The following is a 57,671-nucleotide window of genomic DNA, read 5'->3' on the forward strand; positions in this document are numbered from 1 at the left end:
TGTGCCGGATTTTGTAGATAATATATAACCTGGATTACGATTTACTGCTAAAGGATAAAGTGCAGCGGCTGCGGCGGCATCTTGCCCACCTGCTCTTGCTAATGCCTCAGCTTCAATCAAGTACATTTCTGCAACACGCATGAAAGGAATGTCGCCTGCTCTGCTGTTCACATCTTGCACTTTAAACTTACGGTGCATGTACTTAATCACTTTTACGCCGGAAGCGGCTGTTCCGCTTGCAGCATCAATTGCACCAGGGAAGTTAACTTTATCAGCCGTGGTACCATCCCACCATAATTTTTTTCTAATATCTGTATTAGCAATTTTTGCATATAATGTTGAATTGATCATTTTAGGTTCCAATCTATTCCATGAAGAATTGAAATTTCCCGAAACATAAGAATAAAATGAGCCATAGGTTGGAACCTGATCTGCTAATTGGTTTGCGCCCCACATCCATTCTGCATTTGAAATTACGGTAAAACCGCTTAGATAATCAGCGTTTGTCATGAATGAAAAACCTGTTCTCGCCTCTTTGGCATATTTCGCGGCATTCGTCCAGTCCTGCATGGTTAAAGCTACTCTTGCTTTAAAACCCTTAGCAACATTTAAATTTATATGTGTTTTAGCGGAACGAACAGGTGCTGTTGCAAGTAATGTTATTGCCTGATCTAAATCTTTATTAATTTGAGCATAAACCGCTTCAACAGTGGAACGTGGCTGATCTACCCCATCATTTGAAATAGCAATCGGAATACCAGGCTGTATATTTTGCTTCCCGGCTTCATAACGCTTGCCATAAAGTTGAACCAAATTGAAGTGGCACCAAGCCCTAACCGCTAAGCATTCGCCTTTGATGGCGTCTTTAGCGGTGGTTTCGCCACTAATTTTATCTATGTTTTCGATAATCATATTGGCATTGCTATTAATGCGGTAATATAATAGATAAGGAAATGCGGCAAGTGAGCTAGATGCACTTCTGTGATCAACCCATCTCAATGCAGGTTTAAAATAACTGTATGTATTGCCCGACCAGACAAAATCTTCACCCATCGCATCCATGTTTAACATCATGGCTCCATGGGCATCCTGCGATTGATTGGATATTTGTAAATACATTAATCGGTACATTCCGTTAACAGCTAGTTTTGCATTTGCAATGGATTCGAAAGCTGTACTTTGCGCAACCTGATCTGTAGGGAAGGTTTCTAAGAAATCTTTTTTGCATGAGGTAAACAATGCTACGATAAGCATGAATACTGAAGTGATTTTACAATTTTTCATGATATATTTTTAAAGCGTTACATTTAAACCCAAAGAAATAATTCTGGTCGGAGCATAAGTATAGCTCGAATTTCCGTTGTATGCCTGGGATGGATCAAAACCTTTTCTATGTGATTTCATAAAAAGGTTTTCTCCGGTTAAAAATACCCTTGCATTACTAATTGTTAACCTTTTTGCAAGTGTTTTCGGTAGAGAATAACTAAAGTTTGCCGCTCTTAAATACAAGTAAGATGCATCTACTAACCAACGATCGCTATCATACATCGTTCCACCGATAGTTCTTTTTGGAACGTCAGTAATCTGTCCGGGCGTTTGCCAGCGTTCTAATGCATCAACATGTAAAGCCCGTCCGTATGTTCCGTTGTACATCAACGATTGATAATCTCCGTCGAAAGAAACCCCACCAACCTGGTAAATGAATCGGAAGTCAAGTGAGAAATTCTTATAAGTAAAAGTATTATTAATACTTCCATAAAAATCTGGAATTGCGGATCCTGCATAATGGTATTGGGCGCTGCTTCCACTTGCAGTTACCACAGTTCCGTCGGGCATTGTTTTAGTGCCGGTTGCTGATGCATTTGCAACAAAAAGTTCTGAACCAGTATCAGGGTCTACACCATAATAGTCTCTTAACCAATAATCGTATCTCGATTGACCAACCATGTACTTTTTGGTCCCGTCGATATACTCATCAAATGGAAGTTTTGAAATTTTATTCGTGAGTCTGGTCCAATTGATGCCGACGGTCCATCTAAAGTTTTTGGTTTTAACTGGCGTTCCATCAAGTTGTATTTCTACACCGCGATTGTACAAACTCCCAAAATTTTGATTTTGTGAAGATAAGCCTGAAGAGAGTGCCAATGGGACATTGAACAGCAGGTTATCCGTATACCGATTGAAATATTCTACGCTACCAGAAATACGGCTTTTAAGCAATCCAAATTCTAACGCAACATCCATATTGTTGTTCGATTCCCATTGAATTTCTTCGTTTCCTAAAACCAACGATTGTTTTATACCAGCCTCATTCCCATTTTTAAAGCCGGTGTCATAAAAAGTCTGGTATAGATAATAACCGCCCAAATCATCAGAACCAACTTGGCCATAAGATCCACGAAGTTTTAAGTTATCTACCCAGTCAACTTTGAAAAATTTCTCTTTACTAATTTGCCAGCCAGCACCAATAGACCAAAATTTACCCCAACGGTATTCCGGAGAGAATTTTGATGAGCCATCAGTTCTGTAGGAGGCCGATGCAAAATACCTGCCATCAAAATCGTATTGCAATCTTCCAAAATAAGATTCGATTCTATAATTATCCTGGTATGAGGTTAAGGAAAGGATGTTTGCAAAGTTTTTTAGTTCGGTTGATCCAGATACAATCTGGCCGGCAGCACTACCAAAATTGTAATCGTAGCGGCGCTGATACGCTTCATGTCCAGCCAGGATATCAATATTATGGCGGCCAAATGAACGATTATAATTTAATAACTGGTTAATGTTAATGGTTCTCGTTGTTGAATTTGTGCGATTACTTCTCCCGTTAGATGTGAGTCCGTCGCCAATAATTGGACTATCAAAAGCGCTGAATTTGTAGTTGTTTAAATCCAGACTGAAGTTAGTGGTTAACTTAAAGTTTTTCAGAAAAGAAATTTCTGCATAAGTACGTCCGCTAACAAAATTTCTTTCGGTAAAGTTATCATTGAATTCAGTTTCGGCTAAAACATTTCTTCCAGGCGCAATAGGGCGGGTGTATCCCTCATCGTAAACCTGGTTTCCAAGTGCATCCAAAACATAACTTCCATCAGCATTGTGTTTGTGAATAGCATAAATCGGGGCAAAAATCAGGTCAGTATAAAAAGGGTTTTCCCAGATTCCGCTATCTTCGTTGCCCACTTTTGTTTTTTGAACTGACCCGGAAAGGTTTATGCCTGTTTTTATCCATTTCTTAATCTGTGAATTCATATTTACCCGTCCGCTGTATCTGTTGAAATCGGTTAATACAGAATAACCCTCATCCTTCAGGTAGTTCAAAGAACCAAAGAAATCACTCTTATTACTTCCGCCACGGTAATTAACATTGTATTCGCTCCTTAAACCTGTTCGTCGTAATTGATCTTTCCAGTTTAAATCTTCGGGGTAGATTAAGCTGGCTGCGGGGTTTATTGTACCATTAGTTAAAACAACCTGATCATCTGCAACATTGAATGGATTTGAAACTAATGAACCAACAATGTTATTTGATGCTTGTGCGTTAGCAGCACCGAGCGTTGCTCCACCAGATACCAGACTGTTGCGCATCGATTCCCATAACAATGGATAATATTGGTAAGCGTCTACTTTATCATAGTCCGGTAAACCTCTTGAATTTAATCCCTGCGTAGTTTTAAAGGTTAGGGCAGGCGCGCTGTCTTTTCCTTTTTTAGTAGTAATTAAAATTACGCCATTAGCGGCTCTTGACCCGTATAACGCAGAAGCTGATGCATCTTTTAAAACCGAAATACTTTCAATATCATCAGGGTTGAGGTTGTTTAATGCACCTTCATACGGAGCACCATCGACCACATAAAGTGGGTCTGAACCCCCATTAATTGTTCCAAATCCGCGAATACGTACCGCCGGCCCGGCTCCAGGCTGACCACTGCCAGTTGTAGTTTGAATACCGGGAGCAGCCCCTACCAACGCCGTACTTAAATTTGAGATCGGTCTTGATTCTAACTCTTTTGCACTTATTGTTGATACTGAATTGGTTAAGGCACTTTTTCTAACTGTTCCATATGCCTGAACAACAACTTCTTCAAGTTGTTTATTTTCTGGCATTAATTGAACATTTAGTGTATTACTTGTGCCAACCACAACCTCTTTACTGGCGTAACCTAAATAAGAATAAGTTAAAGTTGTTTCTCCGTCGGCTAAAGTGATAGAATACTTGCCTTCCGAATTGGTGATTGTGCCGCCACTTTTGCCTTTAACTCGTACAGAAACTCCCGGCAAGATGCTATTATCATCATTGCTGGTCACAGTGCCTGAAATTATTCTATCAATTTTTGCCGATTTAATTTCAGGTTTAATGCTAATAACAATGGTTTTATCCTCTACAGAATAGGATAGGGGCTGTTTATTAAAAATAACCTCAAGCAGGCCTCCTAAACTAATATCCTTTACATTTAAGTTAACTAAATTAGCTTTTTTAATAACCTCATTGCTGAAAATGAAATAATAGCCGGTCTGTTTCCTTACTTCTTTGAATATCGTTTTTAAATTAGCATTGTTCGCAGATAAATTAATCCTTTGTGCCATTGTTTTACCGCTAACCTGCAAGGCCAGACAAAAAATAATTATTGCTGTAAATTTCATGACCAAAAAAGCTTTAAATGCATAACTTCTTTTCTTTAGTTTTGTAATTGTTTTGGGCACGGGGTTGCCCATTTTAGATTGTAGACAATCTTTCATAAGTTTGTTTGGTTTTGGTTTATGGATAAGTTGATAGTTTTATAGCCTGAAACTGCTGCTTGCAGCCTTTTGAATCTTCTCGGCTGCAACCGGGAAGATTTTTTGCTATGGGTATTTCCGCTTTACTTCATATTGTTATTTATTTATTTTTTTTACCTCTATTGTTTTGTTATTAATGTTAAACTCAATGTTTCCGGCTGTTTGAAGTAGCTTTAATAATTTCGATACATTATTATTCCTGCTTACTACGCCATTAAATTTTATATCAGGAATTTTCCCAATGTATTTTACGTCCACATCGTACCATCTTTCTATTTGCCGCATCACTTCAGGAACAGTGGCGTCCTCGAAAATAAATAAGCCATTTTTCCAATCCACAACATTATCTACTTCAGCATCTCTTAATTGGACATCGTTTTTGTTTTTATTGAAAACAGCTTGCTGTCCGGGTATAAGGATTTTCGAAGTATAGTTATGGACGAGCTTAATAGAGCCTTCTAACAGTGTAATAGCCGCATTTTCTTCATTAGGATATACATTCACATTAAAGTGAGTTCCAAGTACTTCTACATTTGCACCACCAGTCTCTACTATAAATGGTTTGGCCTTATCTTTCGACACTTCAAAATAAACTTCACCAGTAACGGATACCTTTCTTTGCTTGCCGATAAAGGCCGACGGAAATGTGATGGATGACTGGGCGTTAAGCCACACCAGACTTTTATCGGGTAACATAAGTCTGTACTGTCCGCCACGTGGGGTAGATAGTGTATTCATATAAGCCTTTTTTTCTCCCTCAGCATTTAATTCATTATATTCAATAAAGCCATCATCGTTTTTACTAACGTTAGATTTGCCTTGCCGTGTTAAAACGCCATTTAAAGCATCATTTAAAATAATTTCAGAGCCATCTGCTAATTTCAGAATGGCTTTATCACTACCGGGTAGAAGATCTTGTTTTGCAATTTTTGCTATCGGATGGCTGGTGCTTTGAGTATCGAAAAATTTATAACCTATATAGGTTATCATAAAAAGCGAGGCAGCAATTGTAATGGTTTTTCCGATGTTTAGTATAAATGTGAATTTTGATTTATGTTTTTTATCGGCCACTATGTTTGTGTACATGTGGTTCCAATCTACATCCTGCAGATCTGAATCCGGCAGGCTGGTATTTTCTGCCTTTTTCATAAAATCATCCAGAATGTATTGGTTCTCCTCTTTGCTGATATAGTCAAACAACTCTGCAAAGTCGGGCTCCGAGATGGTTTTATTTACGTATTGCTCGAGTAATCCGTTAATTCTATTATAGCTTTCTGACATGTTTGGTTAAGGTAATAAGTACCTTTTTATACATAGACAGTTGTGAAGCTATATAGGACCGTTAAATAAAAAATATTTTATCCGGTCCTATTGAAAAAGTATAGAGTCTATAATAAAAATCAAAGCCAGAACCATGTTTAAGAAAATAATCGCCATTTTAGTTTTAACACTTTGCATTGCCGATACGCAGGCAAAAGTTTTCAAAAACTTAACCTTTCAAGACAGTATTCAGCGATATCAGCCGGGAAAAAGCTATATCTTCAAAGTTACTTCCACTACAGGGGAATACGCAACGGCAATTGAATACATTGCAGGAGATGCCAAATCCAGACTGATTTTAACTGCGCCTCATGGCGGAGATTTACGGCCTGAGTTTATGCATACCCGAACAAAAGATTTTGTATTAAAAGCTGATGACAACAACTACGGTGATACAGAAAGTTTTTCAGGTATATCTGATTCAAAAACCCTGGAACTAACAGAAGAGCTGGCCAATGAAATAAAACAAATTACCGGATTGAGGCCGCATATCATTTTAAACCATTTACACAGGAGTAAATTAGATGCAAACAGAGCAATGTCTATGGCTGCGCAAGGCGATGGAAATGCCGAAGCCGCGTGGAGGGCTTTTCATCAATACATTAGTGTTGCAAAAAAACAAATAGCAAAAAACGGAGGTGGATTATTATTGGATATTCATGGCAATGCGCATCGGCCACAACGAACGGAAGTTGGATTGTTATTGAAAAGCAAAGATTTTGTCGCAGAAGATTTAGAACAATTTGCAGATGAATCGAGTGTAAAAGCAATGGTAAAAAGTGGAAAAGCAACCATGACGGAGTTGGTTAGAGGTGAATATGCATTAGGTACCTTGCTTAACAACATCGGAATATTAGCCACGCCTTCAAAATCAAATCCCAATCCTGTTGATATACAGATTTTTCCAGACGGAAGATATTTCAATGGAGGCTACAATACAGCAAGGCACGGTTCCAGGTTTTCCGGGAATATATCTGCCATCCAATTAGAGTTTAATGGAGATGTGCGAATAAACGATAAAAATAGATTAGGGTATGTAAAGTCTATTTCTAAAGTAATTGATCAATTTATGATGAAGTATTTTAATTAAGGTAAGTTTAAGCTTTGGCGCACTTTACAAAGTTATATTATGAAAATAGATAAGCGAGAATTGGCGATATACTGACTTTGATGGTATTTGATGAAAGGTAATAACGTAGATATTTTAAAATTTCGACGATAATATTCTTTACTCTACTTTTCGATAAACCAGTGTGTTCTGCAATTTCTTCGTGACTTAAGCCAGCCTCGCGGCTCATTTTGAATATTTGCTGTTTTTGTTGAGACAAATTTCGTAAGCCGCTTTGAATAAGCATTTCACTATCTTTTAAATCAGATAGTTCTTCAATATTATTGCTTTCAACTTGCATGTTCGCCCACAACTGGGCCACTAATTTTTTGTTTTTAGCAACTCGATTTAAGTAATTATACGTTTTATTGCGAACAACAGTGTAAATGTAGTTGCGTGGGTGCTCAATATTGGGAAGGATATCTCTTTTTTGCCAAATAGTAAAGAAAGTATCCTGTACAATTTCCTCAGCATCAGCTTTAGAATAAACGAATTTCACAACAAAACTGTAAATATTGTTTTTGTAGAGTTCTAAAACATGCTTAAAGGCCAATTCATCGTCAGCGGCAATTTTTTGTAGCAATATTTTTTCTGCTGCCGGGTTGTAAATAGACATTAAGGTTTGGTTTGTTTATTTAGGACGGCTAAATATATGGATTACTGCAAAATAAAAATATTTTTAACCAAAATGATGTAAATAAGATTTTGATTTTTATCGAACTCACTGGGATTTGTTTTCCATTATTTTGGCTGAAAAGAAAAAATAACTCTATATTTCAATTTACAAATTGAACAAATGAAATCCATCCATTCCAATTTAACATTTCAGGTTATCCTAGCCATTATCATTGGGATTTGTGTAGGTACATATTTTCCTGAGTTTGCATCAACGGCGAAACTAATCAGTCAGGGCTTCATAAATCTGATCAGTATGTTAATTGCTCCTATTATTTTCTTCACCATTGTTTTGGGTATTGCACACATGGGCGATATGAAAAAAGTAGGTAGAGTGGGTGGAAAGGCATTGCTTTATTTTGAGATCGTAAGTACGATAGCCATAGCCGTTGGTTTAATAGTTGCTAATGTGCTTAAACCCGGTGCAGGGGTTGTTGCAAAAGCGGGTAGTGATGCTACCAAAATTGCAGGCTATGCAGAACAGGCAAAGGATATGAACTGGGCTGAATTTTTTCTCCATATTATTCCACATAATGTTATCGCTGCATTTGCCGAAGGAAACATTTTACAGATTTTGTTATTTGCAATTTTATTCGGCTACGGATTAAATAAACTTGGCGGTGAAGGAACATCTGTATTGAACGCTTTTGATAAGATTTCGAAAGTATTGTTTAAAATCATGAAAGTAATTATGCGTTTAGCACCCATCGGTGCTTTCGGTGGAATGGCCTATAGCATTGGTACACACGGACTGCAAAGCATTCTGGGTATGGCAAAGCTGATGGGCTCTGTTTACCTGACTTGTATTTTATTCATTTTCGTCGTGCTGAACGGCATCTGCAGGTATTATAATTTTAGTCTTTGGGCTTACCTTAAATTTATACGGCAGGAAATTTTAATCGTGTTGGGCACTTCCTCTTCGGAATCTGCGCTTCCAAGCATGATGCAGAAAATGGAAACCATCGGTTGCGATAAGTCAGTAGTCGGTTTGGTTATCCCTACGGGCTATTCGTTTAATTTAGATGGAACAGCAATTTATCTTGCTATGGCGGTGATATTTCTTTGCCAGGTTTTTCATGTCGATTTATCCATCGGACAACAGATCACTGTTCTGGGTGTGTTAATGGTAACCTCTAAGGGTGCCGCTGGTGTCACCGGGAGTGGTTTTATCGTGCTCGTTTCTACGTTAACAGCTTTGAAAATTATGCCTATCGAACACATTTCGATTTTAATTGGGGTGGATAGATTCATGAGTGAAGCCAGGGCAATTACAAATGTTATCGGTAATGGCGTGGCAACAATCGTTATCGCTAAAAGTGAAAATCAGTTTGATCAAGCGAAGTATTTAAAAGCAATCCAACCGGCAAGGATAGAGAAAAACGAGGAAGGATAATGTTTTAGCAGTTGCCGGTTCCGGGTTGTTTGTAGTCAGGCTCAACCTGGTTTTGACAACATAAATAATCTAGTCTTAACGTCTCGCTGAGACTATAAGCGGAATAATTTACAGAGGGTCTTAGCGAGACGCTAAGACCAGATGTTGGGTGTGGCCTAGTCTTAGCGTCTCGTTAAGACTATAAGCAGGTAATCTACCAGTGTTTTAGCGAGACGCTAAGACCAGATATTGTTATAATTATGGCTGGTAACGGGCAACTGATAACCCGAAACAGATAAGCCAACTCTTTTGCCTACCTTTGTATCAGAAACATGCACACAGCTTGTTTAATTAATCCAGATCACATTGGCTCAAGAAGAACAAAATAACCGCAAAGAAAAAAGCGAGTTACACCCACGCAACAAGCATCGTTCGCGATATAATTTCAAACAACTTATTGGCGCATCAAAAGAATTAAAACGTTTCGTTTTTAAAAACGAACATAATGATGATTCAATAGATTTTGCCGACCAAAGTGCCGTAAAAGCATTAAACAGGGCGTTGTTAAAGCATTTTTATGATATACCACAATGGGATATCCCAAAGGATTATCTTTGTCCGCCTATACCAGGAAGAGCAGATTATATCCATTACGTTGCGGACCTTTTGGGCTCAAGTAATAAAGGGAAATTACCGAAAGGCAATCGCATAAAGATATTAGATATTGGTGTCGGCGCAAATTGTATTTACCCGATTATTGGGCACCAGGAATATGGATGGACCTTTGTAGGTTCTGAAATTGATCCACTATCTGTTGAATCCGCAAAGCGTATAATTGATGCTAATAAAGCCTTGCAAGGTGCAATTGAAATTCGTCAGCAAGCATCAAAAATGGGCATTTTTAGGGGTGTTGTTGGAAGAAATGAACGTTTTGATGCAGTTGTTTGCAATCCTCCGTTTCACTCCTCTTTAAAAGAAGCGGAACAAGGCACACGGCAAAAATGGCGCAACCTTGGTGGAAATGAAAAGGAAGTAAAACACGTTTTAAACTTTGGGGGGAATAAGGCCGAACTCTGGTGTCCGGGTGGTGAGCGTGCTTTTGTAGAACAAATGATTATTCAAAGTGCTCAGATTGCAAATCAGTGCTTGTGGTTTACGTCACTGGTGTCTAAAAGTGCAAACCTTAAAAATATTTACAATGCTTTAATTAAAGCGAATGCCTTTGAGGTTACAACCGTTCAAATGAGTCAGGGGCAAAAAACCAGCAGGTTCGTTGCATGGACATTCCAGGATGAAGCCGCCCAGGCAGAATGGGTTAAAGGATGGAAACCTGAGCCAAAGACTGAAAAACCTAAGGTAGAGAACAAAGTCGTTTAATTAAATATATTTGAGAATGCCAGATTGACATTGGTTGGTCTGGCATTTTATTTTAAGAATTTCAATGATGTTGGTCTGGAATATTACCTTAATTCGGTGAACTGCGGATTTCAATCCATCTTATTTGTTCATTTTCTCGTAAACAATTAAAATAGTTAAATCATTATCAGCGTTTGGTTTAATTCCATGCGAACTTCCTGATCGTGTTAAAATGGCATCACCTGGTTTTACCGGGAAAGTTTTGCCATTCATTTGCATCATGCCGTTTCCGCTGATGACGTAATAAATTTCATCCTCTTTTTGCAAATGATAACCGATAGATGAACCGGGTTTCAAAATCCTTTTTCTAAAAGCAGTTTTTAGGTTTCTGGAATCACCGAAGAAATTGTAGCCGATGGTTTCTCCGCCACCTTTATGGGTTCCAGGTTCTTTTTTCGCTACCTCAACATCATTTTGTATAATATATTTAGCAGTATCGCTTGTTTGCGATTTAACAGCATTGGTGATAAGCAAAACGAAAATTGCCGTTAAAAATGTTTTGATTTTCATATTAATCCTTTGGCTTCAGGCTTAGTCTTAAGCTTTAATCTTTCCGCTTTCAAAGTAAATGAATTCCTTTCATTTTCATGTAAAAATGGTCTAAATAATCTATTTTAGGCTTGACTTTCCACTCAATAATATTAGCTTTGCACAAAAAAATTGATACATGAGCGTTTTAGTAAATAAAGATTCTAAGGTTATCGTTCAGGGTTTTACCGGAAACGAAGGAACTTACCATGCGGAGCAGATGCTTGCGTACGGTACAAACGTAGTTGGTGGTGTTACGCCTGGCAAAGGTGGGCAATTGCATTTAGATAAGCCTGTTTTTAATACTGTTAAAGATGCCGTTGATAAAACGGACGCAAATGTATCTATCATTTTCGTTCCACCGGCTTTTGCTGCTGATGCGATTATGGAAGCCGCCGAAGGTGGTATTAAAGTGATAGTTTGTATTACTGAGGGTATTCCGACGAAGGATATGATTCAGGTTAAAGAATATATTTCAGACCGTGACGTTACTTTGATTGGTCCTAACTGTCCTGGTGTTATCACTGCTGATGAGGCGAAAATTGGTATTATGCCAGGTTTTATCTTCAAAAAAGGTCACGTTGGTGTGGTTTCTAAATCAGGAACTTTAACTTACGAAGCGGTAGATCAGGTGGTTAAAGCTGGTTTAGGGATTACCACTGCTATCGGTATCGGTGGCGACCCGATTATTGGTACGCCAACTGTTGAAGCGGTTAAATTATTAATGAACGATCCTGAAACGCACGGCATCATCATGATTGGTGAGATTGGTGGTGGAATGGAAGCTGAAGCTGCCCGGTGGATTAAAGAACATGGTACCAAGCCTGTTGTTGGTTTCATCGCTGGTCAAACTGCGCCTCCGGGACGTAGAATGGGCCACGCCGGTGCTATCGTTGGTGGTGCTGATGATACTGCTGCTGCTAAAATGAAAATCATGCGCGAGTGTGGTATTCGTGTGGTAGAAAGTCCGGCTGAAATCGGTGCTGCTATGGCAGAAGAATTAGCAAAGTAAGATTTCAAAATCTACATAATGAAAGCGTTTCGATTTGGTTCGAGACGCTTTTTTTTTGGCCTCACCCTGTTAAAGTTTGTGGATAGGCTTAGCCTGTGCTGTCCCTCTCCGAAGGAGAGGGATTTTAAAGCTTGTGGGTGTAACCCTGCCCTTGGGTTAAAAGTATTATCACCGTTTCCCTCTCCTTTGGAGAGGGATTTGCAATACAGCAGAATCACCACAAACTTTCGCAGGGAGAGGCACTGATTTTATCATCCCTTTGTAAACACTAATCCAAAAGATTAAACCGATAAACCAAAATGAAATCTATCACGTATATTGATGTATGAAAACGATGATTAATAAACTATTTTTGATATCAGCTGTTGTTTTAGTTGCCGGACTTTCCGCTTGTGCACAAAAGCAAGATAAGAAAGAAACGAGACCGGAAGCGCAGGTAGAAACCATTACACCAAAGAAGAAAATGAACTGGAATCCATTAACACCCGAAGAAGAAAGAGTAATTGTAAATAAAGGCACTGAATATCCTGGAACAGGCAAGTACGAACATACTACTGAGAAGGGAACATACACTTGCAAACGTTGTAATGCCGCATTGTATCGTTTAGAAAGTAAGTTTGACGCACGCTGTGGCTGGCCAGCTTTTGATGATGAAATTAAGGGTGCTGTGAAACGTATTCCTGATGCAGATGGGTCGCGTACAGAAATTGTTTGTGCCAATTGTGGCGCACATTTAGGTCACGTATTTTTAGGAGAAGGTTTTACCAATAAAGACACCCGTCATTGTGTAAATTCAATCTCCATGAACTTCGTGCCTGATAAAAAATAAGGTGGGTAGTTTGGGTTAGGTAGAGGCGTACAGCGTAAGTTGTATGCCTTTTTTTATTTCTTAATTTGACGTAATATTCTTAAGAAAATAAGCGTGTTTTATATCGCTGATTTGATGGTTTTAATCATCCGACTTCAGACTTTAGATTGCTGACTTTTCCACAAATTGTTGATTATAAACTAAATGCTTATATTTGCAGGCTCGATAAAGAAATTTTAGCCTATGAAGTATTTTCTGTTATTAAGTTTTTGTTTCCTGTTTTTACAAGGTAAAGCGCAGAAATCTGGTTCATCAAACGAGCCGGATAGTATAAAAAAAACAGTTCTAGCAACTTATTACCACAGAAAATTCGAAGGCCGCCGAACGACGAGCGGCGCTAAATACAGAGCTAAAAAATTTACAGCTGCCCACCGTACTTTACCCTTCGGTACGATGATTACGGTTACTAATCCAAACAATGGGAAATCTGTAATCGTCAAGGTAAATGATAGGGGACCATTCTCTAAAAAGTTAGCTATAGATTTATCAGAGCGCGCTGCAAAACAGATTGGTATTTATTCCAAAGGGGTCGCGAGCGTTGAGCTCAGTTATACATTAGAGTAGTATAAATAAGACTGAATTGCGGAGTTGTTTTAACGCTTTATTTAAGTTATTAACACTTTAATTGATTCATTAAACCCTTAAAAAGAAATGATTAGCTTTTTTTTCGCCCGAAAATGATATTTAGCTGATGCATTTATCCACCAGAATACCGGTAGTGTTAACAACTTTGATCGAAGAAAAAGGGCTGTGGTATATATATTTGTTATAACAAAGTTCTTTAACTTCTTGCGCTTTAAAACACGTACAAAAGCTTAATTTTTAGGAATTTACAAACGCATTGCTCTATTGCTTATTTTGTATTTACCTAACTGAAAAAGTTGTTTGCAAGGCGGCGGGGTTAGCACTTTCACAACAAGAGTTTTGATAAAAGACATTACAATCATCATATAAAATTGGTGGATGCGTGGATTTGTCGGCTCTGTTTATAATGAAGAATAAAAAACATCAGCATATGGAACAAGAATTACTACTTCAAGAAAACAAGGACCGATTTGTGCTTTTACCCATTAAATATCCAAAGATATGGGAGATGTACAAGAAAACCGAAGCTAGTTTTTGGACTGCGGAAGAAATTGATCTTTCTGATGACCAAAAGCACTGGGATAATTTAAACGACGGCGAAAGACATTTCATATCTCATATTCTTGCTTTCTTCTCGGCCAGTGACGGTATTGTGAATGAAAACCTGGCTGTAAACTTTATGAGTGAAGTTCAATTGCCGGAAGCGCGTTGTTTCTATGGTTTCCAGATTATGATGGAAAACATTCATGCCGAAACATACGCTTTATTAATTGATACTTATATCAAAGATCCTGAAGAAAAAGATCGTTTATTTCATGCCATCGACACCGTTCCGGCAGTAAAAAGAAAAGCAGAATGGGCTTTACGATGGATCGAAAACGGAACTTTTGCGGAGCGTTTAGTTGCATTTGCAGCTGTTGAAGGTATTTTCTTCAGCGGAAGCTTCTGTTCCATTTTCTGGTTAAAAAAGCGCGGTTTAATGCCAGGATTAACCTTCAGTAATGAGTTAATCTCAAGAGATGAAGGTTCTCACTGCGAATTTGCGTGCTTATTATACAGCATGTTGAGCAATAAACTAAGTGAAGAGCAAGTTCATGGTATCATCAGTGATGCGGTGGAAATTGAAAAGGAATTTGTTACAGACGCCTTACCAGTTGCACTGATTGGTATGAATGCCAAGTTAATGAGCCAGTACATCGAGTTTGTAGCGGACAGATGGTTACAGGAACTGGGCTACAAAAAGATATACAATGCAACCAATCCCTTCGATTTTATGGAAATGATTTCATTGCAAGGAAAAACAAATTTCTTCGAGAAACGTGTTGGTGATTATCAAAAAAGTGGTGTGTTAACCTCAGCTGATAATAACAAACAAGCGTTTTCTTTAGATGAAGACTTTTAAGAAAAGCTTAAAGCAAAAAGACTAAAGCAGAAAGCCTGGTAGCGCGATACGGAAGCCTTGATACCTGATACCCGCTACTAAATAAACAAAATTATAACGCGAAAGATTAAGTCTTGATACTTGATACCCGCTACTTGATACTAAAAAAATCTCATAAATTATGTTCGTACTAAAAAGAGATGGCCGCAAAGAGGCGGTGCAATTTGACAAAATCACAGCCCGCATTCAAAAGTTGTGCTATAGTTTAAATTCAGACCTTGTAGACCCGATCGATGTTGCCAAAAAGGTAATTGAAGGTTTATATGATGGTGTAACGACTTCAGAGTTGGACAATCTTGCTGCAGAAACAGCTGCATCCTTAACAACTAAGCATCCTGATTATGCTTTGTTAGCATCGCGCATTGCCGTATCCAACTTACATAAAAACACAACCAAGTCTTTCTCGGGTACGATGAAGATGTTGTACGAATATTTTGATCCGAAAGCTCAAAAAGCAGCGCCGCTTATCGCTGATGATGTTTATGAAATTATAGAAAAAAACAAGGATATTTTAGATAGTTCCATCATTTACGACCGCGATTTCGGCTTCGATTATTTTGGGTTTAAAACGCTTGAAAAATCTTATTTGCTAAAAGTTAACGGTCAGATAGTAGAACGTCCGCAGCATTTGTTCATGCGTGTTTCTGTTGGTATCCACAAAGAAGATATTGAAAGTGCAATTAAAACGTACAACTTAATGAGCGAGCGTTGGTTTACACACGCTACGCCAACTTTGTTCAATGCGGCTACGCCAAAACCGCAAATGTCATCCTGCTTTTTGTTAACCATGCAAGACGACAGTATTGAGGGTATTTATGATACTTTAAAGCAAACCGCTAAAATCTCACAAAGCGCCGGAGGTATTGGTTTGAGCATTCATAATATCCGTGCAACAGGCTCATATATTGGTGGTACAAATGGTACAAGTAACGGTATTATTCCAATGTTGCGTGTATTTAACGATACTGCCCGCTATGTAGATCAGGGTGGTGGTAAACGTAAAGGTGCTTTCGCAATCTATTTAGAGCCTTGGCATGCCGATGTTTTCGAATTCTTAGACCTGCGTAAAAACCATGGTAAAGAAGAAATGCGTGCCCGTGATTTATTTTATGCCCTTTGGATTAACGATTTGTTTATGCAACGTGTTAAAGATAATGGCGAGTGGACCTTATTCTGCCCGCACGAAGCACCAGGTTTAGCAGATTGCTTCGGTAAAGAATTTGAAGATTTGTATACCAAATATGAAGCTGAAGGCCGTGGACGTAAAACCATTAAAGCACAGGAACTTTGGTTTGCCATTTTAGATTCTCAAATTGAAACTGGTACACCTTATATGTTGTTTAAAGACGCAGCGAACAGCAAATCTAACCAACAAAATTTAGGTACAATTAAAAGTTCTAACTTATGTACAGAGATTATCGAGTACACATCTAAAGATGAAGTTGCAGTTTGTAACTTAGCCTCATTAGCATTGCCTCGTTTCGTAATCAATGGCCAATTCGATCACCAGAAATTATATGATGTAACTTATCAGGCTACTTTAAACCTGAATAAAATTATCGACCATAACTATTATCCTGTTCAGGAAGCTGAAAATTCAAATATGCGTCATAGACCAGTCGGTTTGGGTGTGCAAGGTTTGGCTGATGCATTTATCTTATTGCGTTTACCTTTCGAAAGTGATGAGGCAAAACGTTTAAACAAAGATATATTCGAAACGATTTATTTCGCGTCGATGACTGCATCTCATGATTTGGCTGTGAAAAATGGTCCTTACCAAACTTTCAAAGGTTCGCCATTATCGAAAGGCCAGTTCCAGTTTGATTTATGGAATGTAACACCAGATAGCGGAAGATGGGATTGGGATTCGTTACGTAAGAAAGTAGTTAAAGATGGGGTGTACAACTCCCTATTAGTTGCACCAATGCCAACTGCATCTACTTCTCAAATCCTGGGCAACAACGAATGTTTCGAGCCATATACTTCCAATATTTACACGCGTCGTGTATTAAGCGGAGAATTTGTGGTTGTAAACAAACACTTATTGAAAGATTTAGTATCCTTAGGTTTATGGAACAACGATATGAAAAATCAAATCATATTGGCTAACGGTTCAATTCAGGGTATCGCAGCAATTCCTGATTATATTAAAGAGCTATATAAAACAGTTTGGGAGATTAAGATGCGTAACATCATCGATATGGCTGCAGACCGTGGTGCATACATATGCCAGTCGCAATCGTTAAACTTGTTTGTAAATGCGCCAAATACTTCAAAATTAACTTCAATGCACTTCTATGCATGGGAGAAAGGTTTGAAAACCGGTATGTATTACTTACGTACCCAGGCAGCATCGCAAGCGGTTAAATTCACCGTTGAAAACCAGGGTGGTAAAGCCATTGAAGCGGTTATTCCAGCTGAAATGACTCAAGACCAGGTTGCAGAAGAAATCGTTGACGGACCAGTTTGTTCAATGGAAGAAGGCTGTATCAGCTGTTCAGGTTAAAAGTGGATTAATGGTTCATTAGCCATTGGTTCAATAGTTCATTTGTTAAGTTGTATAGAATATGCGCCAAACACCAATGAACTAATGACCATTGAACCGATGAACATTGCAAAGCAATAAAATAGATAAGGTTTTGGGCGAACGCTCAAAACCTTATTTTTTGTCCTTACTTTTGTTTTTAGTTCAATAGTTCATTAGTAAATAGGTTCATTAGTTATTAAGGCGCCAAATACCAATGAACGAATGACCAGTGAACCAATGAACACTCATAAACATAGTAAGCATGAAATCATTCCCTGCGAAAGATGTGGAACGGCTATAGAATGCAAGGCTAATTCTTACACCAAATGCCAGTGTAGCGTCGTACAACTCAGCATCAATGAGGTACAGTACATTTCAGAACTGTACGACGGTTGCTTGTGTGCCAAGTGCCTTTTCGAATTGCAACAAGAATACCGGGAAGAAATTGGCCAATAATTTCAGGGTGTAAGCATAACATATTTGTGAGAAGATTTGAAATCGCAATGGCTGTATACTAATGTTGCCGATTAATTTTTAAAGAAATAGCAGTTTAAAAACAACACAAGAACTTCTTTTTAATAGCCCTGGCGGACGCGTAAAGCCCACAGCGCAGCGAGGAATGCCGCAAAAAACAGGACGGAATTGGCCAAGCACCAGAATGAATACGCTTCAAATAATAATTAAATGTGTCGGTTTAAGGTGCTTTGGTCCGGAAATATCTTCATTATGAATGTGAATAACCTCCCTTCATTCTGTGGAATCATTTTTATTATATTTACTGCTGCCAATTTTTGTAATAGATGAGTGAAGAATTAAACCAAAACCTAAACGAAGAACACAAACACACCATAACGCCAATTAATGGTTTATATGAAAACTGGTTTCTAGATTATGCTTCATACGTAATTCTGGATCGTGCTGTTCCGCATATTCATGACGGATTAAAGCCTGTTCAGCGGCGTATTATGCATTCGTTGAAGGAAATGGATGACGGACGTTTCAATAAGGCAGCAAACGTAATTGGTAATACAATGAAGTACCACCCGCATGGTGATGCCTCTATTGGCGATGCGATGGTTCAGATTGGACAGAAAGATTTACTTATTGACATGCAAGGTAACTGGGGCGATCCAATTACCGGTGATAGCGCTGCGGCGCCACGTTACATCGAAGCCCGCCTATCAAAATTTGCCAATGAGGTTGTTTTCAATCCCGACACTACAGAATGGCAGTTAAGTTATGATGGACGTAACAATGAGCCCATCACTTTACCCGTAAAATTCCCCCTGCTGCTGGCACAGGGGGCGGAAGGCATCGCAGTTGGTTTGGCTACGAAAGTAATGCCACACAATTTTATCGAACTCTTAGATGCATCTATTGAGGCACTGAAAGGTACCCGTCCAAATATTTTTCCAGATTTCTTTACTGGCGGCATGGCCGATTTCTCAAATTATAACGAGGGACAGCGTGGTGGAAAGATTCGTGTTCGTGCAAAAATTACAGAAAAAGACAAAAAGACGCTTGTAATTACCGAAGTGCCTTACAGCACGACAACGAGCTCAGTTATCGACAGTATTCTGGCTGCCAATGATAAGGGCAAAATCAAAATCAAGAAAATTGAAGACAGCACGGCAGCACATGTGGAAATTATTGTGCATCTGGCGCCAGGTATTTCGCCTGACGTAACTATTGATGCACTTTATGCCTTTACGGCTTGCGAGGTTTCTATTTCTCCAAATACCTGTATCATTCAGGATGATAAACCACACTTTTTAAGTGTAAATGACATCCTGATTGAAAATACAAAACACACCAAGCGTTTATTAAAAAAGGAGCTGGAGATTCGCCTGCATGAATTGCAGGAAAAGATTTTTTTCAGTTCGCTGCTAAAAATATTTATTCAGGAGGGAATGTATAAAAATCCTGAATATGAAAATTCCAGCAATTTCGATACTGTTGTGGAGGTTTTACACTTGTTGTTCGACCCTTTTAAACCGTCACTTTACCGCGAAATTTTACCAGAGGATTTCAAAAAGCTAATCGATAAGCCGATGAGTAGCATCACACGTTTTGATGTGAAAAAGGCCGATGAGCAAATGAAGAACCTGGAAGATGAAATAAAGGTAGTTAAAAACCATCTCAAGCATTTGACGGATTACGCCATCGCCTGGTTTCAAAGACTTAAAGATAAATACGGAAAAGGAAGGGAGCGTAAAACCGAAATTCGCTTATTTGATAAAGTTGAGGCGTCGAAAGTTGCCTTGGCGAATGTAAAATTGTACATGAATCGGGATGACGGTTTCATTGGAACTGGTTTGCGTAAAGATGAATTTATTGCCGATTGCTCAGATATTGATGAGGTTATTGTTTTCCGTGAGGATGGAAAATGTATCATTACCAAAGTTGCCGATAAAACATTCGTGGGCAAGGGAATAATCCATGCGCAGGTTTTCAAGAAAAATGATGAACGGACCATTTATAATATGGTTTATAAAGATGGTTCTTCGGGCACATCGTATATTAAGCGTTTTGCAGTTGTTGGTGTAACCCGCGATAAAGAATATGATTTGACAAAAGGTTCGAAAGGGTCTAAAGTTTTATATTTTACGGCCAATCCGAATGGGGAGGCTGAAATAGTAAATGTAGCTTTAAAACCGCATTCCAAACTGCGAAAACTTCAGTTCGACCAGGATTTTGCCGAGGTGGCTATTAAAGGTAGAGGATCACAAGGGAATATAATTTCGAAATATCCGGTTAAAAAAATATTATTGAAGAGTAAAGGTGTCTCAACCTTATCGGGCCTTAAAATCTGGTACGACGATTTGCTGAAACGTTTGAATGTTGATGGCAGAGGAAAATACCTTGGTGAATTTGACGGTGATGATAGAATTCTTCAGGTTCATAAAGACGGTTATTATGAATTAAGTTCATTTGAGTTGAGTAATCATTTTGATGACGGACTAATTTTAATTCAGAAATTTGAACCTGAAAAAGTATTTGCTGCTGTTCATTTTGATGGTAAGGCCCAGAACTACTTTATCAAACGTTTCGTTTTTGAGTTACAGCCGAATGGGAAAAAAGTTATTTTCATCAGCGAAGAACAGAAATCAAGATTACTGTATTTAACAGCAAATCCGACTGCAAAAGTCATAGTCGATGTGTTGAAAGGCAAAACGCAAATACCTGAAACATTGGATTTGGTTTTATCTGAATTGATTGATGTAAAAGGTTTAAAAGCCAACGGTAATCGTTTAGCGCCACATGATGTACAGAAAGTGGTATTGGAAGAACCCGAAGTTGAAGAATTTGAGGGAAATGAAGACGGCGAAAACGAAACTTCGAATGAAGAACAACATTTAGAGGTGGATGAAAATGTGGAGCATACAATTTTAGAAGAAATAAGACTTGAGCAGTCAGAAGAAGAACCTGCTAAAGAAAATTTAAAACCAAAATTCGAACGCAATTCAGCGCCTAAGGTTATTGAGCAACCCGCCCTTGCCGAAATGCCGGCTTTAGAAACGCCGACGCCCGAAGAATTTGTTGCGGTACCGACGTCAACTTCTGATAAAAAGGAGAATTCAAAGCCGATTGAAAAGCCAGAAGAGGATAAGCCGATTAAGAAAGTGGATTTTGAAATAACCAATCCGGATGACATTGATATCGACGATAAAGGGCAGTTAGGTTTATTTTAATTTTCTCTCTTATTAGCTTACTTAACAGCGTCAATTTATTCTCCTGTAGGGATAGATGAACCTATTGGGTTTTTAAAGTCAATCACGGTCATTCCAATATAACTGGGAATCCAAATGCCATTAAAAATGCTTTAAGATTCCGCCTGCGCGGGAACGAAGGTGGAAGCGAATAAAATTCTGAATCAAAGCTAAATTTTACTTGATATAGCGTCTGTTGTAATTGTTCTTGGTTGAATGAAAGATTTGTGGACGTATTAATCTGCAGTATACGCAGATACTGATCCAGCCGAACAATAAAAAGTGCCCCATCCTTCATCACTAATAGGTACTTCTTGTTCGATGTTACCTAGCCGGTCTCTAAATATTTTACCTGCGAATTTTTTCCCTATCTCCATATCTTTAATACCATCGTCTCCATTAGAAAGTATCACTGCAATTCCAGAACCGCCTTTCTCCTGAATACCACCAACCGTCCATCCAACACAATTAGGGTGATCGAAATAATCTCGCTGTTCGCCATAAACGTTATTTTTTCGCAGGCCTAACATGGTTTGGATTTGAGCTACTGGTTCCAGAAAGATTTCATGTTCTGATCCATCATTTCCTTTATCGCAATAGCTTGCCCCATATAAGTCAGGATAAAATATGCAAGGATAGCCAGTTGTCCTTAATAATATTAAAGCGTAGGCGATAGATCGAAACCAATATTCTACAGTTTGTTCAAGCGATTGAAGGGGTTGGGTATCGTGATTTTCTACCAATGTAACTGCTAATTCCGGTTTCACCTGAACCAGCGTACCTTCAAAAATTTTGGTTAGGTCAAAGCCATTACCTTGTTTAGAAGCGATAGAGAAATTATTTTGAAGGCAAGCATCAAAAAGCGACATCCTTTCACCTGTAGCCTCTATATATTTAAGCATATCATCAAGTTTTCCTGGCGACCAATATTCACCCACAGTAAAAAGTTCTTTGCCTGTAACTGAACGCATATGGTCGAGCCAATCTTTATAAAAGCCTGGTGGCATATGCTTAATCGCGTCTAACCGGAATCCATCGAAGTTTAATGTATTATGAAACCATTCTCCCCATTTTTTAAGTTCCTCCGTGACACTTGGATTTCTAAAATCTATATCAGAAAGCATCAGGTAATCATAATTGCCATTTTCGGTATCAAGAACATCCTGCCATGCATCTCCGTACTGATTCTGAATGCTATATATCGCAGATTCTCCGGTAGCTTCGTCGAAATCTACACCTGTAAAACATTGAAAATCCCATTCAAAATTCGAATATTTGCCATTCCTTCCCGGGAATTTAAATTTCGTGTAAGCGCTGATTTCAAAAACTTCAGAAATGAACTCAAGCCGGTTTTGCGGATTTACTTTTCTAGCTGGAATTTTTTCCGTCTCATCAGCACCGCCCAGGTGGTTTAAAACAATGTCCATATAAACCTGGAGTCCTGCCTGCTTCGCCGACTTAATTGCATCAATCAATTCTTCTTTACTGCCATATTTGGTTATAACAGAACCTTTTTGGTCGAACTCTCCTAAGTCATAATGATCATATACATCGTAGCCTGGAGACTGCTTTCCATCCATACCTTTGTATGCGGGAGGTAGCCATAAGGTGTCGATTCCAAAAGCCTTAATCTGTGTAGCTTCTGCATTCATTTTTTTCCACAAACTCCCATCAGCTGGATAATACCACTGAAAGTATTGCAACATTGTAAAATTTTCCATCTGGTTATCTTAATATTATTTTCAGGCCTTCAATTAGAGCTGGCATGATCCCGGATTTTTCTATTCCTTGACAAATAATAATTGATAATGTTTGCAGGAATGCTTACATTAATTGATAAGAGAATATAATTTGTGTTTGTAGTCTTAGTTTTTTAGCATTTTATTATCTTGCATATTCATTATAATTAGTCTTACTTATAAACATTTTTGATGACTGAAATTGAACGGTTGAGAATTATTATGGAACGGTTGAATTTTAAGACACAAAAAAAATTTGCCGCCAGCCTCAATCTCAAGGAAGGTTCTCTGTCTGATATTTTACGAGGCCGCATCGGCATATCAAATGCGGTTAAAGACCGTTTATTTTTAAAATTTAATATTAATCTCGAATGGCTTGAAAAAGGCATGGGCGAACCCATTTTGAAAAAGGGTCCGGTAGTTTCCGAAACGAAAGAAGGCGTACCCTATTTTGACATCAGTATTTCAGATATGGACACCTTACTGCTGGAGGAGGAGAAAGCAGATTATTTCGTGAACTACAAGCCATTTAATGATTGTACCGCTTACCTTCCAGTATACGGTGACAGTATGTACCCAAAATATGCTTCAGGTGAAATTATAGCGGTAAGGGAAGTAACCAACCTGGAAGTTCTACAGTGGGGCGAAGCTTATGTCGTAATGGCCAATGAAAAATCCAACAATCTTCGGAGCATAAAACTCGTGTTTGAACACAGTAACAAAGACAAACTTATTTTGAGATCGTCTAACCCCAACTTTAAAGGCGATACTATAATAGACAAATCCAGCATAACTGGGTTGTATATAATTAAAGGAAAGATTACAAGGAATTTGATTTAATTCATACAAGACGGCTTAACTACCCCGTCGTAAACGCAACAAATTTGTTTCAAATGCCATAATTGCGATGCATCCATAATGTATTGCCGCGCTAGAACAAACAATTTAATAATAAGTTAAGTTAGTAATACAGGTACTTACTGGCAATGGTTAATTTAAATTAAAACAAGCGCATTATGAAAAACATAAAAAAGTTGGAACAAAAGTTTATAGATAAACTTAGGCAATATCAAGGTGTTAAATCCAAGCCTGTTTTATCGAAAAAATATTTTTCTGAACTTATGAAGACTTTTATAGAATCTTACAGGAAAATTTATATTAGAAAAACAAATGTAAACAATTTGTAGAGTTCAAATTACTCGTGTATTTTGGGATATTCAAAATAAAGTTGAACCAAAACTACATGCAATGTAATCATCGGTTATCATCTTCTATCCTTTTCTCAATTTGGATTATCAGGGCACTCTTGGCCATGTCATAAGTTTCCGGGGTGGAAAAGCCATCTATTATTTGCCGAAGTTCATATTTGTCGGCATGACCAAGGTCCTCTAATTTTCTAACGTATTTATAAGAGTCCATATCTCCAAATCCTCTTAAATGTTTTACTTTTCTTAGGAAGGCAGACAGTTCTGTCTTTGACTTATTCATCATTGAGTAACAATGAAAGTATGTTTAAGTTTACAAAAAACACTAAAAATGAACTATTTTGGTTCGGCATTAGAGTAACTTAAAGGTAGTGAGAAGGTTATGAAAAAAGACTGCATAATTGAAATTACAGATTAAAGCATTGGAATTGTTCACATGCATTGAATCCTGTGCTTATCTTTTCCAATGTTTACTTCGTTATGGTTTCATAATTTCAAACACACTTACATTTAAGGCTTCACATACTTCAAGTAAAGTCGAATACATGTAATCTCTTCTGGCGTTCTCAATCCTGCTAATCTGTTCTCTGTTCACACTACATTTATTTGCCAATTGCAGTTGAGTCAATTTTTGAGCATTGCGTAGTTTTTTCACATTTATACCAATCGTCTTATAATGCTCCTCAAACTTTTTCTTCATACCGAAAAGTCCGATATTTCGAATTTTTATAAGTGTCAGTATTGACACATATAAAAATTATTTCTATATTTATTAAAGTTTTATAAAAGCGGACTACAAATCATATAATAAAATCTAGTAGTCTCTCTATCGACACAATTAAATTACATGATAACCCATCAGCTGTACAAAATCATTATGCAAACCACTTTATCATTTATACGGATACTTATTATTTAGATACAATGGAAATTAAAATTAATGCTACCTCAAAATTTATTTACACACTCAGAAATTTCACAAGGAAATCTCCTGTAAATTCTATTTCTCTTCAAAATCCAATTAAAAATATAATCAAAGCACCGGATTGAATTCCAAATGGCAGAAGGCATAATTATATCGCAATGTCCGGCTGCTTATATCTTGCTGTAATGGTTTAAAAATAAGTCTTATCTCAACATTCAGGAATATGAGGTTTCCGATTCAGAAACATACCTAATTCACTGAAGCACTTAATTACAATGGAGAAGTTGAAGTTGTTCTAATAGAACTCCCGATGCTCAACTGTGGCGCTATGCAGATTTTTACGTATCGATTTATTTAAAAAATTAATGGGTAATTGGCTTAAAGCATACTGCTGCAATTGATTTTTCTGAATGCTTTGCAACTCTGAAGGAAGACAAAATTAAGAGACTTATTTAACTGAAGCGCATTACAGTGTAATTTATCATTTTCTCACGTTTAAACTAGATTAAAATGAAGCTAAAATTAAGCTTCCTGCTACTGCTATGCTCTTTTTTTAGGGTACAGTCGCAGGTTACAAAAGTGCAGACCACTGATCCTACTTTATTTAGCGGCGGAATCAATGTTGGTCAGGAGGTACCCGACATGCTTTTAGAAAAGGTTACCTGGCTGCGGGCCAAAGATAAGAATACATCAGCAAAATCACTTTCTGAATTTAAGGGAAAGGTGTTAATTCTTGATTTCTGGGCGACATGGTGTGCGCCTTGCATCGCGATGAATCCAAAGATGGAAGCGCTGCAACAACAATTCGATGGACAAATACAGTTTTTACCAGTGGCTTATCAGTCTTTTGAGGAAGTAAATACCTTTTACAATAAACTGGAAAAGCAAACCGGCAAGTATCCTTTACTTCCGATGGTTGCCGGGGACACTGTTTTAGTACGTCTGTTTCCCCACCAGACTTTACCACATTATGTTTGGATAGGAGCTGATGGAATTGTAAAGGCCATTACCGATGGGCAGGCTATAAATGCCGAAAATATCAACAAACTGGTGACTACAGGAACGTTGAATTTAAGAATAAAAAAGGATGAGAAAACGGTTTACAATCCTGATGAACCTTTGTTTTTTGCTGGAGCAAATCAGGACGAAGGACTTTTTCGATCGCAGCTTTCGTGCTATTTGACGGGTGCCGGCCGTGGCATGTACAAGGACGTAGAAGTGCACATGGACGCACCTTTAAGGCGCATAACGGCACGCAACCTCACTATGCCTGAACTTTTTAGACTGGCTTATAGGAAAGAGCGTAAAGAAACCTTGATTGAAGTGCCGGACACCGTGCAGTTGGAGCCGAAAAATATAGCGAGCATGGATTTCCTGGACTGGCTTAGAAAGGGCAAAGCGTATTGTTATGAACTGATGGTTCCTGTGCAATTGAGGAAAAATGCTTATGTCCTGATGCAGGATCAGTTGAAAAGTTTTTTCTCAGATTACCGCATCGGGTTAGAAAAAAGAAAAGTAAAATGCCTTGCACTGGTCCGTACATCCAAAGTAGACAAGCTACGCACATCCGGCGGTAAGCAATCTGCCTACTTCGACGGCTTTGGGTGTAAATTAAGCAGTTGTTATCTATCTGTATTGATCAGCCGAATGCAGGTGCCATTGCAAACAAATCCGTTGCCCTTAGTAAATGAAACAGGCTATGAGTATATGGTCGATTTGGAATTAACAGCTGATATGAGCGACTTGAATAGCGTGAACAAGGCACTGGCGCGCTATGATCTCCAGTTCGTTGAAAAGCAGGCAGATATTGAAATGTTAGTCATCCGCAGCAGATAAACCTTAAACTAAAATCATGAAGAAAATATTATTTTATATGTTTTTGCTATTGCTATATATAATTCCTGTAGCCGCACAGCAAACCACCAGGGAGATCAGCGGAAAAGTTATTTCAGCTGAGGACCGTATTGCGCTTAACGGAGCAACGATTAGGATAAAAAACACGAACCAAACCACATTAACAGACAGTTCAGGGAATTTCCGGTTAATGGCCGGTGTTACAAGTTTATTTCTGCAGGTTTCTCATATCGGTTACCAGAAGGCAGACGTGTTTGTAGATGCGAATAGCAAATCGCTCACAATCATACTGGAAGTTTTACCTGCGCAGTTGTCGGAAGTAATGGTTTCAACAGGATACCAGGTTATACCTGCTGAACGGGCAACAGGCTCCTTTGTACAGATAGACAACAAGTTGCTAAACCGAAGAGTGAGTACGAACTTACTTGAAAGACTGGAAGACGTTACACCGGGTTTGCTCTTTAACAAAGCAAAATCTACGGGAGACAAACTGATTAGTATCCGAGGCCAAAATACCATCTACGGGAATGCCGGACCGCTCATCGTGTTAGATAACTTTCCTTATGATGGAGATATCAGCAGTATTAATCCGAATGACGTGGAAAGTATTTCAGTATTGAAAGATGCAGCTGCTGCTTCCATCTGGGGCTCGCGTGCTGGTAATGGCGTAATTGTAATCACCACCAAAAAAGGCCGTTATAATCAGGGAATTAAAATAGGTTTTAATGCAAATACTACAATTGGCGAAAAACCGGATCTTTTTTATCAACCCAGAATGTCTTCGGCAGATTTCATAAATGTAGAAAGACAATTATTTAAAAAGGGCTTTTATTTGAATGCAGAAAACGGCTATAATAACCCGGCAATAACACCGGTTGTAGAATTGCTTATTGCCCAAAGAGACGGACAAATTAGTGCCGAACAGTCAAATTCTCAGATAGCCAACCTGGCCAATAATGATGTTCGTAACGATTTCAGTAATTATTTCTATCAAAAAAGTATTAACCAGCAATATGCACTCAACTTGAACGGAGGAAATGATATACAACGGTTTTATATCTCCGGTGGCTATGATAACAATCGCAATGACCTGGTGGCGAACGGTCTTGCACGCTATACCCTAAATGCCGGTCAATCTTTATCTTTATTAAATAAAAAACTGGAAGTCAATACCGGTTTTTACTATACGAAAAGTAATACCACAATTGATAACCCAGGCACAAATCTGATTGGTCTTAAGACGGGTAGCGGGGTGTCGCTTTATCCTTATGCAAGTATTGTAGATGCAGCTGGGAATCCATTAGCCATTACACACGATTACAGACAACGCTTTATACAGAGCGCACAGCAATTGGGTCTTTTAGACTGGTCTTACAAACCGTTAGAGGAAATAAGTTTGGGAGATAAAACACAAAATTCGTTGGATTATCGACTGAATATTGGCCTGAATTATAAGATAAGACCCTACCTTTCCATGGCAATATTGTATCAGTATGGACAGACCATTACCAATGGAAGGAATTTTCAAAGCTTAAAAACCTATTACACCAGGAACCTGATTAATAATTTCACTGCAGTTGATTCCGATGGACAATTAGCTTATGCTATCCCGAGGGGATCGGTCCTCGATCTGGATAACATGACCGCAACTAGTCAAAGTGTAAGGGGACAGTTAAATTTTGACCGGCATTGGTTAGATAAGCATAGTCTGACAGCAATAGCCGGTTATGAACTTCGTGACTTTCACACCGTTGCAAATAGTAACCGGTCATACGGTTATGATGATGAACATGCTACCGCATTGCCAGTGGATTACATCACCTTGTTTCCGCAATATGCAATTCAGGGGTCTTCGACAGCGATACCTTATAACAATAGTCTGACCGATCTGACTGACCGGAACATTTCCTATTACGCTAATGCTGCCTACACCTACTTGCAAAGGTATACCATATCGGGTAGTGCGAGGCTCGACCGCAGCAATCTTTTCGGCGTAAAGACCAATCAACAAGGTGTACCCCTGTATTCGGTTGGTGCATCTTGGAACATTGATAAGGCAGATTTTTATAAAATGCAATGGCTGCCTTATCTCAGGCTAAGGGCTACGTATGGTTATAATGGGAACATCAACAAAAGGCTTTCAGCTTTCACAACTGCCCAGTATTTAACAGGTAATCCAATTAATACCGTGTACGCAGAAGTGGTTAATCCGCCAAATCCAGAACTAAGGTGGGAACGCGTGCGGATTGTGAATATCGGATTGGACTTTGCCAGTAAAAATAACGTTATCAGCGGAACTATTGAACCCTATTTTAAAAGAGGAATTGATTTGATAGGCGATATTCCATATGCACCCTCAACAGGGATAACCACCTTTCGCGGTAATACCGCCAATACCCAGGGCAAAGGAATTGACATCACTTTAAATTCACAAAACCTAAGAGGCGTATTAAAATGGCAAACCAATTTCTTCTTTAGCCATGTAACAGATAAAGTGATCGATTACGCACTTAAACAACCGGCAAATTTCTATACCGATTATTCAGATAATGAAGTTTACCCATTGCAGGGCAGGCCTTTCTATGCGCTTTACAGTTACGAATGGGCAGGGCTTGATCCTCAAACAGGTGATCCGAGGGGTTACCTCGACGGGAAAATTAGTAAGGATTATACACAGATATTGGCTTCAGCCACCGCAGATAATATCATTTACCACGGTCCTGCCAGGCCTACTTCTTATGGTGCCATCCGAAACACATTTATTTTTAAGCAATTCTCCCTGTCTGCAAATATTAGTTACCGTTTTGGCTACTATTTCAGGCAACCAGGCATCTCCTACAGTAACGTTCTGTCAGGACAGGGGTATTACGAGGGACGCTACAGCGAACGTTGGCAAAAGCCTGGTGATGAGCTGGCAACTACTATTCCTTCGATGCCCGACGTCATCAATAATGGGAGGGACAGCTTTTACAATTATTCTTCTGCAACAGTACAGAAAGCCGATAACATCCGGTTACAGGATATAAATCTGTCTTATGAATTTAATAAGAATTCATTTCCTGGCTTTCCATTCGGCAAGCTTCAGGTATATCTATATGCCAATAACGTTGCCATTCTTTGGAAAGCGACAAAAACACATTTTGACCCTGATTATCCCGCTGCCAATTACGTACCAGTGAAAACAATTGCAGCAGGTATTAAAGCTGATTTTTAAATAATTAAACAAAATTATAGTTATGAAAAAAATATTTTCTATATCAATTTTTATCATGATAAGTCTATCTTTTTATTCCTGCCAGAAAGAATTCTTAGCTAAGAAACCCAATAAAAATGTACTCATTCCAACGACGCTGGAAGATTTCAATGCATTAATGGACAACCAAACAATCTTCAATATAAGCCCTGCATTGCAGGAGATTTCTGCGGATGATTTCCAGGCTACAGATGCTGGGGTCGCTTCTTTCACATCAGTTATGCAGAATAACAGCTATATCTGGGCCGCGGATATTTATGGAAATGAACCTTGTCCGGACTGGAATGTTCCCTATCAGCAGGTTTTTTATGCCAACATTATTTTAGATGGTTTGGGGACAGTTGAACAGGCCGCCAGCTCAGCAATTAGCTGGAATGCAGTGAAAGGAAGTGCTCTTTTTTATCGTGCTATTGCATTTTACAACTTGGTACAACTCTTTTCTAAAGGTTACGATAAAAATTCGGCTAATACAGATTTGGGAATTCCGCTTCGGCTTACCGCTGATGTTAATCAAAAAGTTGGCCGCGGAACGGTACAGCAAGTATACGATAGGGTCATAAATGATTTGCAGGAGGCTGAAAGACTATTGCCAGTACAAACGGCCTTTAAAAGCCGCCCATCTAAAGTTGCAGCGAATGCCTTACTTGCCAGGATTTATCTAAGCATGGAGAATTATGAGCTGGCTAAGAATTACGCAGGATCTGCTTTAGCACTCAACCATGTGCTGCTTGATTACAATAAGTTAAGCATTACTGCAACGAACCCCTTCCCATATGCACCTGTATTCGATAATCCGGAGATCATTTTTTTTGACAGATTGATTTCTCATGGCTTTGCCTCATCTACCAGAACAACTGTTGCGAACGATCTATATCAATCCTATGCGGACAAAGATTTACGGAAAAGCATCTTTTTTGCCGGAACCGGACCATATTATATAAAAGGTCGTTACACTGGCTTCAGGTTGCAATTGTTTGGTGGTTTGGCTGTAGATGAAATGTACCTGATTCTGGCAGAGTGTATGGCAAGGAGTGGAAATTTCCAGGATGCTATAAATGAATTAAATAAGTTATTGGTTACCCGCTGGAAATCGGGCACTTATATTCCTTTAATCGCAGCAAATGCGGATGAAGCTTTAAACTATATTTTAATGGAAAGGCGAAAGGAGCTGACCTTTCGTGGGCTGCGCTGGACGGATTTGAAAAGGCTGAACAAAGATCAAAAGTTTGCGAAGCAGCTATCGCGTACGGTATATGGAGTTGTTTATACACTTGCACCGGGCGACAAGCGCTATGTGCTGCCGATTCCAGCTCAGGAAATTGCAACGAGCGGGATATTACAGAATGAAAGGTGACCCAAAAAGCAACCGGCTAACGCCGGCTGCTGGTTTAAATCAGACAGTTGAGAAGATTATTGTACAAAATTACCAAGCTCCTGTGAAATGTAATTGTCTGGATTGGTGTTCGGATCTTGTCCGGCAGGATAAGTACGAGTACATACGTTGGAAGACGCATTACAAATGTAAGCGCCGGTAACCGGCGTGTAGGTAGTACCTTCTTTTCCCCATTTTACATTTGCAATTTTTTGAGTAGAGGAAGCTAAAGCAGCACCTGAACCCAAGAAAAAGGCAACAACTGCAAAGTTTAATTTGATCCTTTTCATAATAACGAATGCTTTATTACATCAAAAAACATTCAGAAAAACTTTAATTAATAATGATGCTTACTCTTTTCGCAGGTTTTCAGCTTTCCCCTGTTTTTCGATGAAGAATATGGTTACCTCGTCTGCCTCCTTTCAGAAATTCGGAGGTATAGAGCGGTGAGATTTAGTATTAAGAAGACGCAATTAAATATCAGATGGGTTGTCCAGCCCATTTCGTTTAGAATGCCCCCGCAGGAACAAGGCGTCCTGTCCCAGTAATGAAGCATGACGAGTGCGATATAAGTTGTGAATGCCAATAAAAGTAAGGATGAAAATAGTAAACCGATAAACTGGGTGCGGTCGAAGCATAAAAGTAGAGCAGTGACAATTTCTGCAGGTATGAGAAAATAAAATAAGAACCCGGCCAGCTCATGCGAGAAGGCCTGGTTGTAAAGCTGCTGCCTGAAATCGTTAAACGTTATCAGCTTACTAAATGCAGCATAAACAAATAGTAAAACAAGCAATGCGGGAACAGACGATTTTATTAATGCTTTCATTATATGCGATTTGATGAAACAAAGTAATGGGTAATAGTAAAATCAAAACAGTATGAAATAGGTAGTATACCCTTTTGAGCGAAGCAGATGAACGAAGACCAATCAATGAATTATCAATTTTTGCCGCAGGTTTTTTTGCGTGCACCTTATTACAGCTTTAGCGGATATGATCTCAATCGCTTGCCTGACGTATTACACGAACAGGCATTCAGGAATGCAGTATGGCTGGCAAGTCCGGAATTTTATCTCTTACTGGAAAAGAAGAATTTTGATTTTGAACAATTAAAGGACAAAGAGAAACACACGCTCTATAAATATTATAACCGCATGTGTTTCAGGCCAACGCCATTTGGCAGTTTTGCTTCTTTTACTTTGACAGAATGGGGAAACGACACAGGGTTGAAGCTGGCAAATAACGATGAAGCAATTTTACATCTTTTGCCTGATCAACAATTGTTTAACAGCTTGCAAAAAACTTCAGATAGTATACTCCAGTCGACCAGGTTAATGGTTAACCCAACTTTGTACCGTTTCGAAAACGAATTTCGCTATACTAAATCAATTGTCGGTGAAAAAGGAGGCTATTCTTTTTTCCTGGAAGCCATTTCAGGCGCTAAGTTTAATGCAGCTTTGTTTACGTTTTTAGGGATAAAAAAAAATCGTTTAAGCAATGTGATAGAATGGATAAAGATCCATGGAGACTGTACAGATGATGAAGCCTTAGACTATGTGAGATTTCTTTTAAATGAACAAGTGATTTTCAGCGATGTCTATGGTAGTATAATTGGTCCACCTATTTCGGAACTTCCAAATCTGCCCCGCTGGATGGAGTTTTGGGAAATTTATCATTCAGTAACCACGCCTACATCTATTTCGCTTGCCGAAATTTCGGCAGAATTAAAACGCAATTTTTCTGCCCAAACTGATTTGAACAATACACAATCATTTTATGCAGCATTGGAACGACCTGCTGAACATGGTAGTATTGATGTGTCTGTACAAAACGAACTTTCTAAAGCAGTGGAGGTTTTGCAGCTATTGTCTGTATACGAGCAACCGAAAGATTTTTCGCATTTTGTTAGCGAGTTTCGCGCCCGTTTCGATCGCGAAAAAGTTCCGTTTCTCCTAGCGCTGGATCCGGATGCGGGTTTGCCTTATGGAAATGTGGAGGCTTCAAATCCCAATCCTGGTGTTTTGGATGATCTGGTTTTTCCAAAAATTGTTTCTGAAAATAACCAGGTTAGTTGGAACGCTGTGCAACAGTTGCTTTTCCGATTATGGATAGGAAATACGCTTCGCGACCCTTGGTCAACCTTAGAGATTAGTGAGGAAAATGTCTTTGAGCTGCGCAACGTTAATGATGGTGTTTTGCCACTTCCACAATCACAGGCACTTATGTACAGAAATACTGGAGAACATTTGATTATTGAAAGTTCTGGTGGCACTAACGGGATTTCACTCATCGGGCGTTTTTCCAGCTTCAGTGAACAAGTTTATGAGTGTTGCCTTAAATTAGCGGATCTGGAGACCAAAGCCAACCCAAGTGTTGTTTTTGCAGATATTGGACAACTTTCAGATGCACATGTTGATAACATAAATCGCCGGAGGCCGGTGTATCCCTACGAGATACCAATAAATGTTTACCCGACACAGCCGCAGGAGAACCTGATTTTTCCTGCTGACTTACTGCTTTCCTTTCAAGGAGATGAGCTAATATTAGAGTCGTCAAGGCTAGGTAAACGAGTCATTCCCCGGTTAACAACTGCTTATAATTTCAGGAATAATCAGTTGCCTGTGTTTAGGTTACTTTGCGACATGCAATTCCAGGGCATAAAAGCCGGATTTTCATTTGATCTTGAAAATTTTTTTCCAGGCCTGACATTTTACCCGCGCGTATCTTACGGGCGGGTGGTATTGAGCCTGGCCAAGTGGAAGTTTAAAGCGCATGAATTAAGTTTACTTTCCCGAAATGAATCGCCGACAACGACATTACATGAATTTCGCAGGACTTATCACATGCCCAGACACATCAGCATAGGTTCAAACGATCAGCAACTCGTTTTTGACCTGGCAATTGCCAATGAGGCTAAGTTTTTTTTGCAGTGTATTAGCGGAGTCAAAAATCTGACCATTACGGAATACATGTTGCCCGATCGCTCCGTTCAGATCGGTAAAAAGCCAACATCGGGACAAATAATTGCCTTTTTAGCACATAACCGAAACACATATCCAGCCATAAAGCCTGTTACAAAGGTGCCTCTGCGTATTAAAGGCCGCAGTTTTATGATCGGTAGTGACTGGCTTTATATAAAAATATTCTGTATACCACGGGCGTCCGATACAATTCTTGCAAAAGTGATTTTTCCGTTCCTCTCAAGCGAACGTAAACGAATAAAAAACTGGTTCTTTATCAGGTATAATGAAAAAGGCTATCACTTGCGCTTACGGATTCAGGCAGAACAAAACGACTTGGGTATTTTATTAGTCGCCCTGAGAAAGAAAATGGAATCTGGTGGCCACCATAAACTTATTAGAAATTACCAGGGAGATACTTATCAAAGGGAAATTGAAAGATACGGTCATCAACTTATTAATGATGTTGAGCATTTCTTTCGGGCAGGAAGCGAGCTGGTTGTATGGGCTATACATGCCAGACAGGCCGATAAGCAGGTATGGGATGAATTTGAATTGGCTATGCTTTCTGCAAACCAGATAATTTCGGGCATGTTACCAGAGTATGAACAACGTTTGATTTTTATCAGCGAAGTTGTAGAAAGTTTTCTTATTGAATTTAATACAGATAAAGTTTTTAAAATAGCAATTGATAACAAATACCGTAAGTTGAAAGGCATCATCGCTGACCTACTTGGGAAGAAAGTAAGACTGAAAGCATTTACATTGTTTATGAAAGAAATTGAAGAGATAAATAAACTTACAGCACAATATTTACCGGCTGAAAAATCTGCTCTTTTAGCCGACCTGGTACATATGCAATTGAATCGTACATTTTCTATAAAACAGCGGCAACAGGAATTACTTGTTTATTATTGCCTTCAAAAATATCTGATTTCCTGTATGGCACGAACAAAGCCAATTAACTAATCTATGTGACGTTCCCTTTTGCTAATGATTGTGTTGCGCTGAATTTTTTCGCGAAATGCAGCCCGGAAAGTGCCACCTATAGGTAGGTTAAGCTGTTCAGAAAGCCTTACCTGTGCGTATTCTACCGATCGTATAACTGAATGATTGATAATAAAAGATTGGTGAATTCTTGAGAAATTTTGTTCAGGCAGCTTGGATAGAATTTCCGAAAGGGTTAGGTAAGTAGCGAACTTTTCCTTATCGGTGTGGATGTAGATATAGTTGCCTATGTTTTCTATATATCGGATGTTGGAAATTGTTATCCTGTTAAACTGTCCTTTAATATTACTTTTTACGAAAAAGTATGCACTGGCAGCATTATCCGGCAATTGACCGGGGAAATTTGACCTTACTTTGGTAACCGCTTTCATAAACCGGAGGTAGTTAATCGGTTTAAGGAGGTAGTCCACAGCATTTTTTTCAAAGGCTTCGGGCGCATATTCACGAAAGGACGTGATAAAAATGATGCGGCTTTCAGGACCAAGAAGGTCAGCAACATCCAAACCGTTAAGCTGTGGCATGTCAACGTCAAGAAAAATAAGTGCTGGGAAGGGTTTGTTGCAAAATTCTTCTATCGCTAAAAGTGGGTTGGTTGCTGTTCCAGAAAGTTCCAGTCCGGGTGTTTGGTTAACGTATTTTACAAGTACCTCTATGGAATGTGGTTCGTCGTCAATAATGTAACAGCTTAGGCTCATAGATTTAATGTTAAAGTGAGTTCATAAAATTCTTCCGGCTCTGTAATGTCCAGTTTGTAATTACAAGCATAAGTCGCATTTAATCTTATATGTACATTTTGGATGCCAAGTGCTTGTTGACTACGGGGATGTTTGTTCTTTGATTTCTTAAGATTGCGGCTGAAAAAAACCAATTTGCCGGCCTCATCAATTGTTATGTTTAATATTGCCGGTTGGGCTGCTTCTGTAAGATTTCCATGCTTAAAAATATTTTCTGTAAGTGTTAACAAGATAAGTGGAATAATTTGAAAATTGCCGAAATTGCCTTGCATATTTGAAGAAATATATAGCGGTTTTTCAAAGCGATAACGGTTAAGTGCCAACATATTTTCGATTTGTTCTACCTCGCGAGCGAGATTAATTTTGCCATTGTAATCAGGTTCTTCCATACTGAAGCGCATTATTTCGGCTAATAGCCAAATAACATGTGCGGCATCGTCAGAATATTTTTGTGCACTGCTATAAACGAAATTCAATGTGTTAAAAAGAAGGTGGGGCTTAATTTGTTGTTGCAAATAAGCATTGCGGGATTTAGTAAGTTGTGTTTCTAGTTCCGCTTTTCCTTTTTCGGCAATCAGCTGCAGTTTCTCCGCTTCTTGTGTTTGTCTTCGGAAATGCGAAATATGGCCAGCAGACCAAAAAAAGGTCGCTAACGAAGTAAAATATAGGCTTCTGAAAATGTTACGTTGCAGAAATCCCTGAGCATATATGTATATATTATCTACATTAAATCGCTGGTTGTTTAAAATATAATCAGCCAGGCTTTTGATAATAAGGTATAAAATTATTAGTAATGCAAATAAAATAATTCCTTTAATATACTGAATACTTAAATTATTGAAAGTTAGGTTTAATATCGAAATAAGGGCATAGAAAAAGCTAATGTTTATAGTGTAATAGACTATATAAATGTGGGGAGTTTCTAATTTTCCAACAGCTATGTAAACCATTAATAATTCACAACTAATAAAAAGAGCCCAGCATATTAGATGAAGCAAAAATACTTTTTTCAATATTTTTTTGAAATTTATTGAATCACTCATCATTATAGTTATTTAGCCTTCAAGATACTCGAAATTTGTAATAAAGGTGTCCAGAAATAACCGTATTCGTAATTTAATAAAAAAATATAAATCATGATCAAAACAACCAAACTTCCACAAAAAAAAGTCCAAACCCTTAATCATTATGACAATGTTAAAATAGGGAAAAATGAAACCGATACTACAAGTATCACTATGAGTACAATTACAAGCACGCATATTTTTAATAAATAAGCTGCTAAACGCATCAGGCTGATCTTTTAGATATGCTCAAAAATGAATTGAAATATATCGAAGAACTGCTCTTACCTACGGATACATTAAATGCAAATACGGTATTCAAAATCGATATTGATGGGCAATTTAATTTAATCCGTGAGGCATGGGAGAAAGCAATTTTCTCCGACTCATCTGAGCATAGCCTGGTGCGTTATTTTCATTTTCATCTAGATGGTGTGTCAAAACTCTCAGACAAGCTTCATGTTTCTAATCGTGGAAGCTATCCTGAGGATATCGAAGACGCCCTTCTTGCCCTTATAGATCATTTAAGGGATTCTTATTCGGCATATTTTAATCTGGATGCCCCTGTTCCTGTCATTTTCCATAAGAGATTAATGGCCCAACTGCACAGTAGCATTTCGGTAGTTGGTAAGTCGTTGCAGGTATCTAAAATGAGCTTTGCTTTGAAAACCTGTTTGCTAAACTTGTTAAGTGAACTGACAGAATTGAGTGATAATGTCCGTTATTCTTTTCGTTCATTAAGCTTCTTAGAGCACATTATCTATCAGTTATTGAGCATAGATTTACAGTCAGATAAGGCTGAAGAATTATTGGTCACAATTCTTTCGAAGTCCGATTTCAATCATCTTTCTTTTTTTGTTTACCGACAAAACAGCATTCGCGATGCGTTAGTAATTTTCAGCTCTGCTCAGGAAAAGCTGGAATACCTCCAGATGGAGAAATCGAAAGTGCTCTCTTTACCTGAATTGAAAAATACAGGTTATGATTCCTCCTGGCCTTCATTAAAAACAATGCTAAGTACATGGCTGCAGGAAGAGGTTTGTTTAGCAGAGCAGGCACTGCGCAAAGACATTGAAATAGCGGCGGAAAATAATGTTCCCAAACTGCCAATCCAAACGTCTGTTGCACATATGGCCTGTATCATTCGATTATTGTTTGAGGAAAATGTATTTTCGACCAATAACCTTAAGTTAATCTTCAAATGCTTTGCAGGGCATTATCAAACCAAAAGGCAGTCTTCAATTTCACCAGGTAGCCTTAGCAAAGAATTTTACAGCATTGACCAGCATACTGCTGCCCGCGTTCGAGATTTGTTACAAAGAATGGTTCTTAGGCTTAATCGTAACTTTTTCCCGGTGTGGCTTGTAACAGGTGCAATAATCCTTCGTTATCCAAATATGTGCTGAGTTCACCCAGCCAATTGTAGTTAAACCCCACCTTATTAACCAATTCTTCTGGTAAGATCAAAAGAATGTCTTCCAGTGTTTTAAAACCCATTATTTCACATGAATCACAAAAGCTTACGCTAAAACCCAGTGTAGAGAGTGGAGAAGACAATATTTTGTCAGCATTCATTTCCATTAATATTACCTACACATAAAGATAGCATAATGTATCTAATTAGGTGTATCTTTATAGAAGTTTCTAATTAGGAGTACCTGTAGCGAGTCATTTTAGTTTATTTTACTATATGACAAAAGGTAAAAGTGATTACAACAGTGAGAACGCCAGAAAGCTTTTAAAAATGATTGGAATACGGATAAAATTTTTGAGGGAAGCAAAAGGTGAATATAATTATGAAAGATTCGCCTTTAAACATGACCTGAATCGCTCGCAATTATGGCGTTATGAGAATGGGGAAGATATGTATTTATCATCATTATTAAAGGTACTCGCAGCATTAGATATAAGCCTGTCTGATTTTTTTAAAGAAGGTTTCGACAAAACTGCATAATACGATTACCGCCTTCGAATTTTTAATAGAGGCTCTATTTCTGTAAAGGATGTCGGATCTTGCAGTCGCTCATGCTTCAAATTGCGGAATTATAGAATGGATCTGCAATCTCTTTGCAACAAAAATCATGATAATATCCATAATTCGTTCAGCAACATTTGGCTTATTACTCGGCCTCATACATCAGTTAAGCCTAAATGCGACAATAGCGCAATAAAATTTTGCTACTTTGAGAAGATTGTTTAAAATAATGCAATTATTCTTAAATGAAACGTATTGATTCTTAGATATCTACTGGCCGAATTACTTTTTTAATCGATCTGTTCTTAGAGATAATCCTTAATTATATCCATCGACTTTACAATTTCCCTTTCATAGGGCCGATAAATAAGTCGTGCATGTGGATTATTTTCATCTGCATCCCAAAGCCCTGAATGGTGCCAGTAATGAAGATGATCCCAATCCGGACGGTCGATGATGGGATAAAGACAGATGCCCTTGAGCGGAATTCCCATTTTTAGTGTTTTAACACATTCCTTGGTTACCAATTCAAGCCAGTTTGGACGATGTTCTCCCGGATGACTGGTTTCCGAAAGCACCACTGGGATACCATAACGCATGTAAGCCTCCTCCAATAGCGAGGAGAGTCCTCTCCACCTCGGGTCGGGATCGAGGTTGGCCCATGGAAGGAAAGAAAAATCACTGGCCACCCATTGGTTGTTATAATAGAAATTATAGCCCATAAAATCTATCAGATCTTTTGATCCGCCCAGTTCAGGGCATATCATGCCGGTCAGCATGTCAGTGGTCTGATACTGGAACTCATGTTTTTCTTTTGCTTCCAGGACCATCTCTAAAGTGGCATCCAAATCGGGTACAATATTCACCAGAGGCTCGGTTGTCATGACCCATGTCTCGGGATTTATAGCCTTTATCGCTTTTATTCCAAGTATATATGCGCGTACCAACGCATATTTCACTTCCCATCCCATTCCCCTGGTATAAGGGCTAGTACTGGCATGGTCGCCTCCCAGCCATGAAATGAAGCCAACTTCATTTATTGGTGTTACAATCAATCTTTCATTTGGACAATGGTTTTTATGAAAGGATGCAAAGGCGCTGCACATACCAACAAACCGATCACAAAAGTGGGGGTGGAGTGGGCTTAGATCAACAGGATATCCAAAGTGGCAGATATCCCATATTTGTTGCATACCCGTTAATTTCGCAGCATTTAGCATTGATTTAACGATGGAAAAATCATACTGATACGGAGCCGTTTCTACGAAACTCCATCGAATGCCTTCCCGAGCAGTATATATCCCCATGTTAATCAGTAACTGATAATCCTGGGCGGTTTTGTATATGTGCCCGGTTTCGCTTAGCAGATCGACACGGTTGCCATAATGGTTAAGCTGGTCGGAACATTCAAATCCCGCCATCCAAAAAGACCGGAACGGATAGCTTCCTTTCATCAGCTGGCCAATAGTTTATCGGCTTCAAACAAGGTCCAGAACATTTTTTGTTTCATCATCTCGAAAGTATTATCCCAGGATTTGTCCCTTAAAAACCGATCCACTGAATCAAGCCATTCCGTTTTGTTGCCTGCGGAAAGATTTTGCTCCACCGCACTTATAAATTCCGAAGAATTCGAAGCTATGGAGACGTAACCATTGATGCCGTATGGCTGTACCACATCTCTTATTGGTGTGGATACCACCCGCTTTCCCGCTGCAAGGTACTCGGGGGTTTTGGTTGGGCTGATAAACCGGGTTGAATTATTAATTGCAAAGGGAATCATTGCCAAATCCCAACCGGAAAGATATTCAGGCAGTTGCTGATAGGATTTCTGGCCCAGATAATGGATGTTGGAATTTTTGGGCAGGCGCTCCCAGGAAACCTTAACGACCGGTCCCAGCAGAATAAAATGCCAATCCGGCCTTTGTTCTGCGATGTCCCTAATCAGGTCCCCGTCAAAGCGTTCGTCTATTACGCCGAAAAAACCCAGTTTTATTCCTTTAATGCAAGCCTGGTCGGGTGGTTCTACCCTTGCTTTTCTTGCCAGTGCAAAATGCGCCTTATCGATGCTACTTGGAAATACATGGATATTATTGTGGTGTTCCTTTTTTGCCTCATGTAACGAGTGGCCTCCTGTAAATACAATATCGGCAGTGTTTAAAAGTGCTTTTTCCATATCCAGAAGCTCTGGCGGTGCAAAGTCGAAGGCCGAAAGTTCATCCATACAGTCAAATACCGTGAGCGCAGGGCCGTAGTTATCCGAAAACTGCAGGGCCATCGGCGTATAATACCAAAAGACCCATTCAGTCATAGGCTGGTTCTTCAAAAAATCGGCGAGTAAAATACGCATGGTTATCCTGTCTTCTTCGGAATTTCGGTTGGGTGTCAAATGAGGGGTGATAACGGTGAGCTTTTCCGATCTTTTTTCTGCCGAAAAATGATCATGGCCATCAAAAATGGGTTCTTCCAGTATAAAAACATTTGTTTCTTTAGCGAAGCGGCTCATCAGGTGCTGCGGCCTTTGAAAAACAAAATCCCATCGAAGATGAGAAAAGCATAATATATTTTTTGGGAATTTGGATTCTTTCAACTTCATAGTCAGTATCTATTTTATAGTTATCTCATAGTTATCAGAGAATTGAACTTTTGCAGCCTTCAATGCTGAAGCGATGACCTGATGCATATCGTAATATTGGTAGGTTGCCAGTCTACCGCCAAATATCACCTTATCTTCCTGCTTTGAAAGTGCCCTGTACTTTTCAAAAATGGTGGTGTTGCGCTCATCGTTAATAGGGTAATAAGCTTCCTTCTGCTGGGTCCATTCATCGGGAAATTCCCTGGTAATTACTGTTTTTTCCTGTGTACCAAATTCAAAGTGTTTGTGCTCGATTATCCTGGTATAAGGGACCTCCCGCTCGGTATAATTGACCACAGCATTACCCTGATAATTTTCCATGTTCAATACCTCATGCTCAAACCTTAAACTTCTATACTCGAGATGGCCGAACCGGTAATCGTAATATTGGTCGATATGGCCGGTGAAAACGATATGCTCCGCAATATTATCCCACTTTGAGCGGTCAGAAAAATAATCGCTATTCAGCCGAACTTCAACGCCTTCCAGGAGTCCTTCTGTCAATTTATTGTAGCCACCAATGGGAATGCCCTGGTATCTATCGTTGAAGTAGTTATTATCATAGGTAAAGCGAAGCGGTAGCCTTTTTATAATAAAGGCGGGAAGTTCACTTGCTGGCCGTCCCCATTGCTTTTCAGTATATCCCTTGATTAGCTTTTCATAAATATCTTTTCCCACCAGCGATAGCGCCTGCTGCTCCAGATTTGCAGGGGCATTAACTTTAGACAGCCCAATTTCTACAGCGAGCTTATCTTTAGCCTCTTGCGGTGTTTTTACGCCCCAGAGCTGATAAAATGTATTCATGTTAAAGGGAAGGTTGTACCGTTTCCCCTGATATTCTGCTACAGGACTATTGGTATACCGGTTGAAATCAACAAAGGAATTCACAAAGTCCCATACTGCTTTGTCATTGGTGTGAAAGATATGTGCACCATATCTGTGAACATTAATTCCCTCCACCTTATCGCAATATACATTTCCTCCTGCATGATTTCGTTTATCTATCAGCAGGCACTTCATACCCCTGCGTGTCGCCTCGTGTGCGAATACACATCCAAATAATCCGCTACCCACAATCAAGTAATCATATTCAGGCATAGGAGATAAGTATTAGATGTAAAAAAGGTATAGGCATAGTTAAATTTATTGTTGTTGTCATTTTTTACGGTATGCGATCTCCTGTTAACATACACGAATTGGATTGATATCGTTCTTGCTGATACTTGCTTTTATTTGCACCGGTGTGACGGCGAAATAGCATGCTCTACATGACTCAAATGTTCAAATTTATCGGTCAGACGAATATGTTCGAATTGGATTTATATCAATCCCAAAACCTGGAAATCTTGTTCTATTACACAACTGACCCCAAACCAAATTAGTTTTACACCTTAATTCATCCAATTTTAAGTTCTAAATTCTTTTAAATTATATTTTGCTGATATACAATGAGTTGTTTTGTAAAAAAATATTTTTATTAAATATAAGCGTATAAAAACCACGTATTTATCACGTTGTAATGAGTATAATTTCTCATGAGCATGAGCTTCGGAGATAATGGTGCGAACCGCCCGTATGTTAGGGTATATGGCTTCAAACCTATTTACCAAACATCAGATGTATGCCTCGCCATTTACCCTATATCTTCCTGGAAATCTGATTGGTTTCAGCCTTGACGGAAGGCCTACTATTGCATAAGGGAGGGAAAAAATTACGTGAGCTACTATTATAATACATCGCAGGTCAAACCATGCGTTAACCGTGTAGATTAGTCCAGCCGGTCAGCTATAACGGACGAGAATTTGAGGGTGACTATAGGTTCTAATGCTCAACGAAACCGATATCGTTAAAACTTAACGTGGATCACCGTTGTTTGTTTATAAATCAGTTACTTAAGCAGACAAAATGGATGACCACACAAATTGTTTGTGATGGTGTATGTTTAAAGCGAAAGGATGTATATGAATTCGAGACGTGACTTTCTACAAAAATTAGGTGCATCAGCAATAATGATGCAATTAAGTTCAATGACCGCATCCGGGCAATCCAATGAGCCAGTGCAACAACCTTACAAGGGTAGGGTACTTAGGGTAGCTATAATGGGTTTAGGTGGTTATGGAACTCGTGTAGCAGAAGCAATGCAGGCTTGTTCAAAGGTAAAGCTGGTAGGGCTAATCAGTGGTACGCCTTCAAAAATTAAAGAATGGCAAGCTAAATACGACATTCCAGAGTCCAATTGCTATAACTACGACAACTTCGATCAGGTGAAAAGTAACCCAAACATAGATGCAGTATATGTTATTACACCAAATGAATTACACCATAGCCAGGTTATCCGTGTAGCAAAAGCCGGAAAGCATGCTATATGTGAGAAACCAATGGCACTGAATGCGAAAGAGGGACAGGAGATGATAGATGCTTGTAACAAGGCCAATGTAAAGCTACTGGTCGGTTACAGGATGCATTTTGAACCCCGGACGCTGGAAGTGATCCGAATGAGAAATGCGGGCGAATTTGGCAAGATCAGGTTTTTTCAGGGCCAGTGTGGGTTCAAAGCAGGTGACCCTACGCAATGGCGGTTAAACAAAGCGCTTGCAGGTGGGGGAGCACTAATGGATATTGGAATCTATGCAATTAATGGGGCGAGATATATGGTTGGCGAAGAGCCGAATTGGGTTACTGCCCAGGAAACAAAAACCGACCCGGTAAAGTTTAAGGAAGATGTTGATGAAACCATACAATTTCAACTGGGTTTTCCAGGGGGCGCTGTAGCATCCTGCCTGTCCAGTTATAACATCAATCACCTGGATAGATTTTTTTTAAGTGGTGATAAAGGTTTTGCAGAAATGCAACCATCTACAGGTTATGGTCCAATTAAAGGCCGAACGCATAATGGCGAAATTATCCAGCCAATTGTTACTCATCAAACTATACAAATGGAGCAAATGTCGGGTATTATTTTAGACGGAAACCGTCCGGTTGTAGCAGTAGATGGTGAGGAAGGACTGAAAGACCTTAAAATTATTGAGGCCATTTACCGTGCTGTAAAAACAGGTCAGAAAGTCTTTTTAAAAGCTTGATCAGAAAACGGACCTTGAAGATTGATAAACTCATTTACTTTGTATGTTCCACTTCTTTTGGGAAGATCAAGCTTGGCCACCTTAAGATTCTGCGTTCTTTTGCACCAATTTGGGATTTTTAAGGAAAACTTAATATAGCTATTACTTTACCCGGAAAAATCCATACCCATGGTGGGATCATGACTCAATAACACTTATAGGCTATTCGATTCAGACATCTAAATTTTTATTTAGAAACGGGAGTCAGATTCTATTACTTTCCCACCTGCTGCAATTTCATTCGTCACTTTACCTTCAATTCTCAGCGCTTCAAAGGTAATGAGTATAAAACCTGATAAAAGTAGCACCACTGCCAAAAATCGCAATATTTTTTCCGTGCCTTTGGTGTTGACCATTCTGTCTGAGCAGGTAAACTCGTTGATTCCAATTAGTTTTCGCCGGTTGTTTCTCCGCCTGATAGTGAAGATGAAAATAAAGGTTCCGAAAATCAGAAGTAAGATACCGCTAACCAACGGCATTGTAGTAAAATTAACGGTTTGCTGTGTCTCTATCATATAAAATAGACCAACAGGAAGCAAAAAAGTTTAAAAATATATTTTTTAACGGTAATTCAGTCTAGCTGCTAAAGTCTAATATTTATGACATGTTGAGCGGCAGTTGAATTACAAAAGACCGAATTATCCTCGTTTCAACAAATATCGAAACTAATCTATTAAGTCTCAACATCAATTTTTATCGTGTGATAATCTATCAAAATGTTTAAACCTTTTTAAAGTGGACAGTTTTCTCGAAACAACCCCATTTTTCTTTATTCGTTTTATAATGAGATTTGGGATTAATATGCTACGCCTGACCTGGAAATTTCGATTGGATTATGAAGAAAGCTTATATAATAATGGCACATAAATACCCAAGCCAACTTCACCGCCTAATTGATCGGCTAAATGATCATTCCGCTCATTTTTTTGTTCATATTGATAAAAAAGCTGATATCAATGCTTTTAAAAGTCTTGATGATTTCGGAGAAAAAGTAACCTTCATTGACCGTTTCGACTCGAGGTGGGGTAAAACCGGAATTATTATGCCGCTTCTTGCTGGCCTTAATGCAATAAAGCAATCTGCAATACTGTTTGACAGGATTATGGTTTTAAGTGGTCAGGATTATCCGATAAAAAGTAATGAACAAATCGATTACTTTTTTCAGAATTCACCTCATTCTGTTTTTATTAATTTTTTTCCCATTCCTAATTTTGAGAAATGGCCTGGTACAGATCGCGGAGGTTTATACAGAGTTGATAAATATTATTTTGGTAATAAATGGTTTGAACTATTTTGCTCTAAAACGATCAACCTTTTAGCATCTTATATACCGCGCTTACGTAGAGAAATTCCGCTCGGAATGAAGCCTTTTACAGGCTCAACCTGGTTTTTTTTAGATATGTATTTTCTGGACTACATATTAGAGTTCGTCAGGAAACATCCGGAGTATTTAAAATTTCATAGCAATACTTTCGTAGCCGACGAATTGTTTGTACATATGTTGATTGGTAATGCTACCGACGAAAAGTTGTTGTCGACTGTTGAAAATATTTCCACTTCACGCTGGTCTTAGCGTCTCGCTAAGACCCAATTCAGTTTCCGTGATTTTGTTTCCCCGATCTTGTAACTACGGCCTTGCATACCAACAATGGCCTCGCCGCGATACCCCGCTAAAGAGCTATTCATATTTGCATAGCAACTGTAATCTTTAAATATTCGATCACAGTTTTAGTTTCTTTCTTTAATTCTCCTTTTTTATCGGCCTTATGGCTGATATTTGTCACACTGATATAGCTAACAGGATCACCTGAGGACTCATAGATGCGCAAAGTTGCATAATCATTTGATAAATCATCAGCAGGCAGAAATTCTTTCAGGGATTTTAAATTACCGGTATTTAACTCCATTATCATTTGATCAGGGTCATTTACCGTTTTCAGTTTTCCCTCCACATCCCGTTCCTCCATCCACTGATCATTCTGTTCAGAAAACGGACTTGTCGATCTTCCTGAAAGGGAAAACAATATTGGCGCTCCAATAATAATCAATGCTTCGATTACCCAAACTACCCATAACAGCGTACCAGAAACCGTATTTTGTTTCAGGGTAAAAGTACCAACATCATTTAAGCTCAGCATTGCCTGAAAAAGAAGCTCAGGATGTGTTAAAACAGACCAGAAACCGGAGAGGTTAAAAGAAGAACGTACCCACATTCCACCGCCCATACTGCCTTCGGCTTCATACATCAGGGATACAAATAATGCCCATTGACAATACCAGGCTAAAAGACCGCATAGCACTGCCAGCACGCACTCAAATTTTGTGTTTCTTATTTTCCCCGACCCGATTGCGATAAAAACCCCGCCTCCAACTCCAAGTCCTAGTCCTGCCGCAATAAAAAAGTTAAGATAAATAAAAGGGATAAACCATTGCAGGGCGATATAAATAATGCTGAGGATGACCGTGATCACGAATGCCGTGATCAGGGAAATAAAGATGCCTTTTAAGGGAATTTTCCCTGATGGCTTATAGTATAAATGTTCCATAGATGTTGTTCCGCTATAAAGCTAAGTTTATTTATAATTTTCAGCGAATGGTTCGTTATTCATCGCGCAAAAATGAAGTCCCCACGCTGGTCGTAGCGTCTCGCTAAGACCCAATCCAGTACACATAGATTAAGAAAAGCCCATCTGCCGATGAACTTTTTCATGTTTCAAAAAGCGACGGTTGACGTTGGTTAGCAGATTTGAAACGCGTTTTCCCGAAACAGAAGAAAGTTTCCAAAGAAAATGTTTCAGGCCAGATTAAAAATTGCGGCATAAAATCTTTCATGAACAACACTCGCGAACGGAAGTAGCTTACGCCAGCCCTGAAGATGTGGCATCTGCTTAAATGAATTAAAACCAATTTAAATGGCAAAGCGGCAAATCCTAATTGTGGTAGTAGCGTCTCTCGCTAAGATCTAGACAGTAGAATCAAGCATTAATATGTCTAACTTTTACAGGTATTATGGGGCAATAACAAATTTTTAAAAAGTTTTATCTAACAAAATCAAAGGATAGCACAGAAGTAATAAGAAATATTAGTGACTTTTCAGGAACTACCTGGCAAATGTTAATCATATTGCATGGTTAAACAAGTGTTTTAAGGTCAGTTATCGCATTTTGAAACTGCTTTCACTTCAAGGCCTCATCAACTAACTTCTTCAATTCAACATAGTATTCATGTCTTCCTTTATTATTAAGGTTAAAGGCCATCAGGAAACCAGCGGTTTTTTTTTGGTTATCAACCCATGGAAAACTACCGAATAACCCCGGGCTGGTGACAGCATTAGCCGGTTTGTTTGTCGCCGTTTTTTCCATTATCCATTCCCCATAGCCATAACCAAAATTTCCCGCCTCAGTGGGTGCGTAGACTTTGTTAACCTCACCGGTTATACGGTTAATTTGCATTTGGTTTACGCTATGTTCTGACAGAATGCGCTTACCGTTAAACACGCCCTTATTCACAATCATAGCAAGAAAATTCATGTAATCGTTTGGAGTACTGCTCGCTCCACCTGCAGGTAATGCAACTTTGCTTTTTCCAAAATCGGTATTTTTCATCTCTAAAAGCTTAGCTATTCTTTCAGCAAATAAAGTTTCGAAACTTTTGCCGCTGATTTTTTCAATCACCGATCCGGCGATTTGTAGCCCTGTATTGCTGTATCGGAAAACCTTTCCGGGCTCACCTTCCATTGGCAAGGCAGCAATCATTTGGATGGCCTCATCCATACTATTGATTTGCCGCATTTCGCTTATACTCTCTTTTAAATCGGGTGATTTTATGGCAGTCATGTGCGATAAGCATTCGCTAATGGTGATATTGCCTTTGCCTGATTTAGATAAAACCGGAAGATATTTGCCAACCGTGTCGCTAAGTGTTAATTTACCCTCATCAACAAAAGTCATAACCAACGCAGCGCTGAGCCATTTGCTACAACTGGCAATCTGCTGCCCGGTTGTAGGCGTATAATCACTGAAATCGGCGATTTTGCTTTGTCTTTTGGCCAGGATTTTTCCCATCATTTTCTGTTTTGCAGAGAGCTCACTTACTCCTTTGCTATATACAATTTTTCCATCCTTATAGAGTAAGAGGTAAACTCTTCCACCCATTATATCGGCGTGGTCCTGTAGCCAGGTATGGATTTTAGAAAAATTTTGTGCGTTTAGATTTCCGCAATACAATAAAATCGAGACCAAAAAAAATAACTTCTTCATATTTTTAATTACAATTTCCAATCCTCGGGTTGACTGTACTGCCGCACTGAAATTCATATCGGCTTTGTGCATATTTAGGCACCGGATTATCACTTACTTCTAACCGTGGTAAAGCTTCATTTTTATAACCTGGCATGCTTATCTGTTCTGTTGAACCGTTTCCTAAAGCGACATTTTTTGCAGCCTGATTGCCATTAAAGCTATAATCCATCATGGCGTCGAGCAGGCGGTAAATGCCATAATAATCATAAGCATCAAACGCTGTTCTTGTATTTGGCATGGTGTGTTCTGTATGGTAAGTATATCCGGCAATTGTTGCTGATTTGATGTAGATGAAATCTTTTTCGGCAGCAGAAATACTGATGTTCTTAAAAATGTCTATCGCTAAACGATGGTCGTTAACGGTATCTTCATCATAAACCTGGGCAATCATTTTTGTATTGGCAGGGAAATTCTGGAGTTGCGCATTGGTAATCTGATAACTGTACCAGGGGGCCATGGTGAAAAGAAAACGGGCATTTTGTCCCCAGCCGAAATCGGTGAAAGCTTTATAGGCAAGGGCAATTGAAGCACCTCCACCAAAAGAATGTCCCATAAATCCAACGCGGGTTTTGTCGATAAGATTCGGATAATCCGTTGCTGCTTTTAAAAATCCCGCCCAGAGTGTGTTATATCTATCATCTATACTCACTCCGGTTGTCGGATAGGGAACAAAAACCACCACAAAACCTTTTTTTGCAATGAACTCGAAAAGGCCTTTTGCATAATTTTTATCCTCACCACCATAAGGATGTGAATAGAAAATAGTTCCTTTAGGTGAGGTAATCCCGGCAGGATAAAAAATGGTTACATTGGTGCCTGGATAGGTTGGGTTTGCAAAATTAATCTCTACAACCTTGTAACTGCCATCAGCTCCATATCCGGATGAAGGCCGGGAAATTGGCCCATCTAAATCATCATCTGCAGGTTCTGTTGACGGCGAATCGCCTCCTTTAGCGCAACCTGATAACACTAGTAGTAGAAAGCAAAGTCTGAGTAAATTTTTCATATTAGATTTTATCTTTTAGTGTGCTTTTTAACGCCTCTTGAAACTTTTCATATTGCTGATATTGGTTGGCTGTAAATACCCTTTTCAGTTCCTTATCCTTCGCCTTCTGTAAAGACATTGCCTGCTTAAACCGGGTTATTTTACTATCGCTGCTTTTTATTATTGGCTCGAACTTTTTAGCATAATTTAAGTTTATTACTTCAATTTTACTTTGCTGTTCGGCATTTAGATTGAGCTTAGTTCTCATCATTTCCGTTTGAAATTTAGCCCGCTCTTCGGGCGTTTTATGCTTTAAATCATTTGCTTTATTTTGAGCAAACGCCGAGGTTAAACCGGAAACTGATAAGGCCAATAAAGCAACAAACAAATTTGTGATTTTAGGGGTTTTCATGATTGGATTTCTACTGATTTAAAAATATATGAAATTGCTTAAGATTATTGACGAACTACAATTACCCGCCTCCTTAAAGCAGGTTTTACGACCACAATTGGTGCGGGTTTTACTACAACAATTCTTGCTACAGGCTTAGCATTCACCCGACGGGTATGTACTGTGATTCTTTTGGCAGGTGTTCTTACAACTATTCTGCTTTGGGCATTTGCGGGCAGTGCAGCCCAGAATGCGATACTGATAGTTAAAATTAACTTTTTCAAGATGTGTATTTTATTAAATAGACAGATTAATTTAATGCGTGTTTCTGCTTTTCAGGCGAAACTGAAAGATGTGGTGTTGAAGTGTGATTACCCGGGGTTGAACTTTCTGGCTTAAACCAGTTGATAAAGCCCTGTGCCACCAGGCGGAATGGATTATAACTTAAAAAGCCTGTAATCAGGCCATACCGTACTTTTTCCGTTTCCGGTTGATAAGTGCCGAAAAGCTTATCCCAGATGATTAAGACACCACCAAAGTTTTTATCGATGTAAATCGGGTTGCTTCCATGGTGAACCCGATGCGATGACGGTGTATCCATTACATGCTCAATAAGGCCCAACTTGCCAACGGCTTCGGTGTGCAGAAAAAATTGGTAAGCAAGGTTAAGCACATAAGAAATAATAATAAAATCGGTAGGCAGACCAAATAATGCCGCCGGGATAAAAAACAAGGGACTAACAATTGCCGAAAACCAGTTAAGGCGGTAGGCTGCCGTTAAATTCATGTGCATGGCCGAATGATGGACCAAATGAAATGCCCAAAGCGGTTTCCAGAGGTGTGAAAGGCGATGAAACCAATAATAGATGAAATCTGCAGTGATAAATGTTACTCCGAAAACCCAGGCATTATGCGGCGGTTTAATTGGAGTCAGGTTTGCAAAGAAGCCCAGGATGGCTAATTGATAACCTGCAAATATGAATTTTGAAAACTGAAAGCCTGCAAAGATAGCGAGGTTGGAAAAAGTTTCCTTGACATCATAAGCGCCTTTTTCTTTCTTCCAGCTCCAGATGATTTCGGCAAGAATGAACACAAAAAGGAATAACAGGATGTAAATGCGATATGGACCGATGTGATTTTTCATTTTATCTAAACTAAATGCTGCCTTGTTAGGACAGGATAAAGTTGAATAAAAATAAATCTGGATACGGTCTAAAAACAGGTGAAGCCGAAAAACAAAAGGGTGAAGCGATTTAAGTGTTCATCCATTTTTTAAACTCAGGTACACGCGCCTTGCTGATCAGGATCTGCGTTTCTGCTATTGGTTTTACTTTAACCAACAATCTCCCATTGAAATAAAATTCAACTTCGGTTATGGATTTGGCGGTTGATCAGAAACTGGCGGTTTGCTCGGAAAAAAGTATTCGGGTCAAGCTGCTGCTCCAGCTGTTCCATGGTAAAATCCATTACAAATTGCCTGTCGTCGTTAGTTCTGGCGTAAACGATTTCATTAGCCGTATAAAACCATGAAATTTTAGCCGTTTCTACCGGTATCAGTTTATCGCGGTAATGAATAAGGAAAGACTTTTTGTAAGATTTTGAAAGGTTGCCAATTTGTGCGGCTAAATCTGTGAATACAGGCAAAACCTGTGGCGTAGCATTGCCAATCCATCTTTTGTATTTGTTAACAGCATGAGCAATTTCTTCCCCGTCAAAAGGTTTCAGGATGTAATCGATACCATTGTTTTTGAAAGCCGTGATGGCGTAATCGTTATATGCGGTTACAAAAATTACAGGTTTATCGATGTTGATTCGTTTGAAAATATCAAAAGATAATCCATCGGCAAGCCTGATATCCATAAAAATTAAATCGTACATGTTTTCATTACCAGCAAACCAGGTGGTTGCTTCTTCAACGGTGCTTAATGTTGAAACAATGTCAATATCATGCGCTATTTCTCCCAGTAAATGGATTAAGTTCCTGGCGGTAACGGCCTCGTCTTCTACAATAACAGTACGAATGGTGCTCATGGTTTTAATGGGATTTTTACCAGAAACTCGTTTCCACTTTTACTTATTTCGATTTCCTTTTTCAGCATAATCTTAAAACGTTCATTCAGGTTTGCAAGCCCCATACAGTTGCTGCTTTCTGGCGTTGGAATTTCATTGAGGTTATTACCCAGCACCAGCAAGGCACCATTCATATACAGCTTTACATTTAAGGGCTTTGTTAAGGTTGCCGCATTGTGTTTCACGGCATTTTCTAATAAAGGCTGTAAAGTTAAATGGGGTAATTTATAATTCAACGCTTCAGCGGGAATATTAATATCCATTTTAAATGCATTTTCCAGGCGCATGGTTACGAGCCGGGCAAATGCCTTTAGCATTGTTAATTCATCGCTAAGCGTTACAAGATTATTTTTGGAAGGGTTTAAAGCATAGCGAAAAAAGGTAGATAAATCGCGGACATATTTTTGTGCCAGGGCCGGGTTTTCCCTGATAACACCTGAGAGGCTGCTTAAAGAATTGAATAAAAAATGTGGGTTCATCTGCTCTTTCAAAAGCTCCAGTTCTGTTTGCATGTAGGCCATTTTGAGCTGCTCGTTTTCTGCTTCTTTATTTTTAGAGGAACGGACAAGCAGGACAATTTTAATCAGAATAGCCATTAAGATACTACTCAGGAATAACCTTACGAAGTTGCCTGCCAGGTAAGCCTTAGGCAATTGCGGCGTAAAAAATAATTTGTTTTGGAGTACACCTCCCAAAAAAACAGCTAAAATGAATATTGATACATTTGAAATAACGTACAGACTAATTTTATTTTTTTCACGATAAACGCTTAGTTTTGAAAAGGGATTCAGGTTCAAATGAAATATCAATCCGCAGAAAAGCAGATTGAATAAAAATTGATAGAGTAGTTCCAAAGGATTAAAATGCCAGTATTGCGCTACAATTCCCTTTTCGCGTAAAGCCAGCAGCTTCGGTGTATTTACCAATAAGGCAATTAACAGCGAACTATAACAGGAAATTCGTCGCTCATTTTTATCCATCGCTTAAACTTATGAAAAAAAATATTAAACAGTTTTCGATCCTGGTGAAGCTGATAGATTTGGCGGTCAGTTAACTATAATAAGCTTTGTTCTTTGCGTGATCACTCTCATTCTGGTTATAGCGTCTCGCTACGACCCAATTCAAACTACACCACCTAGTCGAAGCACCCTCATAGCTAACACGGGTCTTAGCGTCTCGCTAAGACTCAAGTAAAATAAATCTAAAGAAAAAAGTCTATTTCAATCCCCCCTTCTTTAGCTGTTACCCGTCAATCCAACTTTTTTATGTTTTTAAAGAACGTAGGATAACCAGAGGTTGCGTTCATGGTTGGCTGGCAGATTTGAAACGCGTTTTCCCGAAACAAAAAAAGTTTCGCGGAAAAATGTTTCAGGTTGGAGAAACAATTTATGGAGAAACAAAAAAGTTTCTCGTGATTTTGTTTCTCGGGCGATATAATTCAGATTAAAAAATTACGACATAAAATCTTTCGTGAAAAACTGTCAAGAATGGAAGCGGCTTACATCAGCAATCTTAAATCGTGGCATTTGCTTAATGATTTGAAAAGCTATTTAAAGGGTGAAGCGGCTAACCCTTATGCAGGCTTGCTCGAAATCAGGTGTCTGGATAAACTTAAATCATGCGGCCTGATCAGCAAATTTTGCTGCGCCATCAACTTGCAGTTCTGGACAGTGAAATGGTTTCTGCGAAAGAATAGTAGGGGAGTACGACGGGGTGGCACTTAGGGGTGAAGATTACTAGTTAGCGTGCGCATGTATGCCTGTTCAATAATTTAAACAAAAGCACATCTTTCGATGGGCTTTTGATCAGTAGCCGGGCATGGTGAGCTTTGGGTCAACAATCGCGGATTTATTTTTCTTTAAACCAAAATCCATTTTCGTTGGTTAAATAAACATGTCGTTTTTAGTAAAACCCATCCATTTTTACCTAACGCTTTTTTTATTTTTTGGCGTAGCCACAGCATCCTCTGCACAGTTAGTTCCTGGTCTAAGTGACACCAGCACTAAAGTTGCGGTCGAAATTCCTGACGATTCTTTAGGCAGGCGCACACCGCGTGGCACTGTTAACGGCTTTATTAAAGCAGTGGCAGAACAGAACTACATTCGGGCAAGCCACTTTCTAAATCTCGACAAGCCTAGGCGCAAGGTTGCAGAACGCCAAAGAATTGTAAAGGTGCTGCAGCGATTGCTAGACCAAGGCGGCAACATTATGCCTTACTCGTGGTTGAGCAATAAACCGGTAGGTAGGCAAGATGACGAACTTCCACCGGAAGAAGACCTGGTGGGAACGGTAACCGCAAATGGACAAGTGATTAACCTCTTCGTAGAAAGTACAGGCGACGAAACGGCACCGGTTTGGAGAATTTCTTCAGAAACGGTAAAAGCCATTGCGGCCGTATCGATTGAAGAAAAATTGCTGGTAGACAGAATCTTGCCGAGCACATTAAAAGACAATCTTTGGGGTGGTGTACCTGCGGGACATTGGTTGGCCATTATCTTGCTTTTTATTTTGGCCTATGTGGCGGCCAGACTCGTGGTTTGGCTAATGGGCTACTTGCTTCGGGTTTCATGGACAAAGGCACGAACGGAAAAAGGTGTCCACTTGATAGATGAATTTTCACTACCTATTCGACTTTATTTAGCGGTGTGGTTGTTTATAGCCATCTCGCAACAAGTTGGAATTTCGATTATTGTACGGCAGCGTTTCAGTACCGTAACGCTTATTGTTGGACTTGTAGCTTTGATATTTCTGCTCCTTAGATTAACAGATGTGGTGAGCAATTTTAGCAGGGGAAGAATGTCTGACAGAGGCCGTGTATCTGCCGTTTCTATTATTCTTTTTCTTAAACGGGCCATCAAGATTGCGATTGTGATATTCGGTGTCATCGGAATCTTGAGCACATTCGGCTTTGATGTAACTACCGGTCTTGCAGCCCTCGGTATAGGTGGTATTGCCTTGGCCTTAGGTGCGCAGAAAACCGTAGAAAATTTTGTGGGTAGTGTTACGCTCATCACTGATCAACCCGTTCGTGTTGGTGATTTTTGTAAAGTGGGCGACATTTCCGGCACAGTAGAGCAAATTGGCATGAGATCTACGCAGCTGCGTACCGGTGAGCGAACGATTGTGACCATTCCTAATGGCGATTTCTCCTCCAACCGAATTGAAAACTTTGCCCACCGTGACCGGTTTCTTTTCAATCCTATTCTACAACTGCGCTACGAAACTACGCCGGACCAAATCAGGTACTTGCTGGTCGAACTGCGCAAGGTTTTGTATGCACATCCGCTAGTGAACCCAGACCCTGCCCGGATTCGATTCGCGGGTTATAGCACACATTCGCTTAACCTGGAAGTTTGGTCTTATATTAATACGCCCAACTTCGATGAGTTCCTGGAGGTGAAAGAAGACTTACTCTTACGCTTTATGGATGTGGTAGCTGCTAGCGGAACCGCTTTCGCCTTCCCATCTCAAACACTTTATTTTGGCAAAGATGCAGGTGTGTCCCCGGAGAAAGCAACTGAAGTAAGCGAAAAAATTAAGGCCTGGAAAGCAAACAATAATATGCAGTTACCTAATTTCGAAGCTGAAGAAATTGAAAAGTTAAGAGGAACTATACCCTATCCGCCTGAAGGCACGGTTGGTCATAAGCACGAGGACAATTAAGATATGCATAGACGAATTGTTTGCATCAGCCGGCATTGCACATTGGATGTATTGGCAGGATTGGTTCCACATACATCGGACATTTACCTTTAATGTTTTTTTACCAGTAAACCTAATTGGGCAATAGGATAACGCGATTTGAAAATCGAATTGCAACATTTAGTTTAAGGAAAGTCGGAATAAAAATTTATACCTGATTAATCGTCTTAATTTTCTAAACTGATCGCTAGTGTAAAGCGCAAATTTAATACTTACATAACATTTTTGCGCACAAGGCTGGGCTATTTTTATGCAATTAAAAATACAGAACAGTTTATGAAAAAAAACGTAGCAATTATATGCTTTTTATTATCGGGCACTGCTTTTTCGCAACAGAAGCTAGATGTTCAGGCCCATCGTGGCGGTATGGCGTTATTGCCAGAAAACACTATACCCGCGATGTTAAACGCGGTAAAATTAGGCGCTAAAACATTGGAGCTGGACGTGGTTATCTCTGCTGACGGAAAGGTAGTTGTTTCCCACGACCCTTACATGTCAGCAGCCTTTATGAGTAAACCCAATGGTACTGACATTGTTAAAGATGAAGAAAAAGGCTTAAGTCTGTTTCAGATGTCGTACGACAGCATCAGCCGCTACAGTCTCGGAATTAAACAGCATCCGATGTTCCCTAATCAGCTAAAGTTAAAAACACATAAGCCTTTATTAAGCGATTTAATCGACAGCGTGGAAAACTATGTGAAAATGACTCATCTTAAACCAGTGTATTATAACATAGAAACCAAATGTTCTCCTGCAGGCGATGGAAAATATAATCCTACGCCGGAGGTGTTTGTGAAAACTATGATGGATGTAATTAATGCAAAAGGAATAAAAAACCGGGTTATTATACAGTCTTTTGATGTAAGAACGCTAAAAATTCTTCATCAGAATGAACCGCAGGTTAAATTATCACTTTTGGTTCAGGGTAAAATGAATTTAACTGAGGATCAGCTTAAAAAGTATGGACTTTCAGCCAAAGAAGTTGAGGACTATTTCAAACAGGTAAGTGCAATAAAAGGCGGGCTTGAAGAAGACCTCAGAAATT

At 39.1% G+C, this 57,671-nt stretch carries 44 protein-coding genes (2 of these 44 cut by a window edge); 21 read left to right on the forward strand and 23 right to left on the reverse strand.

Features of this window, described 5'->3' with window-relative positions; all coding sequences use genetic code 11:
• The 3 genes from ASF92_RS19370 to ASF92_RS19380 form a co-directional block, all read right to left on the reverse strand.
• On the reverse strand, positions 1 to 1,284 hold the 5' portion of the coding sequence (locus ASF92_RS19370) for a RagB/SusD family nutrient uptake outer membrane protein (protein ID WP_056097335.1). 264 nt of this gene lie to the left of the window's left edge; the window shows 1,284 of its 1,548 coding nt (coding positions 1-1,284); it begins with the start codon at positions 1,282 to 1,284; the stop codon falls past the left edge of the window.
• Between the two features lie 9 nt (positions 1,285 to 1,293).
• Positions 1,294 to 4,737 (reverse strand): TonB-dependent receptor, encoded by a 3,444-nt coding sequence (locus ASF92_RS19375; RefSeq protein ID WP_082489638.1) that lies wholly within the window; start codon positions 4,735 to 4,737, stop codon positions 1,294 to 1,296.
• A 135-nt stretch (positions 4,738 to 4,872) separates the two neighbouring features.
• Positions 4,873 to 6,057: a FecR family protein gene (locus ASF92_RS19380; RefSeq protein ID WP_056097338.1), complete on the reverse strand. Its 1,185-nt coding sequence runs from the start codon at positions 6,055 to 6,057 to the stop codon at positions 4,873 to 4,875.
• Positions 6,058 to 6,190: 133 nt separating this feature from the next.
• Between ASF92_RS19380 and ASF92_RS19385 the strand changes: the two genes are divergently transcribed.
• The gene (locus ASF92_RS19385) at positions 6,191 to 7,186 is read left to right on the forward strand and encodes a hypothetical protein (protein ID WP_056097340.1); all 996 of its coding nucleotides are present in this window, start codon (positions 6,191 to 6,193) and stop codon (positions 7,184 to 7,186) included.
• 37 nt (positions 7,187 to 7,223) lie between these two features.
• On the opposite strand, the gene ASF92_RS19390 is transcribed toward ASF92_RS19385, so the two are convergent.
• Positions 7,224 to 7,820 carry an RNA polymerase sigma factor gene (locus tag ASF92_RS19390; protein ID WP_056097341.1) on the reverse strand — a complete coding sequence of 199 codons (597 nt, stop codon included), beginning with the start codon at positions 7,818 to 7,820 and terminating at the stop codon, positions 7,224 to 7,226.
• A 180-nt stretch (positions 7,821 to 8,000) separates the two neighbouring features.
• Between ASF92_RS19390 and dctA the strand changes: the two genes are divergently transcribed.
• Both dctA and rlmF read left to right on the forward strand, forming a co-directional pair.
• Complete coding sequence (dctA, locus tag ASF92_RS19395) at positions 8,001 to 9,272, forward strand: C4-dicarboxylate transporter DctA (RefSeq protein WP_056097343.1); 1,272 nt, start codon at positions 8,001 to 8,003, stop codon at positions 9,270 to 9,272.
• Between the two features lie 345 nt (positions 9,273 to 9,617).
• Positions 9,618 to 10,628 (forward strand): 23S rRNA (adenine(1618)-N(6))-methyltransferase RlmF, encoded by a 1,011-nt coding sequence (gene rlmF, locus ASF92_RS19400; protein ID WP_056097344.1) that lies wholly within the window; start codon positions 9,618 to 9,620, stop codon positions 10,626 to 10,628.
• 120 nt (positions 10,629 to 10,748) lie between these two features.
• Here the strand turns inward: rlmF and ASF92_RS19405 are convergent, their stop codons facing one another.
• A complete protein-coding gene (locus ASF92_RS19405) occupies positions 10,749 to 11,177 on the reverse strand; it encodes a cupin domain-containing protein (RefSeq protein ID WP_056097346.1) in 429 nt (142 codons plus the stop codon).
• Between the two features lie 157 nt (positions 11,178 to 11,334).
• Between ASF92_RS19405 and sucD the strand changes: the two genes are divergently transcribed.
• The 7 genes from sucD (at position 11,335) to ASF92_RS19435 (ending at position 21,320) form a co-directional block, all read left to right on the forward strand.
• Positions 11,335 to 12,207 (forward strand): succinate--CoA ligase subunit alpha, encoded by an 873-nt coding sequence (gene sucD, locus ASF92_RS19410; protein ID WP_056097348.1) that lies wholly within the window; start codon positions 11,335 to 11,337, stop codon positions 12,205 to 12,207.
• Between the two features lie 325 nt (positions 12,208 to 12,532).
• Complete coding sequence (locus ASF92_RS19415; RefSeq protein WP_056097351.1) at positions 12,533 to 13,036, forward strand: methionine-R-sulfoxide reductase; 504 nt, start codon at positions 12,533 to 12,535, stop codon at positions 13,034 to 13,036.
• Positions 13,037 to 13,258: 222 nt separating this feature from the next.
• Positions 13,259 to 13,639: a septal ring lytic transglycosylase RlpA family protein gene (locus ASF92_RS19420; protein WP_082489639.1), complete on the forward strand. Its 381-nt coding sequence runs from the start codon at positions 13,259 to 13,261 to the stop codon at positions 13,637 to 13,639.
• 451 nt (positions 13,640 to 14,090) lie between these two features.
• A complete protein-coding gene (locus ASF92_RS19425; protein ID WP_056097474.1) occupies positions 14,091 to 15,062 on the forward strand; it encodes a ribonucleoside-diphosphate reductase small subunit in 972 nt (323 codons plus the stop codon).
• Positions 15,063 to 15,222: 160 nt separating this feature from the next.
• Complete coding sequence (locus ASF92_RS19430; RefSeq protein WP_056097353.1) at positions 15,223 to 17,607, forward strand: ribonucleoside-diphosphate reductase subunit alpha; 2,385 nt, start codon at positions 15,223 to 15,225, stop codon at positions 17,605 to 17,607.
• Between the two features lie 258 nt (positions 17,608 to 17,865).
• On the forward strand, positions 17,866 to 18,084 hold the full coding sequence (locus ASF92_RS20880; protein WP_082489647.1) for a cysteine-rich CWC family protein: 219 nt from the start codon (positions 17,866 to 17,868) through the stop codon (positions 18,082 to 18,084).
• Between the two features lie 344 nt (positions 18,085 to 18,428).
• On the forward strand, positions 18,429 to 21,320 hold the full coding sequence (locus tag ASF92_RS19435) for a DNA gyrase/topoisomerase IV subunit A (protein ID WP_056097354.1): 2,892 nt from the start codon (positions 18,429 to 18,431) through the stop codon (positions 21,318 to 21,320).
• A 254-nt stretch (positions 21,321 to 21,574) separates the two neighbouring features.
• On the opposite strand, the gene ASF92_RS19440 is transcribed toward ASF92_RS19435, so the two are convergent.
• On the reverse strand, positions 21,575 to 23,059 hold the full coding sequence (locus ASF92_RS19440) for an alpha-amylase (RefSeq protein ID WP_056097356.1): 1,485 nt from the start codon (positions 23,057 to 23,059) through the stop codon (positions 21,575 to 21,577).
• A 210-nt stretch (positions 23,060 to 23,269) separates the two neighbouring features.
• Between ASF92_RS19440 and ASF92_RS19445 the strand changes: the two genes are divergently transcribed.
• Positions 23,270 to 23,917: an XRE family transcriptional regulator gene (locus ASF92_RS19445; RefSeq protein ID WP_157263990.1), complete on the forward strand. Its 648-nt coding sequence runs from the start codon at positions 23,270 to 23,272 to the stop codon at positions 23,915 to 23,917.
• Positions 23,918 to 24,760: 843 nt separating this feature from the next.
• Here ASF92_RS19445 and ASF92_RS19455 read toward each other — a convergent pair.
• Positions 24,761 to 25,030, reverse strand: a complete 270-nt coding sequence (locus ASF92_RS19455) for a helix-turn-helix domain-containing protein (protein WP_157263992.1) — start codon at positions 25,028 to 25,030, stop codon at positions 24,761 to 24,763.
• A gap of 687 nt (positions 25,031 to 25,717) precedes the next feature.
• Here ASF92_RS19455 and ASF92_RS19460 point away from each other — a divergent pair.
• The 3 genes from ASF92_RS19460 to ASF92_RS19470 are packed head-to-tail and all read left to right on the forward strand — an operon-like array spanning position 25,718 to position 31,668.
• Positions 25,718 to 27,043: a thioredoxin family protein gene (locus tag ASF92_RS19460; protein ID WP_056097364.1), complete on the forward strand. Its 1,326-nt coding sequence runs from the start codon at positions 25,718 to 25,720 to the stop codon at positions 27,041 to 27,043.
• Between the two features lie 16 nt (positions 27,044 to 27,059).
• Positions 27,060 to 30,275, forward strand: coding sequence for a SusC/RagA family TonB-linked outer membrane protein (locus tag ASF92_RS19465; RefSeq protein WP_082489640.1), 3,216 nt, complete (start codon positions 27,060 to 27,062; stop codon positions 30,273 to 30,275).
• Between the two features lie 22 nt (positions 30,276 to 30,297).
• Positions 30,298 to 31,668 (forward strand): RagB/SusD family nutrient uptake outer membrane protein, encoded by a 1,371-nt coding sequence (locus ASF92_RS19470; protein WP_082489641.1) that lies wholly within the window; start codon positions 30,298 to 30,300, stop codon positions 31,666 to 31,668.
• 56 nt (positions 31,669 to 31,724) lie between these two features.
• Here ASF92_RS19470 and ASF92_RS19475 read toward each other — a convergent pair whose 3' ends face one another.
• Together ASF92_RS19475 and ASF92_RS19480 are read right to left on the reverse strand one after the other, a co-directional pair.
• Positions 31,725 to 31,976 carry a hypothetical protein gene (locus ASF92_RS19475; protein ID WP_056097369.1) on the reverse strand — a complete coding sequence of 84 codons (252 nt, stop codon included), beginning with the start codon at positions 31,974 to 31,976 and terminating at the stop codon, positions 31,725 to 31,727.
• A 113-nt stretch (positions 31,977 to 32,089) separates the two neighbouring features.
• Entirely contained in the window at positions 32,090 to 32,512 is a 423-nt protein-coding gene (locus ASF92_RS19480; protein WP_056097371.1) for a MauE/DoxX family redox-associated membrane protein, read from the reverse strand.
• A gap of 105 nt (positions 32,513 to 32,617) precedes the next feature.
• Between ASF92_RS19480 and ASF92_RS19485 the strand changes: the two genes are divergently transcribed.
• Positions 32,618 to 35,614: a lantibiotic dehydratase gene (locus ASF92_RS19485; protein WP_197413338.1), complete on the forward strand. Its 2,997-nt coding sequence runs from the start codon at positions 32,618 to 32,620 to the stop codon at positions 35,612 to 35,614.
• Here ASF92_RS19485 and ASF92_RS19490 read toward each other — a convergent pair.
• Positions 35,611 to 36,348, reverse strand: a complete 738-nt coding sequence (locus tag ASF92_RS19490) for a LytTR family DNA-binding domain-containing protein (RefSeq protein ID WP_056097374.1) — start codon at positions 36,346 to 36,348, stop codon at positions 35,611 to 35,613. The two genes, ASF92_RS19485 and ASF92_RS19490, sit on opposite strands and share 4 nt — an antisense overlap.
• Complete coding sequence (locus ASF92_RS19495; protein WP_056097376.1) at positions 36,345 to 37,337, reverse strand: sensor histidine kinase; 993 nt, start codon at positions 37,335 to 37,337, stop codon at positions 36,345 to 36,347. Before ASF92_RS19495 ends, ASF92_RS19490 begins: the two co-directional genes overlap by 4 nt.
• A gap of 374 nt (positions 37,338 to 37,711) precedes the next feature.
• Here ASF92_RS19495 and ASF92_RS19500 point away from each other — a divergent pair, with 374 nt between their 5' ends.
• Positions 37,712 to 38,857, forward strand: a complete 1,146-nt coding sequence (locus tag ASF92_RS19500; RefSeq protein WP_231729871.1) for a hypothetical protein — start codon at positions 37,712 to 37,714, stop codon at positions 38,855 to 38,857.
• A gap of 284 nt (positions 38,858 to 39,141) precedes the next feature.
• Positions 39,142 to 39,405 (forward strand): helix-turn-helix domain-containing protein, encoded by a 264-nt coding sequence (locus tag ASF92_RS19505; RefSeq protein ID WP_056097381.1) that lies wholly within the window; start codon positions 39,142 to 39,144, stop codon positions 39,403 to 39,405.
• 326 nt (positions 39,406 to 39,731) lie between these two features.
• Here the strand turns inward: ASF92_RS19505 and ASF92_RS19510 are convergent, their stop codons facing one another.
• Genes ASF92_RS19510 through glf form a run of 3 tightly spaced genes read right to left on the reverse strand, consistent with a single transcriptional unit; the run spans position 39,732 to position 43,156 of the window.
• The gene (locus ASF92_RS19510) at positions 39,732 to 40,880 is read right to left on the reverse strand and encodes a hypothetical protein (RefSeq protein ID WP_056097383.1); all 1,149 of its coding nucleotides are present in this window, start codon (positions 40,878 to 40,880) and stop codon (positions 39,732 to 39,734) included.
• Positions 40,880 to 42,019: a glycosyltransferase gene (locus ASF92_RS19515; RefSeq protein WP_056097386.1), complete on the reverse strand. Its 1,140-nt coding sequence runs from the start codon at positions 42,017 to 42,019 to the stop codon at positions 40,880 to 40,882. Before ASF92_RS19515 ends, ASF92_RS19510 begins: the two co-directional genes overlap by 1 nt.
• A gap of 9 nt (positions 42,020 to 42,028) precedes the next feature.
• On the reverse strand, positions 42,029 to 43,156 hold the full coding sequence (gene glf / locus ASF92_RS19520; protein WP_056097387.1) for a UDP-galactopyranose mutase: 1,128 nt from the start codon (positions 43,154 to 43,156) through the stop codon (positions 42,029 to 42,031).
• 863 nt (positions 43,157 to 44,019) lie between these two features.
• Between glf and ASF92_RS19525 the strand changes: the two genes are divergently transcribed.
• Entirely contained in the window at positions 44,020 to 45,138 is a 1,119-nt protein-coding gene (locus ASF92_RS19525) for a Gfo/Idh/MocA family protein (protein ID WP_056097389.1), read from the forward strand.
• Positions 45,139 to 45,368: 230 nt separating this feature from the next.
• On the opposite strand, the gene ASF92_RS19530 is transcribed toward ASF92_RS19525, so the two are convergent.
• On the reverse strand, positions 45,369 to 45,692 hold the full coding sequence (locus ASF92_RS19530) for a hypothetical protein (protein WP_056097391.1): 324 nt from the start codon (positions 45,690 to 45,692) through the stop codon (positions 45,369 to 45,371).
• Between the two features lie 341 nt (positions 45,693 to 46,033).
• Between ASF92_RS19530 and ASF92_RS19535 the strand changes: the two genes are divergently transcribed.
• Positions 46,034 to 46,750 (forward strand): beta-1,6-N-acetylglucosaminyltransferase, encoded by a 717-nt coding sequence (locus ASF92_RS19535; protein WP_197413339.1) that lies wholly within the window; start codon positions 46,034 to 46,036, stop codon positions 46,748 to 46,750.
• A gap of 109 nt (positions 46,751 to 46,859) precedes the next feature.
• On the opposite strand, the gene ASF92_RS19540 is transcribed toward ASF92_RS19535, so the two are convergent.
• The 8 genes from ASF92_RS19540 to ASF92_RS19575 all read right to left on the reverse strand — a co-directional run bounded on the left by ASF92_RS19540 (position 46,860) and on the right by ASF92_RS19575 (position 53,904).
• The gene (locus tag ASF92_RS19540; protein ID WP_056097396.1) at positions 46,860 to 47,723 is read right to left on the reverse strand and encodes a hypothetical protein; all 864 of its coding nucleotides are present in this window, start codon (positions 47,721 to 47,723) and stop codon (positions 46,860 to 46,862) included.
• 630 nt (positions 47,724 to 48,353) lie between these two features.
• Positions 48,354 to 49,436 carry a serine hydrolase gene (locus ASF92_RS19545; protein ID WP_056097475.1) on the reverse strand — a complete coding sequence of 361 codons (1,083 nt, stop codon included), beginning with the start codon at positions 49,434 to 49,436 and terminating at the stop codon, positions 48,354 to 48,356.
• Between the two features lie 4 nt (positions 49,437 to 49,440).
• Positions 49,441 to 50,484, reverse strand: a complete 1,044-nt coding sequence (locus tag ASF92_RS19550) for a lipase (protein WP_056097397.1) — start codon at positions 50,482 to 50,484, stop codon at positions 49,441 to 49,443.
• A 1-nt stretch (position 50,485) separates the two neighbouring features.
• A complete protein-coding gene (locus ASF92_RS19555; protein WP_056097399.1) occupies positions 50,486 to 50,875 on the reverse strand; it encodes a hypothetical protein in 390 nt (129 codons plus the stop codon).
• A gap of 44 nt (positions 50,876 to 50,919) precedes the next feature.
• Entirely contained in the window at positions 50,920 to 51,138 is a 219-nt protein-coding gene (locus tag ASF92_RS19560; RefSeq protein WP_056097402.1) for a hypothetical protein, read from the reverse strand.
• A gap of 26 nt (positions 51,139 to 51,164) precedes the next feature.
• Entirely contained in the window at positions 51,165 to 51,998 is an 834-nt protein-coding gene (locus tag ASF92_RS19565; RefSeq protein WP_056097405.1) for a sterol desaturase family protein, read from the reverse strand.
• A gap of 218 nt (positions 51,999 to 52,216) precedes the next feature.
• A complete protein-coding gene (locus ASF92_RS19570; protein ID WP_197413340.1) occupies positions 52,217 to 52,885 on the reverse strand; it encodes a LytTR family DNA-binding domain-containing protein in 669 nt (222 codons plus the stop codon).
• Positions 52,882 to 53,904 carry a sensor histidine kinase gene (locus ASF92_RS19575; protein ID WP_056097407.1) on the reverse strand — a complete coding sequence of 341 codons (1,023 nt, stop codon included), beginning with the start codon at positions 53,902 to 53,904 and terminating at the stop codon, positions 52,882 to 52,884. Before ASF92_RS19575 ends, ASF92_RS19570 begins: the two co-directional genes overlap by 4 nt.
• 913 nt (positions 53,905 to 54,817) lie before the next feature.
• Here ASF92_RS19575 and ASF92_RS19585 point away from each other — a divergent pair.
• A complete protein-coding gene (locus ASF92_RS19585; protein WP_056097411.1) occupies positions 54,818 to 56,587 on the forward strand; it encodes a mechanosensitive ion channel family protein in 1,770 nt (589 codons plus the stop codon).
• A gap of 315 nt (positions 56,588 to 56,902) precedes the next feature.
• A protein-coding gene (locus tag ASF92_RS19590) for a glycerophosphodiester phosphodiesterase family protein (protein WP_056097476.1) crosses the window boundary here: on the forward strand, positions 56,903 to 57,671 show its 5' portion. 212 nt of this gene lie beyond the right edge of the window; only the first 769 of its 981 coding nucleotides appear in the window; it begins with the start codon at positions 56,903 to 56,905; the stop codon falls past the right edge of the window.

Origin of the sequence: Pedobacter sp. Leaf176 (assembly GCF_001424305.1) — a bacterium.
GTDB lineage: Bacteria > Bacteroidota > Bacteroidia > Sphingobacteriales > Sphingobacteriaceae > Pedobacter.

What these genes read in the sequence shown, in the direction of transcription:
- ASF92_RS19495 (WP_056097376.1), bottom strand. Translation starts at nt 37,337, where the DNA reads ATGGTTTACATAGCTGTTGGAAAATTAGAAACTCCCCACATTTATATA.
- ASF92_RS19390 (WP_056097341.1), bottom strand. Translation starts at nt 7,820, where the DNA reads ATGTCTATTTACAACCCGGCAGCAGAAAAAATATTGCTACAAAAAATT.
- ASF92_RS19525 (WP_056097389.1), top strand. Translation starts at nt 44,020, where the DNA reads ATGAATTCGAGACGTGACTTTCTACAAAAATTAGGTGCATCAGCAATA.
- dctA (WP_056097343.1), top strand. Translation starts at nt 8,001, where the DNA reads ATGAAATCCATCCATTCCAATTTAACATTTCAGGTTATCCTAGCCATT.
- ASF92_RS19535 (WP_197413339.1), top strand. Translation starts at nt 46,034, where the DNA reads ATGGCACATAAATACCCAAGCCAACTTCACCGCCTAATTGATCGGCTA.
- ASF92_RS19385 (WP_056097340.1), top strand. Translation starts at nt 6,191, where the DNA reads ATGTTTAAGAAAATAATCGCCATTTTAGTTTTAACACTTTGCATTGCC.
- ASF92_RS19475 (WP_056097369.1), bottom strand. Translation starts at nt 31,976, where the DNA reads ATGAAAAGGATCAAATTAAACTTTGCAGTTGTTGCCTTTTTCTTGGGT.
- ASF92_RS19490 (WP_056097374.1), bottom strand. Translation starts at nt 36,348, where the DNA reads ATGAGCCTAAGCTGTTACATTATTGACGACGAACCACATTCCATAGAG.
- ASF92_RS19540 (WP_056097396.1), bottom strand. Translation starts at nt 47,723, where the DNA reads ATGGAACATTTATACTATAAGCCATCAGGGAAAATTCCCTTAAAAGGC.
- ASF92_RS19530 (WP_056097391.1), bottom strand. Translation starts at nt 45,692, where the DNA reads ATGATAGAGACACAGCAAACCGTTAATTTTACTACAATGCCGTTGGTT.
- ASF92_RS19405 (WP_056097346.1), bottom strand. Translation starts at nt 11,177, where the DNA reads ATGAAAATCAAAACATTTTTAACGGCAATTTTCGTTTTGCTTATCACC.
- ASF92_RS19485 (WP_197413338.1), top strand. Translation starts at nt 32,618, where the DNA reads ATGAATTATCAATTTTTGCCGCAGGTTTTTTTGCGTGCACCTTATTAC.
- ASF92_RS19570 (WP_197413340.1), bottom strand. Translation starts at nt 52,885, where the DNA reads ATGAGCACCATTCGTACTGTTATTGTAGAAGACGAGGCCGTTACCGCC.
- ASF92_RS19515 (WP_056097386.1), bottom strand. Translation starts at nt 42,019, where the DNA reads ATGAAGTTGAAAGAATCCAAATTCCCAAAAAATATATTATGCTTTTCT.
- ASF92_RS19415 (WP_056097351.1), top strand. Translation starts at nt 12,533, where the DNA reads ATGAAAACGATGATTAATAAACTATTTTTGATATCAGCTGTTGTTTTA.
- ASF92_RS19550 (WP_056097397.1), bottom strand. Translation starts at nt 50,484, where the DNA reads ATGAAAAATTTACTCAGACTTTGCTTTCTACTACTAGTGTTATCAGGT.
- ASF92_RS19430 (WP_056097353.1), top strand. Translation starts at nt 15,223, where the DNA reads ATGTTCGTACTAAAAAGAGATGGCCGCAAAGAGGCGGTGCAATTTGAC.
- ASF92_RS19470 (WP_082489641.1), top strand. Translation starts at nt 30,298, where the DNA reads ATGAAAAAAATATTTTCTATATCAATTTTTATCATGATAAGTCTATCT.
- ASF92_RS19420 (WP_082489639.1), top strand. Translation starts at nt 13,259, where the DNA reads ATGAAGTATTTTCTGTTATTAAGTTTTTGTTTCCTGTTTTTACAAGGT.
- ASF92_RS19425 (WP_056097474.1), top strand. Translation starts at nt 14,091, where the DNA reads ATGGAACAAGAATTACTACTTCAAGAAAACAAGGACCGATTTGTGCTT.
- ASF92_RS19465 (WP_082489640.1), top strand. Translation starts at nt 27,060, where the DNA reads ATGAAGAAAATATTATTTTATATGTTTTTGCTATTGCTATATATAATT.
- ASF92_RS19435 (WP_056097354.1), top strand. Translation starts at nt 18,429, where the DNA reads ATGAGTGAAGAATTAAACCAAAACCTAAACGAAGAACACAAACACACC.
- ASF92_RS19505 (WP_056097381.1), top strand. Translation starts at nt 39,142, where the DNA reads ATGACAAAAGGTAAAAGTGATTACAACAGTGAGAACGCCAGAAAGCTT.
- ASF92_RS19480 (WP_056097371.1), bottom strand. Translation starts at nt 32,512, where the DNA reads ATGAAAGCATTAATAAAATCGTCTGTTCCCGCATTGCTTGTTTTACTA.
- ASF92_RS19565 (WP_056097405.1), bottom strand. Translation starts at nt 51,998, where the DNA reads ATGAAAAATCACATCGGTCCATATCGCATTTACATCCTGTTATTCCTT.
- ASF92_RS19575 (WP_056097407.1), bottom strand. Translation starts at nt 53,904, where the DNA reads ATGGATAAAAATGAGCGACGAATTTCCTGTTATAGTTCGCTGTTAATT.
- ASF92_RS19380 (WP_056097338.1), bottom strand. Translation starts at nt 6,057, where the DNA reads ATGTCAGAAAGCTATAATAGAATTAACGGATTACTCGAGCAATACGTA.
- glf (WP_056097387.1), bottom strand. Translation starts at nt 43,156, where the DNA reads ATGCCTGAATATGATTACTTGATTGTGGGTAGCGGATTATTTGGATGT.
- ASF92_RS19585 (WP_056097411.1), top strand. Translation starts at nt 54,818, where the DNA reads ATGTCGTTTTTAGTAAAACCCATCCATTTTTACCTAACGCTTTTTTTA.
- ASF92_RS19375 (WP_082489638.1), bottom strand. Translation starts at nt 4,737, where the DNA reads ATGAAAGATTGTCTACAATCTAAAATGGGCAACCCCGTGCCCAAAACA.
- ASF92_RS19545 (WP_056097475.1), bottom strand. Translation starts at nt 49,436, where the DNA reads ATGAAGAAGTTATTTTTTTTGGTCTCGATTTTATTGTATTGCGGAAAT.
- sucD (WP_056097348.1), top strand. Translation starts at nt 11,335, where the DNA reads ATGAGCGTTTTAGTAAATAAAGATTCTAAGGTTATCGTTCAGGGTTTT.
- ASF92_RS19510 (WP_056097383.1), bottom strand. Translation starts at nt 40,880, where the DNA reads ATGAAAGGAAGCTATCCGTTCCGGTCTTTTTGGATGGCGGGATTTGAA.
- ASF92_RS20880 (WP_082489647.1), top strand. Translation starts at nt 17,866, where the DNA reads ATGAACACTCATAAACATAGTAAGCATGAAATCATTCCCTGCGAAAGA.
- ASF92_RS19460 (WP_056097364.1), top strand. Translation starts at nt 25,718, where the DNA reads ATGAAGCTAAAATTAAGCTTCCTGCTACTGCTATGCTCTTTTTTTAGG.
- ASF92_RS19440 (WP_056097356.1), bottom strand. Translation starts at nt 23,059, where the DNA reads ATGGAAAATTTTACAATGTTGCAATACTTTCAGTGGTATTATCCAGCT.
- ASF92_RS19555 (WP_056097399.1), bottom strand. Translation starts at nt 50,875, where the DNA reads ATGAAAACCCCTAAAATCACAAATTTGTTTGTTGCTTTATTGGCCTTA.
- ASF92_RS19445 (WP_157263990.1), top strand. Translation starts at nt 23,270, where the DNA reads ATGACTGAAATTGAACGGTTGAGAATTATTATGGAACGGTTGAATTTT.